The 56,601-nt window shown below is 36.6% G+C and carries 58 protein-coding genes, 5 pseudogenes and 2 riboswitches; of the genes and pseudogenes, 18 read left to right on the top strand and 45 right to left on the bottom strand.

The annotated features are described in order from the left end of the window. The 7 genes and pseudogenes from A2U94_RS13975 to A2U94_RS14005 form a co-directional block, all read right to left on the bottom strand. Positions 1–301 (bottom strand): annotated as a pseudogene (locus A2U94_RS13975) (group II intron reverse transcriptase/maturase); the annotation flags it as partial. Between the two features lie 673 nt (positions 302–974). Beyond that, positions 975–1,817 (bottom strand): carbohydrate ABC transporter permease, encoded by an 843-nt coding sequence (locus A2U94_RS13980; protein WP_231882766.1) that lies wholly within the window; start codon positions 1,815–1,817, stop codon positions 975–977. A 93-nt stretch (positions 1,818–1,910) separates the two neighbouring features. Next, on the bottom strand, positions 1,911–3,152 hold the full coding sequence (locus tag A2U94_RS13985; protein WP_025911387.1) for an ABC transporter substrate-binding protein: 1,242 nt from the start codon (positions 3,150–3,152) through the stop codon (positions 1,911–1,913). A 61-nt stretch (positions 3,153–3,213) separates the two neighbouring features. After that, on the bottom strand, positions 3,214–5,331 hold the full coding sequence (locus A2U94_RS13990) for an amylo-alpha-1,6-glucosidase (RefSeq protein ID WP_062954644.1): 2,118 nt from the start codon (positions 5,329–5,331) through the stop codon (positions 3,214–3,216). Positions 5,332–5,420: 89 nt separating this feature from the next. Then, positions 5,421–6,437, bottom strand: coding sequence for a LacI family DNA-binding transcriptional regulator (locus A2U94_RS13995; RefSeq protein WP_025911389.1), 1,017 nt, complete (start codon positions 6,435–6,437; stop codon positions 5,421–5,423). A gap of 87 nt (positions 6,438–6,524) precedes the next feature. Further along, positions 6,525–7,811 (bottom strand): ATP-binding protein, encoded by a 1,287-nt coding sequence (locus tag A2U94_RS14000; protein WP_062954645.1) that lies wholly within the window; start codon positions 7,809–7,811, stop codon positions 6,525–6,527. Positions 7,812–7,929: 118 nt separating this feature from the next. Further along, a complete protein-coding gene (locus tag A2U94_RS14005; RefSeq protein WP_025911392.1) occupies positions 7,930–8,895 on the bottom strand; it encodes an NAD(P)H-dependent flavin oxidoreductase in 966 nt (321 codons plus the stop codon). Positions 8,896–9,054: 159 nt separating this feature from the next. On the opposite strand from A2U94_RS14005, the pseudogene A2U94_RS14010 reads away from it, so the two are divergent. Then, positions 9,055–9,515: pseudogene (locus tag A2U94_RS14010) on the top strand (TSUP family transporter). 29 nt (positions 9,516–9,544) lie between these two features. Here the strand turns inward: A2U94_RS14010 and A2U94_RS14015 are convergent. Continuing rightward, positions 9,545–10,396 carry a VOC family protein gene (locus A2U94_RS14015; protein ID WP_025911393.1) on the bottom strand — a complete coding sequence of 284 codons (852 nt, stop codon included), beginning with the start codon at positions 10,394–10,396 and terminating at the stop codon, positions 9,545–9,547. Positions 10,397–10,613: 217 nt separating this feature from the next. Between A2U94_RS14015 and A2U94_RS14020 the strand changes: the two genes are divergently transcribed. The 3 genes from A2U94_RS14020 (at position 10,614) to A2U94_RS14030 (ending at position 13,326) form a co-directional block, all read left to right on the top strand. Continuing rightward, the gene (locus A2U94_RS14020) at positions 10,614–11,234 is read left to right on the top strand and encodes a LysE family translocator (RefSeq protein ID WP_025911394.1); all 621 of its coding nucleotides are present in this window, start codon (positions 10,614–10,616) and stop codon (positions 11,232–11,234) included. A 96-nt stretch (positions 11,235–11,330) separates the two neighbouring features. Further along, positions 11,331–12,050 (top strand): DUF421 domain-containing protein, encoded by a 720-nt coding sequence (locus tag A2U94_RS14025; RefSeq protein ID WP_025911396.1) that lies wholly within the window; start codon positions 11,331–11,333, stop codon positions 12,048–12,050. Positions 12,051–12,219: 169 nt separating this feature from the next. Next, positions 12,220–13,326 carry a mechanosensitive ion channel family protein gene (locus A2U94_RS14030; protein ID WP_025911397.1) on the top strand — a complete coding sequence of 369 codons (1,107 nt, stop codon included), beginning with the start codon at positions 12,220–12,222 and terminating at the stop codon, positions 13,324–13,326. 45 nt (positions 13,327–13,371) lie between these two features. Here the strand turns inward: A2U94_RS14030 and safA are convergent, their stop codons facing one another. The 3 genes from safA to A2U94_RS14055 all read right to left on the bottom strand — a co-directional run bounded on the left by safA (position 13,372) and on the right by A2U94_RS14055 (position 17,724). After that, a complete protein-coding gene (safA, locus tag A2U94_RS14035) occupies positions 13,372–13,998 on the bottom strand; it encodes a SafA/ExsA family spore coat assembly protein (protein ID WP_175384209.1) in 627 nt (208 codons plus the stop codon). Between the two features lie 403 nt (positions 13,999–14,401). Next, positions 14,402–15,763 carry a hemolysin family protein gene (locus A2U94_RS14045; RefSeq protein WP_082823072.1) on the bottom strand — a complete coding sequence of 454 codons (1,362 nt, stop codon included), beginning with the start codon at positions 15,761–15,763 and terminating at the stop codon, positions 14,402–14,404. 833 nt (positions 15,764–16,596) lie between these two features. Then, the gene (locus tag A2U94_RS14055; RefSeq protein WP_025911406.1) at positions 16,597–17,724 is read right to left on the bottom strand and encodes a 5-methyltetrahydropteroyltriglutamate--homocysteine S-methyltransferase; all 1,128 of its coding nucleotides are present in this window, start codon (positions 17,722–17,724) and stop codon (positions 16,597–16,599) included. Positions 17,725–17,804: 80 nt separating this feature from the next. Further along, a riboswitch (SAM riboswitch) is annotated at positions 17,805–17,905 on the bottom strand. Between the two features lie 239 nt (positions 17,906–18,144). Between A2U94_RS14055 and A2U94_RS14060 the strand changes: the two genes are divergently transcribed. Next, positions 18,145–18,387 carry a hypothetical protein gene (locus A2U94_RS14060; RefSeq protein WP_025911407.1) on the top strand — a complete coding sequence of 81 codons (243 nt, stop codon included), beginning with the start codon at positions 18,145–18,147 and terminating at the stop codon, positions 18,385–18,387. A gap of 29 nt (positions 18,388–18,416) precedes the next feature. On the opposite strand, the gene A2U94_RS14065 is transcribed toward A2U94_RS14060, so the two are convergent. From A2U94_RS14065 to pfkA, 3 genes are all read right to left on the bottom strand, one after another. Beyond that, a complete protein-coding gene (locus A2U94_RS14065; protein ID WP_025911409.1) occupies positions 18,417–19,148 on the bottom strand; it encodes an NAD-dependent protein deacylase in 732 nt (243 codons plus the stop codon). Positions 19,149–19,160: 12 nt separating this feature from the next. Next, complete coding sequence (locus tag A2U94_RS14070; protein ID WP_025911410.1) at positions 19,161–19,559, bottom strand: universal stress protein; 399 nt, start codon at positions 19,557–19,559, stop codon at positions 19,161–19,163. A 314-nt stretch (positions 19,560–19,873) separates the two neighbouring features. After that, positions 19,874–20,833 (bottom strand): 6-phosphofructokinase, encoded by a 960-nt coding sequence (gene pfkA, locus A2U94_RS14075; protein WP_025911412.1) that lies wholly within the window; start codon positions 20,831–20,833, stop codon positions 19,874–19,876. A 405-nt stretch (positions 20,834–21,238) separates the two neighbouring features. On the opposite strand from pfkA, the pseudogene A2U94_RS14080 reads away from it, so the two are divergent. Continuing rightward, positions 21,239–21,817 (top strand): annotated as a pseudogene (locus A2U94_RS14080) (C40 family peptidase); the annotation flags it as partial. A gap of 30 nt (positions 21,818–21,847) precedes the next feature. Here A2U94_RS14080 and A2U94_RS22135 read toward each other — a convergent pair. Continuing rightward, complete coding sequence (locus A2U94_RS22135; RefSeq protein WP_257788896.1) at positions 21,848–21,973, bottom strand: hypothetical protein; 126 nt, start codon at positions 21,971–21,973, stop codon at positions 21,848–21,850. A gap of 323 nt (positions 21,974–22,296) precedes the next feature. After that, a complete protein-coding gene (locus A2U94_RS14085) occupies positions 22,297–22,698 on the bottom strand; it encodes a secondary thiamine-phosphate synthase enzyme YjbQ (protein ID WP_025911415.1) in 402 nt (133 codons plus the stop codon). A gap of 134 nt (positions 22,699–22,832) precedes the next feature. On the opposite strand from A2U94_RS14085, the pseudogene A2U94_RS22345 reads away from it, so the two are divergent. The 3 genes and pseudogenes from A2U94_RS22345 to A2U94_RS21870 all read left to right on the top strand — a co-directional run. Further along, positions 22,833–23,933 (top strand): annotated as a pseudogene (locus A2U94_RS22345) (spore germination protein); the annotation flags it as partial. Positions 23,934–24,076: 143 nt separating this feature from the next. Beyond that, complete coding sequence (locus tag A2U94_RS21865; protein ID WP_051567213.1) at positions 24,077–24,622, top strand: Ger(x)C family spore germination protein; 546 nt, start codon at positions 24,077–24,079, stop codon at positions 24,620–24,622. A 118-nt stretch (positions 24,623–24,740) separates the two neighbouring features. Continuing rightward, positions 24,741–24,983, top strand: a complete 243-nt coding sequence (locus tag A2U94_RS21870; protein WP_225002399.1) for a Ger(x)C family spore germination C-terminal domain-containing protein — start codon at positions 24,741–24,743, stop codon at positions 24,981–24,983. 12 nt (positions 24,984–24,995) lie between these two features. Here the strand turns inward: A2U94_RS21870 and A2U94_RS14100 are convergent, their stop codons facing one another. Then, the gene (locus A2U94_RS14100; RefSeq protein ID WP_225002392.1) at positions 24,996–25,337 is read right to left on the bottom strand and encodes a hypothetical protein; all 342 of its coding nucleotides are present in this window, start codon (positions 25,335–25,337) and stop codon (positions 24,996–24,998) included. 288 nt (positions 25,338–25,625) lie between these two features. On the opposite strand from A2U94_RS14100, the gene A2U94_RS14105 reads away from it, so the two are divergent. After that, positions 25,626–26,222: a DUF3885 domain-containing protein gene (locus tag A2U94_RS14105; RefSeq protein ID WP_025911418.1), complete on the top strand. Its 597-nt coding sequence runs from the start codon at positions 25,626–25,628 to the stop codon at positions 26,220–26,222. A gap of 224 nt (positions 26,223–26,446) precedes the next feature. Here A2U94_RS14105 and A2U94_RS14110 read toward each other — a convergent pair whose 3' ends face one another. Continuing rightward, entirely contained in the window at positions 26,447–26,929 is a 483-nt protein-coding gene (locus A2U94_RS14110; protein ID WP_226372984.1) for an alpha/beta fold hydrolase, read from the bottom strand. Positions 26,930–27,029: 100 nt separating this feature from the next. Continuing rightward, the gene (locus A2U94_RS21875; protein ID WP_226372983.1) at positions 27,030–27,179 is read right to left on the bottom strand and encodes a hypothetical protein; all 150 of its coding nucleotides are present in this window, start codon (positions 27,177–27,179) and stop codon (positions 27,030–27,032) included. Positions 27,180–27,317: 138 nt separating this feature from the next. Between A2U94_RS21875 and A2U94_RS14115 the strand changes: the two genes are divergently transcribed. Both A2U94_RS14115 and A2U94_RS14120 read left to right on the top strand, forming a co-directional pair. Next, positions 27,318–28,094 (top strand): hypothetical protein, encoded by a 777-nt coding sequence (locus A2U94_RS14115; RefSeq protein WP_025911420.1) that lies wholly within the window; start codon positions 27,318–27,320, stop codon positions 28,092–28,094. Positions 28,095–28,133: 39 nt separating this feature from the next. Next, on the top strand, positions 28,134–28,586 hold the full coding sequence (locus A2U94_RS14120) for a hypothetical protein (protein WP_025911421.1): 453 nt from the start codon (positions 28,134–28,136) through the stop codon (positions 28,584–28,586). Positions 28,587–28,920: 334 nt separating this feature from the next. Here A2U94_RS14120 and A2U94_RS14125 read toward each other — a convergent pair whose 3' ends face one another. Then, positions 28,921–29,754, bottom strand: a complete 834-nt coding sequence (locus A2U94_RS14125; protein WP_374699999.1) for a YitT family protein — start codon at positions 29,752–29,754, stop codon at positions 28,921–28,923. A gap of 337 nt (positions 29,755–30,091) precedes the next feature. On the opposite strand from A2U94_RS14125, the gene A2U94_RS14130 reads away from it, so the two are divergent. The 3 genes from A2U94_RS14130 (at position 30,092) to A2U94_RS14140 (ending at position 32,526) form a co-directional block, all read left to right on the top strand. Then, positions 30,092–30,898 carry a DUF4397 domain-containing protein gene (locus A2U94_RS14130; protein ID WP_025911424.1) on the top strand — a complete coding sequence of 269 codons (807 nt, stop codon included), beginning with the start codon at positions 30,092–30,094 and terminating at the stop codon, positions 30,896–30,898. Next, a complete protein-coding gene (locus tag A2U94_RS14135) occupies positions 30,898–31,524 on the top strand; it encodes a class F sortase (RefSeq protein WP_025911427.1) in 627 nt (208 codons plus the stop codon). The genes A2U94_RS14130 and A2U94_RS14135 overlap by 1 nt, the downstream gene beginning before the upstream one ends. Positions 31,525–31,665: 141 nt before the next feature. Continuing rightward, a complete protein-coding gene (locus tag A2U94_RS14140; protein WP_025911428.1) occupies positions 31,666–32,526 on the top strand; it encodes a glycerophosphodiester phosphodiesterase family protein in 861 nt (286 codons plus the stop codon). Between the two features lie 26 nt (positions 32,527–32,552). Here A2U94_RS14140 and A2U94_RS14145 read toward each other — a convergent pair whose 3' ends face one another. From A2U94_RS14145 to A2U94_RS14205, 13 genes are all read right to left on the bottom strand, one after another. Beyond that, on the bottom strand, positions 32,553–33,239 hold the full coding sequence (locus tag A2U94_RS14145; protein WP_025911430.1) for a hypothetical protein: 687 nt from the start codon (positions 33,237–33,239) through the stop codon (positions 32,553–32,555). A 2-nt stretch (positions 33,240–33,241) separates the two neighbouring features. Next, positions 33,242–34,084 carry an ATP-binding cassette domain-containing protein gene (locus A2U94_RS14150; protein ID WP_025911433.1) on the bottom strand — a complete coding sequence of 281 codons (843 nt, stop codon included), beginning with the start codon at positions 34,082–34,084 and terminating at the stop codon, positions 33,242–33,244. Positions 34,085–34,387: 303 nt separating this feature from the next. Continuing rightward, complete coding sequence (locus A2U94_RS14155) at positions 34,388–34,888, bottom strand: GNAT family N-acetyltransferase (protein WP_025911434.1); 501 nt, start codon at positions 34,886–34,888, stop codon at positions 34,388–34,390. A gap of 34 nt (positions 34,889–34,922) precedes the next feature. Beyond that, the gene (locus tag A2U94_RS14160) at positions 34,923–36,119 is read right to left on the bottom strand and encodes a hypothetical protein (protein WP_025911436.1); all 1,197 of its coding nucleotides are present in this window, start codon (positions 36,117–36,119) and stop codon (positions 34,923–34,925) included. Between the two features lie 525 nt (positions 36,120–36,644). Continuing rightward, positions 36,645–37,418, bottom strand: a complete 774-nt coding sequence (gene yidC, locus A2U94_RS14165; protein ID WP_025911438.1) for a membrane protein insertase YidC — start codon at positions 37,416–37,418, stop codon at positions 36,645–36,647. 32 nt (positions 37,419–37,450) lie between these two features. Then, positions 37,451–37,714 (bottom strand): hypothetical protein, encoded by a 264-nt coding sequence (locus A2U94_RS14170; protein WP_025911440.1) that lies wholly within the window; start codon positions 37,712–37,714, stop codon positions 37,451–37,453. Between the two features lie 463 nt (positions 37,715–38,177). Continuing rightward, the gene (locus tag A2U94_RS14175; RefSeq protein ID WP_025911443.1) at positions 38,178–39,125 is read right to left on the bottom strand and encodes a carbohydrate kinase family protein; all 948 of its coding nucleotides are present in this window, start codon (positions 39,123–39,125) and stop codon (positions 38,178–38,180) included. A gap of 90 nt (positions 39,126–39,215) precedes the next feature. Continuing rightward, positions 39,216–40,601 (bottom strand): sucrose-specific PTS transporter subunit IIBC, encoded by a 1,386-nt coding sequence (locus A2U94_RS14180; protein ID WP_025911444.1) that lies wholly within the window; start codon positions 40,599–40,601, stop codon positions 39,216–39,218. A gap of 224 nt (positions 40,602–40,825) precedes the next feature. Continuing rightward, positions 40,826–41,653 carry a PRD domain-containing protein gene (locus tag A2U94_RS14185; protein WP_025911446.1) on the bottom strand — a complete coding sequence of 276 codons (828 nt, stop codon included), beginning with the start codon at positions 41,651–41,653 and terminating at the stop codon, positions 40,826–40,828. Between the two features lie 37 nt (positions 41,654–41,690). Continuing rightward, complete coding sequence (locus A2U94_RS14190) at positions 41,691–42,188, bottom strand: PTS sugar transporter subunit IIA (RefSeq protein WP_025911447.1); 498 nt, start codon at positions 42,186–42,188, stop codon at positions 41,691–41,693. A gap of 285 nt (positions 42,189–42,473) precedes the next feature. Beyond that, the gene (locus tag A2U94_RS14195; protein WP_025911449.1) at positions 42,474–43,100 is read right to left on the bottom strand and encodes an FMN-dependent NADH-azoreductase; all 627 of its coding nucleotides are present in this window, start codon (positions 43,098–43,100) and stop codon (positions 42,474–42,476) included. A 230-nt stretch (positions 43,101–43,330) separates the two neighbouring features. Then, positions 43,331–43,756, bottom strand: coding sequence for a hypothetical protein (locus A2U94_RS14200; RefSeq protein ID WP_025911450.1), 426 nt, complete (start codon positions 43,754–43,756; stop codon positions 43,331–43,333). Positions 43,757–43,828: 72 nt separating this feature from the next. After that, the gene (locus A2U94_RS14205) at positions 43,829–44,374 is read right to left on the bottom strand and encodes a hypothetical protein (protein WP_025911452.1); all 546 of its coding nucleotides are present in this window, start codon (positions 44,372–44,374) and stop codon (positions 43,829–43,831) included. 341 nt (positions 44,375–44,715) lie between these two features. Between A2U94_RS14205 and A2U94_RS14210 the strand changes: the two genes are divergently transcribed. After that, positions 44,716–45,882: an FtsW/RodA/SpoVE family cell cycle protein gene (locus A2U94_RS14210; protein ID WP_025911454.1), complete on the top strand. Its 1,167-nt coding sequence runs from the start codon at positions 44,716–44,718 to the stop codon at positions 45,880–45,882. Positions 45,883–46,114: 232 nt separating this feature from the next. On the opposite strand, the pseudogene A2U94_RS20745 reads toward A2U94_RS14210, so the two are convergent. The 3 genes and pseudogenes from A2U94_RS20745 to deoD all read right to left on the bottom strand — a co-directional run bounded on the left by A2U94_RS20745 (position 46,115) and on the right by deoD (position 49,479). Continuing rightward, positions 46,115–46,588, bottom strand: a pseudogene (locus tag A2U94_RS20745) (DUF2975 domain-containing protein). A gap of 97 nt (positions 46,589–46,685) precedes the next feature. Next, positions 46,686–48,134, bottom strand: a complete 1,449-nt coding sequence (locus A2U94_RS14220; RefSeq protein ID WP_025911457.1) for a SulP family inorganic anion transporter — start codon at positions 48,132–48,134, stop codon at positions 46,686–46,688. 431 nt (positions 48,135–48,565) lie between these two features. Beyond that, positions 48,566–48,725, bottom strand: a riboswitch (yybP-ykoY riboswitch). A gap of 49 nt (positions 48,726–48,774) precedes the next feature. Beyond that, positions 48,775–49,479 carry a purine-nucleoside phosphorylase gene (gene deoD / locus A2U94_RS14225; RefSeq protein WP_025911458.1) on the bottom strand — a complete coding sequence of 235 codons (705 nt, stop codon included), beginning with the start codon at positions 49,477–49,479 and terminating at the stop codon, positions 48,775–48,777. A 198-nt stretch (positions 49,480–49,677) separates the two neighbouring features. Between deoD and yoyE the strand changes: the two genes are divergently transcribed. Continuing rightward, positions 49,678–49,830, top strand: a complete 153-nt coding sequence (gene yoyE, locus A2U94_RS21595; protein WP_167556116.1) for a protein YoyE — start codon at positions 49,678–49,680, stop codon at positions 49,828–49,830. Positions 49,831–49,884: 54 nt separating this feature from the next. On the opposite strand, the gene A2U94_RS14230 is transcribed toward yoyE, so the two are convergent. From A2U94_RS14230 to A2U94_RS20750, 6 genes are all read right to left on the bottom strand, one after another. After that, complete coding sequence (locus A2U94_RS14230; RefSeq protein ID WP_025911459.1) at positions 49,885–50,205, bottom strand: hypothetical protein; 321 nt, start codon at positions 50,203–50,205, stop codon at positions 49,885–49,887. A gap of 281 nt (positions 50,206–50,486) precedes the next feature. Then, positions 50,487–51,134: a phosphatase PAP2 family protein gene (locus tag A2U94_RS14235; protein ID WP_025911461.1), complete on the bottom strand. Its 648-nt coding sequence runs from the start codon at positions 51,132–51,134 to the stop codon at positions 50,487–50,489. Positions 51,135–51,208: 74 nt separating this feature from the next. Next, the gene (locus tag A2U94_RS21230) at positions 51,209–51,346 is read right to left on the bottom strand and encodes a hypothetical protein (protein ID WP_153301137.1); all 138 of its coding nucleotides are present in this window, start codon (positions 51,344–51,346) and stop codon (positions 51,209–51,211) included. 60 nt (positions 51,347–51,406) lie between these two features. Further along, positions 51,407–52,180 carry a sporulation protein gene (locus A2U94_RS14240; RefSeq protein ID WP_025911463.1) on the bottom strand — a complete coding sequence of 258 codons (774 nt, stop codon included), beginning with the start codon at positions 52,178–52,180 and terminating at the stop codon, positions 51,407–51,409. A 30-nt stretch (positions 52,181–52,210) separates the two neighbouring features. Then, positions 52,211–53,029: a serine/threonine protein kinase gene (locus A2U94_RS14245; RefSeq protein WP_025911464.1), complete on the bottom strand. Its 819-nt coding sequence runs from the start codon at positions 53,027–53,029 to the stop codon at positions 52,211–52,213. A gap of 8 nt (positions 53,030–53,037) precedes the next feature. Then, complete coding sequence (locus A2U94_RS20750) at positions 53,038–53,247, bottom strand: hypothetical protein (protein WP_076512741.1); 210 nt, start codon at positions 53,245–53,247, stop codon at positions 53,038–53,040. Positions 53,248–53,359: 112 nt separating this feature from the next. On the opposite strand from A2U94_RS20750, the gene A2U94_RS14250 reads away from it, so the two are divergent. Then, on the top strand, positions 53,360–54,388 hold the full coding sequence (locus tag A2U94_RS14250) for a DUF2515 family protein (protein ID WP_051567217.1): 1,029 nt from the start codon (positions 53,360–53,362) through the stop codon (positions 54,386–54,388). Positions 54,389–54,448: 60 nt separating this feature from the next. Here A2U94_RS14250 and A2U94_RS20435 read toward each other — a convergent pair whose 3' ends face one another. From A2U94_RS20435 to A2U94_RS14260, 3 genes are all read right to left on the bottom strand, one after another. Further along, complete coding sequence (locus A2U94_RS20435; RefSeq protein WP_064484042.1) at positions 54,449–54,616, bottom strand: YozD family protein; 168 nt, start codon at positions 54,614–54,616, stop codon at positions 54,449–54,451. 224 nt (positions 54,617–54,840) lie between these two features. Beyond that, positions 54,841–55,530 (bottom strand): germination protein YodN, encoded by a 690-nt coding sequence (gene yodN / locus A2U94_RS14255; RefSeq protein WP_025911466.1) that lies wholly within the window; start codon positions 55,528–55,530, stop codon positions 54,841–54,843. Between the two features lie 224 nt (positions 55,531–55,754). Next, positions 55,755–56,601: transposase (locus A2U94_RS14260; protein ID WP_156482260.1), on the bottom strand; the 847-nt coding region annotated here is incomplete at its 5' end.

Below are 56,601 nucleotides of genomic sequence, written 5' to 3' on the forward strand. Positions count from 1 at the left end.
GTAGACCTAACGGTCTCTTTTTGCCGTTTTTCTTAGGGATATACACCCTTTTTGAAGGGAATGGTTGATAACTTCGATCTTTAAGAGTGGGTATAAGTTTTTCAATATCTTCTATTGAGAAACCATCAATAGTACGTTTATCAACACCCATTGTAAGAGCACCATCATTTTTGCTGAGATTGTCATATGCTGTGAGATAAAATTCCGGATTGTATAGATTTCTGTAAAGTCTTCTAAATTTGTAATTTGGCTTTTGACTCTGTTTTTGCAGGTTGCTTAATACTACTGTTGGACTTTGCATGATGCCTTTCGCACCTCCCCAAGTTCATTTTTAAGCAGACAGACTGCCTTCCTTCGCCATGTACTAGGCTTTCCCTAGCTCAGACTACTACGAAGGCTCCGTTACCTTATTAGGTATTCATGAGCCACACTTCTTGGCAGAACCTTGAAGTCATCCTCAATAGCCTTCTGGCACCCTAACTTAGGTAATCCCCGTTTAGGAGATAAGAGACTTGCTCGTATGGTTTCGGATGCGACTTTCACACGTTTCCATCTATAATGGAGGATGATAAATGTCCCTATATATAGCGACGACACCACTATCGCTATATCATTTACCACATTTCGTATATAAGCATCTTTCCGAAATGAGTTACGGTAGCCTTCCTTGTGCTATCGTTAAAGCAGTTTAGCTTTCATCCTTATCCATACTTCACACCTTGCCGTTCAGTCTTGACTTGATGCTTAGTCAACTCGCGGCTTTCTTGACATGCTATTGTCCCCTTTCAGTTTCCATCCAAGGTTAGTCAAGTGATGCTAGGTCATCTAGGGAAGACCTAATGGCTTGCAATCACCATATTCTCTTATCACCCATTACGGGCGCACGGTATCAACGTAACAAGCGCGTATACTGTTAAAACAATATAAGCAATAACTTTCCAGGCATTTTGGGTCTTTTTCATATCTTCCCCTCCTTAATACATGCTTTCTTCTTTTGAAAATTTACGCTGAATTAATGTCGCAATTAAAATGACAAACGCCAATAAAAATGCTAAAGCAGCTGCATAACCCATCGTTCCTAAATTTTTAAATGCATATTGATAAATTAACAGAACAGCGGTAAGCGTTGAGTTATTTGGACCTCCAGATCCTCCCGAGAAGATAAATGATTGATCAAACAATTGGAATGTTCCAATGAGACCCATAATGACTACAAATGATGTGATTGGCCGTAAATTCGGGACGGTAATATGCCAAAATCGTTGAAAAGCATTGGCTCCATCCAGCTGTGCTGCTTCGTATAAAGAGTCTGGTATATCTTGTAACGCAGCTAAGTAGATGACCATATAAAACGGCGCCGTTGCCCAAATATTCATAATCATGATTGCAACAAGTGCTACTTGAGGGTCTCCTAACCAATTGTATGTAGGAAGTCCTAATATAGCTAAAAATTGGTTAACTAATCCGTTTTGATTATACATCCACATGAAAATCAACGTTAAAACAGCAGATGACGTAAGCGTTGGTAGAAAATAAATGATTCTAAAAAATTTCTCTGCTTTTAGTCCTGCATTTAACGTAGCTGCTAATACCAAAGCTAAAATAGTTTGTGCAGGCACAACAACAATTACATATTTCAGCGTGTTCCAAAGCGCAATATGTGCTTTGTCGTCCTCTAACACCTTCATATAGTTTTCTAGCCCTCGAAAGCTAAATTCAGTACCACCTAGTAGCTGGACTTTATTTAACGATAGAAAGATAGCATAGAAGATGGGAGTAATTACAAATAACAATAATACAAAAAGCGTTGGTGACATAAATCCGTAGCCTTGACCAATATCACGTAGCTTATACTGTTGTTTTTGCCTTTTAGCTTTTTTCATTTTATCCACTCCATTGTTGAGCTTGCTTTATTCGTAGATGCTAATTTCTTTGTTTGCCTGCTCTTCTGCTTTTTGTAGCGCTTCTTTTAAATCACTTTGTCCAAGAAACGCACTTAAAAATTGGTTATTAAAATTGTTCATGATGATAGGGAGGTGTGGACCATCCTGCCACACAGTTGCATAGGAAGCTCCAGCAACAAGTGCTTTTCTTTTTTCATCATTTATATACCCCAGTCTATCTGCAACAGACTTTCTTGTTGGTAAAGCAAAACCTTTGCTTGTCCAAATTTCCATCCCTTTCTTTCCTGTTAAATATTCAATGAGTTTCCATGATGCCTCTTTTTGTTTGGATTCTGCATTCATCACGTATCCCACTGCAAAAGCCATAGTTCCTCGTTTTTTGTTAACTGTTGGTACTTCAGCAGTACCATACTCTAAATGGGGAAACGATTGATCAAGGAATGGTATCATCCAATTTCCCTCTATTACCATCGCCACTTTTTCTTGAGCAAACATATCAGTACCTGAATTAGCTCCAACATCAGATGGCTGAACAGATGTTTTATCCTTTTGATACTGATCAACAATAGGTTGTAAAGCATCTATTACTTCCTTGCTTGCAAAATTAGCTTTGTTATCTTTTACAACATCGCCACCATTTGATTCAGCAATATAGAAAAGCCTTGCTAACTCAGGTGATACGCCTAGACCTTTGATACCTTGTTTTTCGAACACCTTTGACACTTCAATGAGTTCATCCCAGGTTGTTGGAACTTCTACTCCTCCTTTTTTAAAAAGTTTTTCATTATAAAAAAGTGCTAAAGTTGAATAATCCTTTGGAAACCCATACGTCTTACCATCTTTTTGAAACGCTTTCAACATTGGGGTTTCAAAGTCCTCAACATCAAATTTCTCCGTCACGTAAGGGTTTAAGTTTTCAACAATTCCCGTTTCAATTAAGCCAGGCGCTTCCAACGCATCTAAATAAAAAACATCCGGTCCATTGCCTCCAATTAAACGTGTTTTTAAAATATCCATGTATTGATCAGTAATGACTTCATGTTTTACAGAGATTTCTGGATGCTTCTTTTCAAATTCAGCGATTGTTTGCTTCAACAATCGCATTTCTTCAGGATTTCCTCCCCAGCCAGCTAACACCACTTCGGTTTTCTTAACACTGCTTTTGAGTTCATTTGAACACCCTACTAAAGCGGTAATTGCTACAACAAAAAGTATGCTGAACGTCATTAACCACTTTTTATAGTTCATCAATCATTCCTCCTCCGTCATTTCTGAGTCGAGTAGACTTCTCCACTCGACCCTAAAACGATTATGAACAATTCACCGTGCGACAACTTGTTACAACCTTATAACCCGTCGAGTTTTCCAAGACTTTTAACACTTGTTCACCCTTTTCTTTAACTACTTGTACCGAAAGCATTCCTTGACCAATTTGAATATGCTCAACTGTTAAGTTATTCATGCTGTCTAGTAAAGCAGGATTAATAACAATCTGCTTCTTCATACTGTTTGGAAACAATTGCAGCATTGTCTGAATAAACGTTAACGGCGTCCCTGCTGCCCATGCTTGAGGAGAGCAAGCGACAGGATATTTTACCGGTTTTCCATCTGTTTTGGAATAACCACAAAATAGTTCCGGCAAGCGATCATATTCAAAATGTGCTGATGCATCAATTAATCCTTCAATGACTTTATTTGCTTCACGCTGTTTTCCGACTTTGCTAAGCCCCAGCAAAATCATACTGTTATCGTGAGGCCATATACTTCCATCATGATAGCTCATTGGATTATATCCTGCCTCTCCCTTACCCATTGTACGGATACCATACCCAGAAAACATTTTATCGGATAATAGCATGTTTGCTACATGTTCTACTTTTTCTGGATTTAACATATCTGCAAATAGAATATGCCCTGGATTAGAGGTGATTGTTCCTACTTTTTTCTTATGCTCATCTAATGCAATAGCGTAAAATAAAACGTCATCCATCCAAAATTCTTGCTCGAATTTTTCTTTTAACCGAACTGCTTCCTTACGTAATTTTTCTGCTTTCTCCTTCTTTCCAATTTGCTCATAGAGGTTTGCAACTTCAACTTTTGCCTGATATGCATAGCCCTGTACTTCTGCTAAAGCAATTGGTGTTTTCGCATATTCACCATCTCTGTGCACGACTGAATCCGCAGAGTCTTTCCAACCTTGATTGGCAATTCCCTTACTAGATTCTTGGTGATATTCTAAAAATAAATCCCCGTCTCGATCTCCATATTCATCAATCCACATTAGCGCTTTCTCAATATTGTTTTCAAGCCTATATACAAGCTTCAAATCTCCTGTCCATTTTACATATTCTGTTAATAAAATAAGAAATAAAGGAGTAGCATCAATCGTTCCGTAATAAGGCGTAAATGGGATTTGATTCGTATTAGCCAACTCTCCATATCGAATTTCATGCATGATTTTTCCTGGCTGTTCATCTCTCCATGAATTTAAAGTTTCGCCTTGGTATGCTGCCATAGTTAATAGCGTACCCTTTGCAATGCTTGAATTGAACGGAAGCATTTGTAAAGCAGCAATTAAACTGTCTCGACCGAATGGAACGCCAAACCACGGCAATCCTGCCACAGGGAACTCTCCATATCCTACGTTAGTTAATAGTACACGCAGGTCGTTCATTCCTCGATTTATCAACCTTTGAAGTGATTCATGATCTGTTTGTACTTTCGTAGATTGTTCTTCCCACTTTGTATATGAATCTTTTAGCTGAGAGAGTGCTATCTCAACTGGAAGTTTAGCTTTAGGTTCCTCCTGTCCAATCTGTGGTTGAATAGTGAACACAACTTCTTCTACCTCTTCGTGATCTAATGAGAAATGAAATTCAACTTGCCCTTTTTCCGTTACTGAAGTTGATGGACGATTCCAAGCAATGTTTGTAGCACGATAAATGTCATCTGCCCCCACATACTTAAACACTAAGCTTTGCTCACTAATGATTTGTCCACTTCTCTTACCTACATGACCCGTTTGGAAACCTCGAACAATAAACATATCATTAAAATCAACATCCATATGAACTTTAATCGTAAAATCTACACGCTTTGGAAAGTAGTTTTTGAGCTTAATTGTTTCATATAAAACCCCGTCATAAATAAAGCGTTCACGTAAAATTTCAATTGATTCACGCCATAAGATAAGGTTTTCTTCATTTTTTATATGGGGATTGGTTAATCGAATAGTTGCCATATAATTTTCATCAGCATCTGAAGCTAATAGAATTGGATCCTCACCATTTATCTTTATGTTAAGTCCACTCAAAAAGCGAGTGTCCTTCGTATACAAACCTAAACCGTACTGATGGTTTTTGGTGATATTTCCCATTTGATCTGTTAACAGAAATAAATCATTTTCTTTAATTACACGATAATCCATTACTACTCCTCCTATTTACCAAAACGTTTTGGATTTACTTCACAAGGAAAATCCGAAACGTTTCGGATTTTCCTTGTATTAAAAACCACTTATTCGTGGCTTTTAGCTGTCGTTTCTCTAATAATAAGTTCTGTTTCTAAATATCGCTCCATATTTGTAGAACGATTCTCTAATATCTCAATCAATAAATCTGCGGCTTCATATCCTATCTGATACACTTCTTGCCCTACTGTTGTAAGTTGAGGTGATGAGTAAGCAGCAAGCACAATATTATCGTAGCCCACGATAGAAATCTGATCAGGTACACTTCGCCCTAAACGCTTACAAGCCTTTAATGCACCTAATGCCATCAAATCACTTGCACAAAAAAGAGATGTGATTTCTTCGTTATTTTTTAATAGCTCATACGCTTGTTGTTCTGCAACGGCTTCTTCAAACTCCCCGTTTACAACCCAATTTTCACGTATATCAATACCATGCTCTTCCAACGTGTCTAGATACCCTCTAAGCCTTTCTTGACTCACAAACGCATCCTCACTTCCGTTTACCATTCCGATGTGCACATGTCCTAATTGCACTAAATGTTCAACTGCTTTCTTAGCCCCTAGCTTGTTATCTGTTGTCACATAACCAACTAAATTGGAACGAATCGGGATATCGACAAGGACACAGGGAATGTTGCTTTCAAGCACTTCCGTTAGATACGGATCATCCTTTTTAATTCCTTGAATGATTGCCCCATCCACTCTTCTTTCTTTGCAAAGCTGCGTATACGTTTTTTCGCGTTGTTTTGTTGTATTGGTATTAAATAAAATTAAATCATAGCCTAAAAGAGAGGCTCTTTCATTTACTCCACATAAAACTTCAAACGTAAAATTATCTTTGACACTTTCTCGACTAATTCCTGAAACAAGTAGACCGATTGTCTTCGACTTTTGCATGACCAAACCACGAGCTAAAGTGTTTGGGCTATAATTCAGCTTCTTAGCTACATTTATAATCTTTTGCCTAGTCTTTTCATTCACATCGGAATGCCCATTTAATGCACGAGATACCGTCGTAATAGAGACGCCTGCAACTTTCGCAATATCTTTTATAGTTGTCAATTACACTTCCTCCAAAACGTTTTGGATAACTTATGAGAACATTGTAACGCTTTCAAAATGATTTTTCAAGACAAAAAAACACCTAAATTAATCTATTTTAGGTGCTGTTTTTGTACAAAGTGGTAGCTCAATTGAAAAGCATGTTCCTTTTCCTTTTTCACTCTTCACGTGAACCTTCCCCTGCATATAGTGAATAATGCGGAAAGAAACCATTGTTCCTAAGCCTGTTCCTTTTTCCTTGGTTGTAAAATAAGGTTCGCCTAACCGGCTAATCTGCTCACTCGTCATTCCACACCCCGTATCATGAATCTCTACCGTAACTGTTTCTCCGCTTTTTTTCAGCTTTACTTCGAGCTTCCCTCCATTAGGCATTGCTTCAATACTATTTTTGACTAAGTTAATAAAACACTGCTGAAGCTTCTTTCGTTCTCCACACACCTTAGCTTGCCCATGCAAAAGAGAGGGAGGAAGTAAAACGACACCGTTCATATTTGCAAGTGGTTTCATAATTTGTAAAACATGTTGAATTTCTACTCCTACATCTACTTGTTCCGGTCGCTCAGGGGCTGAATTTGCAAAGAGTAAGTAATCATCAATAATATCCTTCGCACGATCAAGTTCATCAATTGCAATTGATAAATACCGCTTTTTTATGGGATTTTGTTCATCTTCCCCTAGCATTTGCATAAAACCTCGACTAGCAGTTAATGGATTGCGCACTTCATGTGAAATACTTGCAGCTAGGTGACTGACGACTTCTAGTTTTTCAGCTTTCACCAATCGTTTAAGAATTGATAGATTGGTTCGAATAGCTTCCCATAGAACCGTAATAACTAGCGTACCAATTACATCTAAGCAAACAAATTCAATCCACAAAAAAGTTGGCAGCACAATATCAAAAACAAAAATCGAGACTCCCATAGCCAAAAGTGCACCTACGAGACTTATTAATGTACTTGCTATGATTCTTTGTTGCAAAGACATGGCTAAATATTTCTTCGCAATTATGAATAATGGGATACTTAAAATTGGTAAAGATATTAACGTAACGTAAAATCCTACTCCGCCTATTAAAAAACGTATGGTTAAAATCAATACCAAAAGAAAGGTTCCAAATCCCGCTCCCCCATACAGTGTTCCTAAGATATATGGGATACGTCGAAGGTCAATATTATATCTATCAGGGACAATAACGGCATCAACAGGAAAAAGAATGCATAACAAGATAGAAAGGATTGGAAATATTGCTATCGTCCAATTTTTCAACCAATCTATTTGTTTTGCATACTTTAATAAATAGTACATTTGAACTAAAAATAATGGTAATAATATAAATAAAAAGTTAATTAACAAATCTTTTGTGAAAAAGCTCATTCATTCACCGGTCTTTCAACATATTCTTCAACTAGCTCTGCTTATCTACTTGTTAGAATACTGCATTCTCACCTTTTTTTAAATAGCTTTTTCACAATTTGTTACAAATTTGGTTGAATTATTGCGATATTTGATTCACTCTATGGCGAGCGGTTTCATATTCTTCTATCATTTGATTAAAAAGTTCTTGTACAGTTGGAATAGTTGAAATTAAGCCAATAACTTGTCCGGCCCAGCCGAATCCTTCTTTTTCATTGTTTTCGTATATATAACGGCAGTTAGCTTTTCCACTAATTAAGTCTTGTAATTCTTCGTACCGATCTCCCATATACTCACGTTCTACAATAGAAAGCGTGTAATCTGACTTTAATACGCGCCCGGGTGCACCCAAAGAACGCTTGATAACAATCGTGTCTCTTTCGGTCCCTTCAACAATTGCTTGTTTGTAACGTTCGCCTGCGTGTACACATTCCTTTGTAGCAATAAATCTTGTTCCCATTTCAATTCCCTCTGCTCCGAGAGCAAATGCTGCTAAAAGACCTTGGCCGTTTCCTATTCCCCCACTGGCTAATACAGGAATGGACACTGCTTGAGCTACTCTAGGAATCAGTACCATCGTTCCTAAATCATCTCTTCCAATATGCCCACCAGCTTCTTGACCAACAGCCATAACCGCATCTGCACCTAGCTCTTCTGCTTTTTGTGCTTGCCTTACGTTAGAGACAAGCACCAACGTTTTAATACTAGTGCCCTTTAACTTTTCAATAATTGGCGCTGGATTCGCTCCTGTAATAGAAACAACCGGTACTTGTTCAGTAATTGCTACTTCTAAAAGTTCTTCATAAGAAGTGCCGGTTTGCCCTCCAACAGCAAAGTTAACACCAAAAGGAAAAGAAGTAAGCGCCTTAACCTTATGAATTTCACGGGTAAGGTTTTCTTTTGTCTTTAAAGTCATAGCCGTAATTTGTCCAAGTCCACCTGCGTTTGATACAGCTGCGGCTAGCTCACTATAAGCTAGATAAGCAAGGCCGCCTTGAACGATTGGATAGCGAATTCCTAGTAACTCCGTAACACGTGTTTTCATTAATTGTTCTCCCCTTTCACACCAAACCTATCTTTCATTATGCCAAAAAGTTCCTAGTACCTCTACTATATTCTCCCTCCTTTCTTCTATGTCTTTCGTGAAGCTAAATATATGTTAGAATAAAAGTGGAAATCAGCATGAAAAGAAGGCATACTTCAAATGCATATTTCAATTATTTTAACAATGCTAGCTGTTGGGCTTATTCTAGGCTTTGTAGGAGCAGGAGGTTCTGAATTTATTATCTCTCTTTTAACATTATTTTTTAATGTTCCCGTTCATATCGCTTTAGCCACTGCTCTAGCAGCAATGATTTTCTCTTCTCTTTCAATTGCTATCAGCCACTATCGTGAAGGAAACGTTTCACTTAAATCAGGCATTATTGTTGGGATTGTAGGGGCTTTGGGAGCATGGCTCGGCTCGCACTTTTCAAGCTTTATACCAGAGGATCAGGTTATTATCAACAGGGCTTCTTAGATATTCAATTATTATTTGAGGTAGTTGTAGGAACAATGGTAGGTTCATATATCGGTGCCAAGTTTACAAAACGCGTACCAACACCCGTGTTAAAAACATCTCTTGTTGCTTTACCTATTTTTTCAGGCTTTTTGCTTATTATATAAAAAAGCGCATTCCCATGCGCTTTTTTAGTTTATTGAACAACTAGCTTTATTTGATTTTGTGAAGGATCTTTTGTAAAGATAGCTTGATCTTCTTTACTAATTACTGCGCCTATGTCTTTCAAACGATCCACCACTACCTCTCGCTTTTCTTCATCTGGAAACTCAATTGTAAAATACTTCATTCCAGGACTTTTTTCAGACGGTGCATTCGCGCCTCTTCCGTTCCAAATATTCACTCCAATATGGTGATGATATCGTCCTGTAGACATAAACAATGCTTGGTTAGGGAAACTGCTAACGACATCAAACCCTAACTTCTCATAAAACGCTCTCGTTTCTTCTAAGTCAGCGACGTGCAAATGAATATGCCCCAATACTGTATGAGCCGGTAACCCTTCCCACTTTTCATTTGTTGCTTCTGCTAAAACAGCTTGAGCATCAAGGGGAAGCGTAGCCATTTTAACTTCATCATCATTCCACTCCCAATTAGCATCAGATCGATCTCGATATATTTCAATTCCGTTCCCATCAGGATCAGCTAAGTATATCGCTTCACTAACTAAGTGATCCGAAGCCCCCTGCACTGGATACCCTGTTTTAACTAAATGACGAATAATCTCACCTAAGGCTGCACGTGATGGTAATAATAAGGCAAAATGATAAAGACCGGTTTTACGTTCCTGCTTTGGTTCTGGACTAGAAAGCTGCTCTAATGTAACGAGAGGTGTTTTTCCGTCTGCTGTTAATACGGCTTTCATACTGGATTTTGTTAGAACTTGAAAACCTAGCACTTCTTCATAGAAACGCAGCGATTTTAAAATATTATTTACACGAAGCGCAACCTGACTAACGAATGTATGAGGCTTTTGATGAAATGACATTTCTTTCTCTCCTTCTTTTTCATATAAAATGGAATCCCAAATATTTATTTTATATAATTAACTTACTTTATGTAAGTAAATTATATTTATATCAGACAAATTCGTCAAGTCGTTTTATTCCTTTACTTTAGTAATAAACTACTTTATTACTTCATTAGCACAGACTCTTGAGAATCGTCATAAAGACATGATTTAATCAATGTCAGGAGGGGTGACCATGACATTATCTTGGATTTTATCTTACATAGTTGTTTCATTAACAATTGTATTAATTCCCGGTCAAGACATGCTATTTGTTTTGACTCAAAGCTTAACCTCAGGTGTTAAAGCAGGAATGAAAACAGTACTAGGTTCCATTACCGGTACTTTCATTCATACGCTCTTGGCAGCTGGAGGGCTATCTATTATTTTTCAGCAGTCCGTATTAGCATTTAATATTTTAAAAATTGTTGGCGTGCTTTATCTTTTATTTTTAGCTATTCAGTCATTTCGTTCTAAAACTGAGCCTTTATCTTTAACTTCCACTCAGATGAATACAGCGCAATTTTTCAAAAAAGGTTTTTTTACCAATCTGTCTAATCCAAAGGTAGCTATATTCTTCATTACATTTCTACCTCAGTTTGTGAACCCATCATTAGGTTATGTAGGCCTACAGATGTTCTCTTTCGGCATGATTTTCATTTTAGAAACGTTAGTTGTCTTTTCTCTTGTAGTACTTTTCGCTTCTTACCTTGGAAAGCGTGCAAAAAACAACCGTCACGTGCAGTTATCACTAAAGTATATACAAGGTACAGTATTTGGCATTTTAGGTTTGAAATTATTATTTACAGATCACTAATGGAAGCCTGTTTATACAGAGCTTCTTTTTTCATTCATATTAACTCTTTTTTTATACATACTAAGTGAAAAGCCTAAGAAAGTAAGGAGTTTTACAATGGATTTATTAAAAGATTCCCTCATTCTATTGACTAGAATTGTTACTATTTTACCTCTCTTGCTTATTATGACGCTGTTTATGGGCAGACGCTCAATCGGCGAGCTTCCCATCTTTGACTTTCTTATTTTAATGTCTCTTGGCGCTGTTGTAGGAGCAGATATTGCTGACCCAAAAGTTGAACATATCCATACAGCGATTGCAATTGTTATGATTGCCATTTTCCAGAAAATTATTGCTTACTTTAAGATTCACTCGCGCTCATTTGGAAAAAAGATTACATTTGAACCAATTGTTGTCATTAAAGATGGTGCATTTTTAATTGAGAATCTTAAGCGCATTCGATACTCAATTGATAATATTTTATATATGCTTCGCCAAAGTAACGTCTTTGATATCAGTGTTGTTAAAATCGCTGTTATTGAATCCAACGGGCAATTAACCGTTCAAAAAAAAGCGTCCAAAGAATTTTTGACGCGTGATGATTTGCAAATTGCAAATAACCAATTAGATCTTGCTTATCCCTTAATTATTGAAGGAAAGATATACGAGGAAGTATTAACTTACTGCAACCAGACAAAAGAATGGTTATTAAGCGAGTTAAAAACACGAGATATTGAAAATCTCTCTGATATTTTCTTTGCTTCACTGACTGATGAGGGTAAACTACATGTATCACTATATTCACCAATAAATCCGGCCCCGCCGCTACATCATTAAAAGATTTGCTTATTTTATTTACTAAAATAAGTACATAGTAAAGTCCTTCATGATAAGCTTTATTTAAAAATATTTCTGAATAAATGTACAGCATGGACTTTTATAGCTTTAACCGTGAAGTTATGCTATTTTAGTAGATACAAGATTGTTTGCGTATTAGGAGGTTTATATGGACTTTGTTGACTCACTATCATCTGTTGATGGTTGGAAAAATATTGGTTTAGCAGTTGGGATTTTTTTAATTTTCCTTGTGCTGCGTAAACTGTTTACAACTTATTTATTTAAATTTATTATCGGGTTTGTTAAGAATAAAAAAATTGACCTTATCACAAGTATTTTAGAAGCATTTGAAAAGCCAATGAGGTGGATTTTTGTAATCATTGGTATTCAGCTTGCGCTCCCTTATCTACCGTTTGAACTTTTAACGGCTGAGCGTGAAAGCCAGATTATACGTTCTGCTTTTATTATTCTCGCAGGGTGGGGACTTTACAACCTAGCGGATTCAACGGCTCTCTTTTTCTCAACTTTCTCCAAAAATTTTGATGTTCAAGTAGACCGTATTGTTATTCCATTTGTTGAGAAATTTATTCGCATTATCGTTGTCGTTTTATCTGCTTCCATTATTGGTGAAGAATGGGGCTTCAACGTTAATGGATTCGTAGCCGGCTTAGGACTCGGAGGGCTAGCATTTGCCCTTGCAGCTAAAGATACGGTTAGCAACCTTTTTGGCGGAGTTGTTATTATTACAGAAAAGCCTTTTACAATTGGAGATTGGATTAAAACACCAAGCGTTGAAGGCGTGGTTGAAGATATTACATTTCGAAGCACAAAGGTGCGAACGTTTGCTCAAGCGCTTGTAACAGTTCCCAATGCAACCCTATCAAATGAGCCTATTGTAAACTGGGCTAAAATGGGGAAACGTCAAATATCATTTCATTTAGGATTGAATTATAATACACCTAAAGAAAAGCTGGAAACCTCAGTTGAGCGGATTAAGCAAATGCTGATGGAAGATGAAGATATTCATAAGGAAACGATTATTGTTAATTTTGAAACCTTTAACGAATCGAGCCTTGATGTTCTGCTATACTTCTTTTCTAACACAACGGCTTATGCTGACTATTTAGAGGTAAAAGAAAAAATAAACTTTAAAATTATGGACATTTTACAAGAAGAAGGAGTTGACTTTGCTTTTCCAACTCGTGCTCTTGTAGTGCAACAATCTGAAGATATCATTAAACAAGATACAAATATATTAGAAAGGTCTCGCGGATAAAAAAAGGGTTGCTAAATAAATTAGCAACCTTTTCTCCTTTCTATTTTATTTTGAGATAAACATTTGTGTCCAATAATGTCCGTAGCTTCCGCCTTTAACATAACCTACTCCAATTTCTGTAAAGCTACTGGATAAAATATTTTTTCTGTGCCCTTCGCTGTTCATCCATGACTTCACAACGGCTTCTGGTGTCGCTTGTCCAGCAGCAATGTTTTCACCTGCTGTTTTATAGGAAATACCAAAGTTTTTCAGCATAGTAAAAGGACTTCCGTATGTAGGAGAAGTATGGCTAAAGTAGTTTTTATCAATCATATCTTGAGATTTATAGCGAGCTACTCGCGCTACTTCCCAATTAGATTTCAACGGTTTTACCCCTACTTTTGCGCGCTCTTCGTTCACAAGTTTTACAACCTGCTCTTCAAATGATTGAGCCGTAGTATTTACGCTTGGCACATTGATTTTTTGACCAGGATAGATTACATTGTGGTTCGAAATACTTGGGTTTGCATCAATAATTTCTTGAACACCTACCTGGTATTTCACTGCAATTTTCCACATAGTATCTCCTGATTGAACAGTATGTACTGTAGATGCTTGAGCAGTATGATTTAATCCAAAAACAAGAGTGACAGACAACATTGTAATTGATGAGAATTTTAATAAAGTTTTCATAATCATATTAAAGCAAATTTTTTGACAGATTAATAGCGGTAATAATCACCTATACTACTAATTTTAGAGAATAGTTTATACCAAAAGAGTTTGGGACATAACAAAATGATTGCTTCTAAGAGACGAACAATAGCTGTTCCAATCTTTTTGGTTTGTCTGAACACGTTCGTTCCATTGCGCTACGGCCACTCTCTTTCCGCGGGGAGGAACCTGAGCTTCCTCGCTGCGCTGCGGGATCTCAGTTTTCCCTCTCTTTCCCGCAGGAGTCGAGTGTCCTACGCTCCATTCCACCCTGTCTCCAACATTGTTTTCACAATCAACCAAAAAACCTGACCGATTAAAAGTTATGAACTCTCAATCGGTCAGGTTTATCATTGGCTGAATTACTTATGTCCCAGCCTCTTTATGAAGATAGCGCCTGTGAAGGATCGACTTCAGGGATTGGCATTGGTTCTGAAACAACTTCGGTTACCTGACGTCGCTTGATGACTTCCACGTATTGAATATGATGATTTTCCATTGCCTTCACTTTAAAATCATACTGTTCAAACGCAATAATATCCTGTTGCTTTACATCATATTTTTCTGTTAATACCCAGCCACCGATCGTATCGATTTCTGTATCATCAATTTGAATGCCAAGCAGCTCATTAATTTGACTTACAAGCACTTTACCATCCACAATGTAATGATAATCTTTCACCTTTTGAATGAGAGGCTTTTCATCCGTATCAAATTCATCACGAATTTCACCAACGATTTCTTCTAAAATATCTTCAATTGTTACAATACCAGCTGTACCACCATATTCATCAACTAAAATCGCCATTTGAATGCGTTCACGCTGCATTTTTAGCAGTAGATCGTGAATAGAGACCGTTTCAACCACTTGAATAATTGGACGAATATAATCTTTTAAATGAATTGACTGCACATCTTTCATAACAATCTCAGTTAAGATTTCCTTCATGTTTAGCAAACCAACAATATGGTCTTTATCGCCATCAATAATAGGATAGCGAGTGAATCGCTCTTCTTTTGCCATATCTAAAATATATTCAATCGTATCTTCTTGATCAATTGAGACCACTTCTGTTCGTGGTACCATAATCTCTTTTGCCACTCGGTCATCAAAGTCAAAGATTTTACTGACATATTTAAATTCTGATTGATTAATTTCACCGCTTTTATAGCTTTCTGATAATAAGATGCGAAGCTCTTCTTGACTATGTGCTAATTCATGCTCTGATGCTAATTTTAGTCCAAATAAACCTGTTAGCAAGCGAGCTGAGCCATTAAGTACCCAGATGAAAGGATACATGATTTTATAAAAGAATATTAGCGGCTTTACAAATAATAGAGTCACCGCTTCAGCTTTTTGAATAGCAAACGTTTTAGGAGCTAGCTCTCCAACTACCACATGTAGAAACGTAACGACAGCAAACGCGATAGCAACTGAAATGATGGTAGATACCCCTCCTTCAATACCAAGTTGCTCAAAAAGTGGTTCAAGCATATGAGCTACAGTAGGCTCACCTAACCACCCAAGGCCTAATGCTGTAATTGTAATTCCCAGCTGGCAAGCGGATAAATATTCATCTAGGTTGGTAATAACTTGCTTCGCAGCTTTTGCATTTTTGCTCCCTTCCACCACTAATTGATCGATTCTAGAGCTACGAATTCGAATAATTGCAAATTCTGTAGCAACGAAAAAGGCAGTTAATGCAATCAGTACCGCTAATAAAATCAAGTTAAATATGTCCAATCAAGTTCCTTAGCTCGTAATAGTACGAGTAAGGAGTCACCTCCTAAGTGATTAAAAGTTTAAAACATTTTTTATTGCTAAATAGTTATTTCTTTTTATTTTAAATGTAAAAAACTGTGTCGTCAAACCTTTTAGCCAGTGTTCTAACACGAATCTTAAGTATAAATACTTTACACCTTTTATAAAAGACACTTCTATTTTTTACTGTTCACAGGCATATAAAAGCTTACAATAACACATATCACGCCTATCAAAAAGAGAAAAATATGCATCTCACTTAAAAATACTGTTAGGTAATCACCTGCGTTTCTTGCGTGAATGGGAACTAAACTCAATTCCATGATAAGACTAACGAATGCAATTGCGTTTAAACAAATGCCTAACAAAAACAACCCTAGTCTACTCCTGATTCCCAATAAGAACATTCCTTTCACATATTCAGCTTTTACATTTCAATAATGACAGAATTTTCACTTATTATTACAGTATGAGTTCCTTAAAATACTTATCACTGATTATTTTTATTATATGAAGAAATAAACTATTCGACATTTGGTGTGTATACAATACCTTTAAGGCAATTGCGAGTCAACTCTGAAACTTAAGCATTCTGCAAGATAAATACATCTATCAAGAATCTTTCGTTTCTTTAGCGTGACAGTTCGCTATCTTACCCAATAAATATTATGTTACCTGTAGATAATTTGCAGTTACGCTATCAATACACAAAAAAAGCTGCATCATTTATAGACGCAGCTTTTTCCAATTTTACTACAACGAAAAGAAAGATCTAATTGGATTCTTATGTAAAATTAAGAAACAACTCTTATTCTTCAGTTAGCGCCCCAAATATCTTGAGCAATTTTAATGACGTGACTAATTTTATTCCATTGCTCTTCTTCTGTTAGTTCGTTTCCTTCTTCCGTACTTGCAAACCCGCATTGTGGACTCAGTGACAAGTTTTCTAGAGGAATAGATGCACTCGCTTCTTTAACTCTTTGTTTAATGACCTCTGCATCTTCTAATGTAGGAAATTTAGATGTTACTAGTCCTAATACAACTGTTTGGTTGTTACGTGTAAAACTTTTTAATGGCTCAAAATCTCCTGAACGATTATCATCATATTCAAGGAAAAGCCCATCTACATGCAAGTTAGCAAAAATTGCGTCTGAAATAGTATCGTAGCCACCACTGGTAATATACGTAGATCTAAAGTTTCCACGACAAATGTGCATCGTAATGACCATATCCTCCGGCTTTTTAGAAATCGCATCGTTTAAGCAGTTGACTCTCGTATCAATAATATCTTTTACATCCATACCCAGCTTCTCAACAACTGCATCTATACGTTCTTCAGAAACAAAATCAATCCATGAAGTATCATCTAACTGTAAGTAGCGGCAGCCTGCATCATAAAAAGCTTGAATTGCTTTTTGATAAGCAACTACCGTGTCATGATAAAACTGTTCTCTATCCCCATTGTAGTAAGTATCCTCTTGAATTCGAGTGAATAACATGTTGGGACTTGGAATAGCAAACTTAGCAACTTGGCTTCCATCACCATATTGTTCAACAGCTTCTTTTAAAAATGTAAAATGTTCCAGCATATAATGATGGTTGAAATCTACTTTACCAACTACCTTGATTGCTTTATTTTTTGTTTTGGCACCTTTAAATTGACTAATATACTCCGTTTCAAACTCTTCTACACCATCTAGACCTGATAAGAAATCTAAGTGCCACCATGCACGTCTAAATTCTCCGTCAGTGATAGATTTAAGTCCCACTTCGATTTGTTTTTGGACAAGCTTTTCAATCTCCTGGTCCTCTACAGATTTTAAAGTCGTTTTACTGATCTGACCATTTGTATAGGCTTCTCTTGCTTCTTTGAGAGGAGTTGTTCTTAAAAAGCTCCCTACATGATCAGCTTTAAATGGAGCTTTCACTAATGTCTTTGTCATGGTTCTATTCCCTCTTTCTGTTCAAAATAAAAAACCTCTTCTTAAAGATAAGAAGAGGTTAATAGTCGTTATTGGTTCTTCTCCTATCTTCAAGCAAATTGCTACTGGAATTGGCACAGTACTTTAACAGTCTGTTGCCGAGGCTTCACAGGGCCAGTCCCTCCGCCTCTCGAGATAAGAATATTCAATTAATTAACTAGGGAAAATATTACACCTACTTTCTTAGTCTGTCAACAAGGAATTTGAAAAATCAGAAATAAAAAATTTTTCATTCAGTATTCAGAAGTGGTTCATATCCTTTTGAGTTCATGAAAGATAGACCGTGGTCAAACATATCGCGTCACTTTAGTTGTCTACATCTATATAATATATGTTATAATCATGTGACCTAGGTTTTAAATAAGGAGGAACCTCACAAAGATGTTAGTTAAAGGATTACAACTATTAAAATATGCCTTTTTAATCGGAGCTGTGGTATACGGAATAATCGCTTTTCAGAACAGTGATTCTACCAACTATATTGCTTATTTACCATACATTCAATTAATGCTAAGTTTATTTTTATTTATTGAAGCTGTTTTGACGTTTAAAGAAAGCAAGTTGCATTCAGCGTTTTTTCTGGTCATTTCTGTGTTCTGCTTCGCTATCTATTTTGAAGTTTAAAAAAAGCACGCTGCCCGTAGCGTGCTTTTTCACTTCCCACTCTTTAAAGCCGTTACAACTTCACCGATTGGGAGGTGTATTTGATTATCAAACACATAATCATAGTAAGTTGGCTCTTTATTAATAATGACCATTGGTACCTGACCATGTTTTCTAACTAATAAAGGAATTTGATTAATGGGTGTTACCTGCAAAGATGAACCCATGACAATAAATAAATCACTTTGTAAAGCTGCCTCTACAGCTTCTTCAAACCAGTGAATTGAATCTCCAAATAAAACTACATTGGGCTTTAGTGCCTCTTCACACGACGTACAGCTCGGTAATTCAACTTTGGTTAGAAAATTTAACCCAAACTCACTTCCACATTTTTGACAATGTGCTCGCTTAATTGTTCCGTGAATTTCATATACATTCGTGCTTCCTGCTTTCTGATGCAAGCCGTCAATATTTTGTGTAATCACATGCACGGTCTTTTCTTCTTCTAATTCTGCTATAAAGTAATGACCTGAGTTAGGTTCATATTCATCAAGCAGCTTCACACGAAAAATCTCTTTAAATAGCTCCCAAAAAAGTACCGGATTGTTCTGATAAAAAGAAGTAGAAATCACATCTGAAAATTCTAGGTTTTTTCGATACAATCCGTTTTGCGAGCGAAAATCAGGTATGCCCGACTCTGTACTTATTCCCGCTCCCGTAAAGACACAGATCCGACTTGCCTCTCCAATTCGTTTCTTTAACTCTTCAACTTGCATATTCATTGGCGCTCTCTCCTACTTTACAATCAATACGGGTATCTTCACATGTTGAGCAATTTTATGGCTCACGCTCCCCAAAAACATTTCTTTTACTGGATTTAAGCCTCGGCTTCCAACTACTACAACATCAAAGCGATTGTTGTTAGCAAATTGAATAATTGTTTTAGCAGCATCTCCATGAATAAACGTAATTTCATACTCTATATCAGATTTCTCTAAAACTTCTTGTGTTGTTTGGATACGCTTTTCTCTTGCTTCATCTTTTCCAAGCGTGTTTAACCTACTATCTCCTTCTACTGCATATATCACTTGAACAAAGCTTCGATCAGTTAATCTTGCTAAAGCAACCGCTTTTTCAGCTGCTCTAGCAGCGTGTTCAGACCCATCTGAAGCTAATAAAATTCGCTTAAACATGTCCTTCACTCCTTTTCTATCAATTATAACAGCTCTACTATTTTTTATTCCATTGAAGAAAGCGATATAAAAATTAAATTTTCTAAAAATATTTACGCTTTTGTGTTATACTAATAAACAGAAATGCTATACTAAATAAAAGGAATGATGGCATTATGGGGTTTGAGCTGATATGTACCTTTTGCAAAGGGCTTGGGAAAGTAATGATTATTCCTGGCATATTCTACACAAAAAAGTGTAAGCATTGTGAAGGTACTGGTTTGAAACTAAAAAAAGACGAAACTCCTCTATAAGAAGTCTCGCCTTTATATCGTTTAGATTGATAATTCTTTTGATAGTTGATACATACGCTCATCAATATGATGAGGTTCACCTAGGATTTCCATAATATTATAATCAACAATTTCATTTTTACGGATACCGATTGCACGCCCGCCTTTACCTTCCATTAATAACTCAACGGCGCGGCCACCAAAACGACTTCCTAACACGCGATCTTGTGCTGTTGGTGATCCACCGCGCTGAATGTGCCCTAGAACCGTAACGCGAGTTTCAATTCCAGCAGCTTCTTCAAGCTGTTTTGCTACTTCGTTTCCTGTAGCTACACCTTCAGCAACAACGATAATACTATGTTTCTTACCACGCTCTTGGCCTTTCTTTAAACGATCTACCATCTCTTGGAACTCATCTTTCGCTTCAGGAATTAAGATTGTTTCAGCTCCTCCAGCTAGCCCTGACCATAGAGCAATATCTCCAGCATTACGTCCCATTACTTCAATAATAAAAGAACGTTCATGTGAAGTAGCCGTATCGCGAATTTTATCAATTGCATCGATAACAGTATGTAAAGCTGTATCGAAACCTAGAGTAAAGTCTGTTCCTGGAATGTCATTATCGATTGTTCCTGGAATACCTACACATGGAAAACCAAGCTCAGTTAGCTTAACAGCTCCCATGTAAGATCCATCTCCACCGATTACAACCAAACCTTCAATACCATGCTTCTTTAGGTTTTCAATACCTTTACGGCGTCCCTCTTCTGTTTTAAACTCTGGACATCTTGCAGAATATAACATTGTTCCACCGCGTTGAATGATATCACCAACATCACCAACTTCAAGCTTTCGAATATTCCCTTCAATTAACCCTTGATATCCTTGATAAATACCGTAAACTTCCATTCCTTCATGAATCGCTTTACGCACAACAGCACGAACCGCAGGATTCATTCCTGGAGAATCACCGCCGCTTGTTAATACACCTATTCTTTTCATTACTTTTCACCTCATCAAAAGTCAAATCAATTGACACTGTATTCTATTTTTACATTCTACATGACTACAAAGTATTTGTGTAGTAATTCACAACAGATTTCTATTATTATTTTTAAATGTCCTTACATTTTCATATGTTTTAGTTATTAACAGCTAAATATTCAATTTTTTTCTATTTCTCAAAATCAAAACACATCATTCTGCTCACTCTAATTTTCATTTTTTTCATATTTTGTAATGAAAATGTAACGTTTCCATCTGTCGAAAGGTGTTATGATTATTTTACGAAAATTGATGAAAAATTGATGGAGGCCCATTATGAAGAAATTTGTGGCGGTTTTTACCCTCGCTAGCTTTTTATTTGCTAGCCCTTTAGTCAGCCAAGCTGCGCTAGGTGATCAAACATTAAAGCAAGGAATGAGAAATCAGGATGTTCAGCAATTACAGCAGCTTTTAAAGAAAAAAGGTTATTTCACTGGCAATACAACAACTTATTTTGGACCAGCTACATCAAATGCAGTTAAATCATTTCAGCGTAAAAATGGATTGTCTGCCGATGGAGTTGTTGGAAAAAGCACATATGCAAAGCTTGGAGTAAAAACTTCTTCACAGACTTCTACATTTAATGCTTCAAAAGTTATTAATAAAGGAAAGCAGTATGTAGGGGTACCATATCGCTGGGGTGGAACAACTCCTAGAGGATTTGATTGCAGTGGCTTTATTGGTTATACATTCAAGCAGGGCGCTGGCATTACTTTACCTCGAACTGTAGCAGAGATTTATAAAAAAGGGACACGAGTTACAAGCTTACAGCCTGGGGACATTGTATTTTTCCAAACATACCAAAAAGGCGCTTCCCATGCCGGTATCTACATGGGAAACAATCAATTTTTACATAGCTCATCTTCAAAAGGTGTTTCAGTTTCTTCATTAAAAGATAGCTATTGGAGCAAGCGTTATATTGGTGCAAAAAGAATTCGTTAAATAACAAAAAGCCAACTTGCGTTGGCTTTTTTAACGGCAAAAACTATAGTACTCATTAATAATATCTAATACTGTTGGATATTCATCTACCCACGTAAAATTTGTCTTTTCATTTTGTTCTTGTTCTGTTTCTTGTTTAATTGTAATTTGCTCCACACAAGATCTCTCCCTTTTTCTGTTATATAACATATATATTATCTATCTTTTGTTTTATAACAAAAAATCAAAAAAAGAAGACATGCTAAAAGAAGAGGGTTGAACATAACAAAACAAATTTTCAAAAAGAGGAACACTAGCTGTTCCCATCTCTTTGATTTGTCTCAACACGTTCGTTCCATTGCGCTACGGCCACTCGCTTTCCGCCCTGTTTCCAACATTGTTTTCACAATCAACAAAAAAACCTGGACGATTAAAGATGAGGAACTCTCAATCGTTCAGGTTTATCATTGGCTGAATTACTTATATCCCAGCCTCTTCTTTTAATCTGCTTGAATTTTAATATACCATGTACGGTTTCTAGGGCCATCAAATTCACAAAAATAAATCCCTTGCCACGTTCCTAATAATAAATTTCCATTCTCAATAATAAGTTGTTGCGAAGAACCAACTGTACTTGCCTTTAGATGGGCAGCTGTATTCCCTTCAAAATGCTGATCTTTTTCATCAATCCAAGGATATACCTCGTCAAATCTTCTAATCATGTCACGTTTTACATCTGGATCTGCATTTTCATTAATTGTAATACCAGCGGTCGTATGTGGACAATATACGGTGACTACTCCGCTTTTCACTTGATGCTTTTTAATTTCTGTTTCCACTTGACTTGTCAAATCAATCATCTCATCGCGATTACTCGTTTGAAGTTTAAATGAATGTAGCATGTTTTCACGTCCTTTTTCGATTAGTTAGCATAACACCTATTGAACTCGTAAAGACTAATATATATTCTTTTTTATCGTACTGTTTTTTACTACTGAACTCAATATATTACTAATAATGTAAAGGTGATGAAGACTTGCTCAATTCAACGTTTCAACGAGATACAGAGTACGTTGTTAAGACATTTCTAGAATTAGCAGGTGGTAGCAGTGACATAGCTTCAAAAAAGCTATGGATTTCATCTACTGATTTTGTTTATATTCTTTATCTACAAGGGCTTGTAGACAGCGAAAAGCTGAATCAATTAACAGAAAAAATGATTCAAACAAAAACCTCATCACCAGCCAACACGCTAGATCGTTGGGATTCCTTTATCTCAACTGTTGAAAGCAGTGAAGTTTATACGTACAAGCAAGCTCTCACTGCTTTTTTAAAGGAGAACCTTTATTATTTATTCATAATCGTACAACGGCTTTTTCTTTAAATATGACAATAGCTAAACAGCGTACGTGGAGTGAACCAACGACCGAAAAAGTTGTGCGTGGTCCAAAGGTTGCGTTAATTGAAAACTTAGAAGAAAATATCGGCATATTAAGGCAAAGAGCAAGTGATGCAAACTTAACAGTCGAAGATGTTTTCATTGGAGAAGAACGGCTTCATCGAACATCAATTGTTTTTCATAAAAAGCAATGTCAACCTCATATCGTTAATCAAGTTCGCCAAAAACTTCAAAACATTAATCTTAATAATGTTCAAGGTTCTGGAATGATTGAAGAATTTCTCGAAGAAGCTTCTTATTCTCCTTTTCCACAGGTCCAAAATACAGAAAGACCTGACCGCGTCTTAGCTGCTATTAATGAAGGCAGAGTTGCAATTTTTGTAGACGGTTCACCTTTTGCTCTATTAGTACCAACAACAATTGACATGATTATGAAATCGCCCGATGACTATTACGAAAGATGGTTGGCAGGTTCTCTCTTACGCCTTCTTCGCTATATTTCAATTTTCATTACGCTCTTTTTTCTCAGCCATTTATATTAGCCTTGTTTCTTTTCATCAAGGCCTGCTTCCCGCTGAGCTTGCCATTACCATTGCAGCCACGCGAGAAGACGTACCATTTTCACCTTTTATTGAAGCGATGGTAATGGAAGTGACCATCGAATTGTTAAGAGAAGCCGGACTTCGCCTCCCAACACCTGTTGGGCAGACTGTTGGATTAGTAGGAGGGGTTGTTATTGTAGTAGGGTCACTCCTCCCTAAAACGGCTGGAGACGTTATTGCTTTTGCTGACCTTTTAAGCTGGGCTTTTTTAATTATATTTCTTGCAGTTCCATTTTTTTTAGGATCAATTATGCTAATTAAGAAACGAGTGAGGAGAATATGAATAAATATTTAGCTGACATCATGATGATAATCATATTAGTGGGTTGCTCTCGACACCGAAACATTGAACAACTCTTACTCGTCATTGGCGTTGGCATGGATTCCTTAGACACGGTGAAAGAAAAGACGTCTCAGCATAACCTTATGCTCACTCATCAAACTCTTATATCTCCAGACCGTGGTGGGGTATCTTCTTCCTCATCTTCACCGTATAAAAACATTGTAACAAAAGGACCCACAGTACATGAAATTACAAGGAACATTGCATTGAAGCAAGACCCTTTATTCAGTCAGCATCAGCGTATTTTAGTATTTAGTGAAACAGCTGGGAAGACCTTCAAGTTAGACTCTCTAATGGATCAGCTTGCTAGGGATAATGAAATTCGCAGAAGCTGCCTTGTTTTTGTTACAAATGGCCAAGCAAAGGCTATTTTAACGATTAAAGGAATGGATACTCCACCGGTCAATGTCATTTATGATTTAGTTGAAAATAGGTATCGGACCAATAAAATTCTTCCCACCTTATCATTGGGAGAAATATGAGCTAAGTTAAAAACGGACCAAAGCTTTTTAGTACAACGTGTTTCAAAATTAGAAAAAGACATCAGGACGGTTATCTAAAGATTGGGATGCTACTGACCAAAAGCTATCTCCTTCTTTTATTAACCATATTGAAAAAAATGTAGAGAACATTATCCAATCAGATACAAACAAAATACTTAACAAGCTCCAATCTGATTATGAAGCAGATGCACCTGAATTTAGAGAGTATGTACGAATCAACCACCCTGCATTTTGGAAGAAACATCGAAAAGAATGGGATACTATTTTTTCAAACTCTACTATTGATTATCATGTTGACGTTACAATTGAAGATTTTGGAGCAAAAACAGACAGCGGCTAATTAGTCGCTGTCTTACTTTAGTTCCATAATCATGTAGCGATTGGTGTATGATTTTCGTTCAAAAGAAGCTCGCTTTTCTTCTCGATCAAAATAAAATAATTCATCTTCCTGGTATTGAAACGTATCACCTTTTTTATCCATTTCTTTAATAAACGATAGGTAATCATCGGAGTGAATTAAATACTTCTCTGGTTTATCTGAAACTTGAACTACCTTTTCATTTCCTGTTTTCATTTTTGCCATCCCCACTGCTAAGGGTATCGGATTTCCTTCTTGAAAAATAGTCTTATAAAAAATTAGCACAAATAATAAACACGTAACGCCTACGACTAGCAAAATCTGTTTTTTTATCATCCTCACCTACTTTTCATATGGTTAGCTCTATTATCAAGTGAAATTCTGCGTGAGCAAAAACGTTCTGCTATGTCATTTTTATTCAGAGTGATTGACATAGAGATATGTACGTTACTAATACGACAAATTTGTAAAAAACACCTTTCTTTTATAAGAATTTGAATGGAAATATAACAGTTGTATTACCTTTCCGTTAAATCAGGTTTGCACTTCACATTTTCAATCGACTTCATGCTACACTTGAGTCAATAAAAGGTAAAAACTTTACGAATAGATAGGGTGTTGCGTATGAACAATCTTACTTTACAATCATATTTATCTCACTTATTTCCTGATATCCAAATGAGAAAACCGCTTTTTTACAATGCACCAATAGGCATCCGATTCAAGCTAACAAACCAAAAGCGCGTGTGGGAACAAGGGTATATGAAAAATGTTTATAAACGCACATACCAAATTTTTAAAGCACTTCATGATGAAAATGATGAGCTCATCGTTGTATTTCGTTCGCCATCTTCAAAAGCTGAACTATCCTTTCTAAAGCGCACTGATATATTAATGAAAAAATTCATTCGCTCTCGCTTAAGAAAGACAAGCGTACAGCTATTATCAACTAAAAATGAGTATGCAATTGCCTGCAGGCCAACTGACTTAAAGCAAAAGCAACTACTACAATCTATTGCGAATCGCGATTTACATATCCAACCTGCGATTGAAGAGGAATGTTACATTATCAACGTAAGCAAAGGAACAATTTTTCATCTCTATGATGATCGAGCGTTGGATGTCGTATCTAATAATCAACGTTCGCTTGGTTTACTACAAGAAAAGTTTAACGAATGGATTTTAGATATGGATGCTACTGAACATTCGCCAATAAGCTAACAAAGAGTTTGGGACATAACAAAATGATTGCTTCTAAAAGACGAACACTAGCTGTTCCCATCTCTTTAATTTGTCTCAACACGTTCGTTCCATTGCGCTACGGTCCATTCCACCCTGTTTCCAACATTGTTTTCACAATTAACAAAAAACCTGAACGATTAAAAGTTATGAACTCTCAATCGTTCAGGTATAGTAAGGACTGAACTACTTATGTCTCAGTCTCTTTATTTTATTTGCTCATTAAGCCGTTGAACCATTTGCTTTTGTTGTTCTTCAGGAGAAATAGTCGCTTTATTGTCCCCAATTTGTTCACCATATAGACCAAATTGGGCATTATTTGCTCCTTTTAACTTTACTATTTTTGTATTTTTTGATAATAAATGCTTCGTTTCAGAAATCTTATTAGGCGTTGATAAACCATCTTTGTCACCTGTTAATGATAAAATTGGATAATTTGTGTTTGAAAAGTCATTTTTGTTCATTAGATAGGCAGCCAATAAAATGAGTCCCTTTACCTTACTTTGATGATTGTACGCATAAGAACTCGCTACAACTCCTCCTAAAGAGTGTCCTCCGATAAACCAATTATTAATAGTAGGGTGTTCCTTCATGATTTCTTCTGCCTTGTTACTTGAGAAGAAACTAACATTAAAAGGCGCATCTACTATCCCTACTAGATATCCTTGCTTTGCGATTTCCTGTTGCATAATAACCGTATGCCATTGCTTCTACTTTTGCACCTTGGTAAATAATAGAGCCACCTTTTATATCAGTATTATCATCTGGCTGAAAAAACAGGTAACCATCTCATTGTATCGCTTGCTTTGGGACACCTAAATTTTCAACTTCTTGAGAAGGCTTGTAATCAAACTGTGTCCAAATGACAGAGAATGCTACCACGACAGCAAATAAAACCAAAACTCCTACCGCTAGTACTTTAAGTAATCGCTTAAACATAAAATTCCTCTTTTCTTTATACTATCGAATGGAACATGCACATACTTTACATTATCTTGTAGCAAAAATGCATCTTTATGAATGAAAATAATGGTTCTACGGAACAATAAAACAAATTAACCAGCAAAGGAATTCTGTATGAAGCATATTACTTACCAAACGCACAAGCGACATAAAGCCTATGTTAGCTTGTTTGGCATAACTCAGCTCCACCTTCGAAATCCGTATATCATTGCTTGGTGGTCGGCGGCTTTTCCTGGCTTCGGTCATCTTTTGTTATCTAAAAACATTACAGGGCTGCTCTTATTCATTTGGGAGGTTTATACAAATATTCATGCCAACATTAATGTTGCAATGGTATATTCTTTTACTGGTAGGCTAGAAGAAGCCAGAAGCATATTGGATACTCGATGGGCGCTTTTATATATCCCTGTTTATCTATTTGCCGTTTGGGATAGCTATCGCACAACCATCGACATAAACAAAGTGTACGTGCTGGCTGAACATCAAAATGAACCTTTTGATATCTTTAAAATGGGCGCTTTAGAAGTCAACTACCTTGATAAACGAAGCCCCCTAGTAGCCGTCATGTGGTCCATACTCATGCCGGGATCTGGTCAGCTTTATATTCACCGAATTATCATAGGTTTCTTCTCTTTAATTTGGGTAGTCGTATTTTTTTATCAATCACAATTTCTTCCTGCGATTCATTTTCTATTTTTAGGAGACATCCCAAGTTCAACAAGCGTTTTAAATATAGAATGGCTTTTATTTCTTCCTTCTATATATGGTTTTAGCGCCTATGATGCCTATGTTAACACCATTGAGAACAATAAATTATATGATCGTGAACAGGCTGACTTTCTTTCACAAAACTATCAGCAATACCGCTTTTCATTAAAACAGCGATTATAGCTTCTATACGCTAAATCCCGATATAGTAAGGAGCCCATTATGCAAGTATTCTCTACTTTTAATCACTCAATTTACCTAGAGCTCGCCATTGTAGCATTGGAGCGCAGTGGTATTCCTAAAAGCCAAATTTTAGCCATCCCACTAGAAGTAAAAGATGATCATTTTTTACTTTTCGATAGTATTCATCAATCAGACGGCATTAGCTTATTTGACATCGCTGCTGGGCTGGCAACAGCTTTTGCAGTTATAGGCGTAAGCGTTGGATTCATCTTAACATGGGGACCTATATACTGGGGATTGATTGGTGCTGCTTCAGGGTTTATCATTGGCTTTTTAATTAACTTTATTTATTATAGAGTTGTTAAAAAGCGAAGTAAGCATGAGCAAACGGCGGAAGTGATTTTAATCGTAGAGTGTATACCAGAACAAACAGATCGTGTAATTAAAATATTAAAAACAAACTTCTCCAAGGGATTAGCTGTTCTTTCATAGAGCAAAAAGAAGTTGGGACATAAGCATTTCTGTCAACCATCTATCCGAACTAGCGCAAGTTAACTTCTTTTGATAGTTCAGGTATTTTCTGTCGGTTTGGAAAACACCTTTAAAAAACTAGTGAAATGGAGCGTAAGACATTCAACTCCTGCGAGAAAGAGAGGGAAGGTTGATACCCCGCAGCGCAGCGAGGAGGTTCAAATTCCTCCCCGTGGAAAGCCAGTATCTGCAGCGCAATGGAATGGACTTGCTCTTACACCCTAACGATTTTAGAAACGTCATGACTCGTCTTTGAGAAGCGAACATTTATTTACGTCTTAGCCTCTTTCTATACTTAGTGGATATCTTTTTTCTTAAACCTCCCTCCTCTTACTTCAGCAATATTTGCTACCGCAAAAAATGCAGTTGAATCAATTTCATCAACAATTTCTTTTAGCTTTGCTTCTTCTAATCTTGTGATAACGCAAAAGATTACTTTTTTATCATCACCCGTATATGCTCCTTCTCCTTTCAAGTACGTTACTCCTCTGCCTAACCTTGCTAAAATAGTTTCACCAATTCGTTCGTACTGTTCGCTAATAATCCAAGCGGACTTTGACTCGTCTAACCCCTGAATAACAATATCAATTGTTTTAAAAGCAATGAAATAAGCCATTAACGAATACATAGCACGGTCCCATCCAAACACAAACCCTGCACTTCCTAAGATAAATAAGTTAAAGAACATGATAATTTCGCCAACGGAAAAAGGCGTTTTCTTATTAAATAAAATAGCTAGAATTTCTGTCCCATCTAAAGAGCCACCGTACCGAATCACAATTCCTACCCCAATACCTAAAACGATACCTCCAAAAACCGTTGCTAAAAGCGGATCTGTTGTTAGCACCGGCAGTGGATGAAAAACGTATGTAGCAATAGATAAAATGCTGACGCCAAAAAGAGTTGATAAGGCAAACGTTTTACCGATTTGCTTATAACCTATATAAAAGAAAGGTAAGTTTAGTACAAAAATATACGCCCCAAGTTTTAAATTTGTTAAATGAGACAATATGATAGACACTCCAACAATGCCTCCATCAATGACTTTATTAGGTACTAGAAAAAACTCTAGACCTACCGCCATTAATATAGCTCCAAATAAAATAAGTAACACACGCTTAATAATCATTTTGCGAGGTAAAGACCGATGCACTATTTTTACCTTTTCTTCTTCAACGGGCAGCATTGGAACATCCACTCCTTTCTTTAATTTTATCATAACATTCTGAATATTTCCTTTATTTTATTTATTATATTTCGCATCTTAAGCATTAAACCATGAATATATTGGATAAACTTGTAGATGATAACAATTGTAAAGTTACACAAACATTTTTCATCTTCAAAAAACATTCAAATTAAAAAACAGTTTAAAAATTTTCAAAATTACATATTGGGTATAAAATATTTGTACAACATTTGCACAAACGTTAAACAAAAAAGTATACAAAAGGAGAATGAAGCAAATGAAAAAAATTAAAGTTAGTATCACTTCTTTAATGACTGTTTTATTACTTGCTTTTACTGGGCATTTCGCATCAGCTGCAAGCAACGATGCAATGGTACGTGTTGTTCACGCTTCACCAGATGCACCTGAGGTTGACGTATACGTTGATGGAGAAGCTGCTGTTGAAGGTGCTGCTTTCAAAGATGCTACTGATTATTTAAATCTATCTTCTGGTGAACATAAAGTTGACATCTATGCTGCTGGTACAAAAGGAAAAGAAGAAGCTGTCGTTTCTACAAACTTAACAGTTGAAGCTGGAAAAGCTTATACTGTAGCTGCAATTAACAAAGTTGCTAATTTAGAGTTAAAAGTGCTTGAAGATGATATGAATGCTTCAGAAGGAAAAACAAAAGTGCGCGTAGGTCACTTCTCTCCTGATGCTTCTGCAGTAAATATAGGCGTTGCAAACGGTCTAACCCTTTTTGAAAATGTATCATTTAAACAAGTAACAGATTATACAGAAGTAGATGCTGGCACATATGATCTGGAAGTAACAACTACTGATGGTAATACGAAAGTATTAGACCTTACAGGTACAAACTTAGAAGCAAATACAGTTTACACGGTACTTGTTGTAAATACTGCTGACAGCCTTGAGCCACTTGTTTTAAAAGACAATACGGCAATGCCTTCTGAAATGCCCAAAACAGGTATGGGTGGAGCTTCTGAGCAATCAAATGACTCCCTTCTTCCTGTATTAACTCTATTAGGAATTGGAGCAGTTGCTATCTTTGTTGTTCGTCGTCATAAAGGCTACGAAAATTAATGAACAACATGAGATGGGCTCTACCAATTGTATGCACTGCTTTTTTAGGATTAGTTGGCTGTTCAGCTCAGTCAGTCGCAACAACTTCACAGCCCGATCCTGAAAAAGTAAAAATGGCAGAAACAAAATCAACAAATTCGCCCCCACAAGCGTCGGTTGATGTTTCTGTCCCATCTCAGCTTACAATACCAAAGTTAGACATTCAAGCGCTGATTGAAAAAACCGGCTTAACTAATGATGGACAAATGGATGTTCCTGATAACGGTGATGATGTCGCTTGGTTTGAACCAGGCACAAAGCCAGGAAATGAAGGAAATGCTGTTATTGCTGGGCATGTTGATGATAAAGAAGGACCTGCAATTTTTTACAACCTTCATAAACTTGATAAGGGTGATGAGATCTTTGTATCTGATGAATCGGGTAACGTACTTACATTTGTTGTTACTGATAAAAAAGCCTATCCGCGTGAAGATGCACCTTTACGAGAAATCTTCGGTCCAACGTTTGATCATCATCTCAATTTAATAACGTGTACAGGATTATTCGATAAACAAAATAAAACACATGAAGAACGCCTTGTTGTTTATACAAAACTTCAGGATACTAAAGTAGCCAATGCTCAATAAGCATTGGCTACTTTTATGATTTTTCCACTATATCCATGAAAACATCTTGTTCTATCGGACATACTAATAAATACGAAATCTTCGTTTACATGCACTTCCTTACTACTTTAAAATAAAAGCGGATGAACAGGAGGCTACTATATGCACAAAAAATGGCTTATTGTACTTTCAATTACATGCTTAGTAGGGGTTGCTTTTTTTATTAGTAACACCAACATCGCTAATACGGCTGAAAAAGACCCGCTTATCATTGCTCACCGCGGAGCTTCTGGCCATGAACCAGAGCATACGATAGAAGCCTATAAGCTGGCACAAAAAATGAAAAGTGACTATATTGAGATTGACCTGCATATGTCTAAAGATGGTCAATTAGTTGCCATTCATGACTATGCCCTACACCGTACAACGAATGGAACGGGATATGTAAAGAATAAAACCGTAAAGCAACTGCAGACTTTAGATGCGGGAAGCTGGTTTTCTAGCAAGGGAAAAGGAGCTTATATTCCAACGCTTGACGAAATTTTTGCCACGTTTGGAAACGACATTCGTTATTATATTGAAACAAAATCACCTCATGAATATCCCGGTATGGAAAAAAAGCTAATGGCTCTTTTAGATAAGTACACTATAAATAAACAACAGCTTATTATTCAATCGTTCAGTGATGAAAGTTTGCGGACTTTTCACCACTTAGAACCTTCCATTATGCTCATTCAATTAGTTTCCTATAGACAAGGCTTATTAACGTCACATCAATTAAAAAATATTCATCGATATGCTGATGGAATTGGCTCAAGTTCAAAGACGTTAACAAAAAGCTATATAAAAATGGTCCAATCATATGGACTAGACATTCATGCTTATACGGTAAATGATACAAAAGAGATGAAAAAGTTAATTCAATGGGGCGTGAACGGTATTTTCACTAATTATCCTGACCGTCTATATAAAGTCGTTCATCCTTATGAAAAGCCCCTTTTTACATTTAATTTCCCGGTGTAAAAGGGGCTTTATTGTACTGAGCAAATTTAAATATCTCGGTTACGGACAATTGATAAATAAAAACCTATGACGACAGCTGAGTAAGCAAGCCCCCAACAAAAGCCTATCCAAACATGAATATCCTCACTTATAAAGTGTATCAGGGCTGCTATTGGCGGCAATAAATAAATAACCATTTGCAAACCTTCATAAGGATAAGGAACACCCGCTACTGCCAACGTTAATACCAACACAAACACTGGACCAAACCACGAAAGATTACCAGTGCGAAGCATATGACGAGTGAACAATAATGACACGCTCATGCTTGTTAAGCAGCTTACTAAATGCAGTAAATATCCAAACACTTGCTCCTTAGCAGTGGGCATTGAAGAAAACATGTCAAAGACGATTGGATATAAAATTGAAACAGCGCTTAGAATAATTGACAGCACTACAGCACTGATTATTTTACTGATGAAATAAACTGATTTCTTCCTCACATGCAGCCTTGTAATTCTTTCTTGCTTACTATTTTCCGCGTGCATAAATGAAATTGTAATCCACGAAAAGATAAAGAATAAATAAATAGAAGTATTATAGAAACTGTCTAATACCGGATTTGGTGTGTATGTATAGGTAATAATTAATAAGATTAAATACAAAGCCAATGGCGGAATATACCGATATGACTTTAAATATGTAAGATAATGATATCGTATCAATGCAATCATTTCTAATAGTCTTCCCTTTCAATAATTTCTACACGATGAATATCCGCTCGCACATCAATTAGCTCTTTGAGCAATTGATTCATATCTTGCTTTCTAATATAAAGCGTATAGCGACTGCCGTGTTGCTCAACCTTAGCACACTTACCTTTCAGCTCTCGAATAGGCTTATTCATAATAAAATCTGCTTCAATAACAGCCAGTTTATCTATACATTCAATACGCTGACTTCGAAGTATTTTGTGAGCACCAATTGTAATCACTCGATCCGCCGTTACTTGAATTAATCTTTCTTCATGACAGGTAAAAATAATGGTCATTCCTCGATCTTTTAATCGTCTAAACGCTTTCTCAACGTCAACCTGCGCTTTGGCATCTAGACCAGATAACGGTTCATCAAGAAGAAGAAGCTCTGAAGATCCCAGCATCGCTTGCATCATATTTACTTTCTGCTTCATTCCTTTTGAAAAAGAAGTAATTTCTTCGTATTTATACTCGGTCATATCAAAGGTCTCGAGCAGCTCTTCAATTTTTAACAGTAGCTTTTTTTTCGAGATTTGTTGAATACGTCCCATATGAAATAGATAATCTTGAAGCCGAAACGGAAGCTCTTGAGGAAATTGTTCAACCACAAAGGCTGGTAAACCAATGGATGTATCAATTGTTACGCTCCCCTTGGTGGGCTTAATTAACCCTCCTACAATCTTTAACAACGTACTTTTTCCAGCACCGTTCTTGCCAACAATCGCTACTGTTTCTCCCTTTTGAAAAGTTGTATGGACGTTCTCTAATACCGTTTGCTTTTTGTATGATTTTGAGATATTTTTCAATTGAATTAATGATTCCATTTTACTTATCCTTCCTTTAGTAAAACATATAATAAATAATGGTTAGTTAAATAGTAGCATATTTACTACATAAATAGTGCCTTCACATACATTTTTAGACAAGAAAATTAACTCTCAAAGGCGAATCGTGACGTTGCTAACATAAGTAAGTTATAGAAACACGTTCTTTGCATTGCACTGCAGACACTCAATTTATAACTTATTTCCATAACCAACAAAAATATCCGAACGATTGCCAGTTAACTCGCAATCGTTCGGATATCTAGTTCACTGAAATGCTTATTTCTCAGCCCTTTGATTCTTCTACATATAAAGAACCATATGCTCTTCGTCAATGAATTTATCCTCTACATGTAGAGCTTGTTTTTCAAACCCATAGCTATTAAATCCTAAAGCAGTGTACAGAGCTTTTGCTCCTTGATTATTAGCTGCGACCACAAGATAAATTTGCAGCAGCTCCGTTGATTTTGAAGCTTGTTCAATAACTGCTTTTAAAAGTGATTTCCCAAGCCCCATTCCTCTTGCTTCAGGAGCTACGTACATTCCCCAGATATCTCCTTTATGCTGAACTTTTAAAGGTTTTTGTTTTTTATAACCTACAATTCCAACAAGTTTATCATCGAGAAACCCTCCCATGATAAACTCGTCTTCAAATGTAGGAAATTGCTTACGAATATCTGACACTTCTTTTTCACATTCTTCTTCATAGCTTAAAACAAAGCTTTCTGGATGGTCTCGTAGGGCTCTTAAACGTAGTTCCCAATAAATATCTGCATCTTCTTTGGTTAACAATCGAATGTTCATATCCTCACCTGGTTTTCGCTTATTTTCTTACATGTTAGGGCTCGTATACAGTGAAAACATCATTCCACCGATATAAATCATAATAATTATCAGGCACATCGACATCTTTAATGAGTATTTTTTCTTGCTTTGTACTACCAGCCATAATATTGGCTCTTTTACGATTCGTACGTATCCATAGGGTTTGCTTGGACTGATTGATATATGTTGGCGCATAATCCCCCCAGCCTTTTAAAGGATTAGTTAATTTTTCTTGCTGGTTTTTTGCTAAGTTAATTGTATAAAGTGAGGGAAGCGGGCGTTTCTTAGCGTCGTTTGACCAATCCGCTTCTTGTACTCGTGAAATAATAATTTGCTTATTTGCTGCCCACGTAAAATCCCAGTCAGCAAAACCTTTTGGAGTAAAAATATGCTCTTTAAAAACGGGCATTTCTTTTAACGTGAACGTTTTATTTTCAGTAGCAATCCGACCTTCTCCATTAATAAAAGCTAGCTCTTGCTGATGGGGAGACCACTTAAACCAATTTGATACGTTTAGCATTGTACCGATTGATTGAAACGCTTTACCTTCAGAAGTTATAACGCATAGCGTGTTTCCATCAGCTGACATAGAAGCTGTCGGAATAGCTAAAAAGCTAATCCAATGTCCATTTTCTGACCACTTAAATTCGCTCGTTGTATAAGCAAAAAAAGAGTCGCTTTGATGAGGTAAGGTTGCAAAAGGTTCGACCTTTTTTATATCTAGATTTGCATTTTTTTCAACCGTATATAATTTAACCACTCCCCAACCTCTCGGTGATAAGGTTGCTGACTCCGTTATTAAAAATTGTTTACCATCTGGGAACCATGAAAACTGATCAACGCCAAGAGCTACGTGACTTTTTTTCTTTTGTTTAACATTGTAGATAGTTAAAATGTCGTTTGATATGTACGCTATCTCCATACCAGTTGGTGACCACTGATAACTTTGGACATCTTTTTCAATTTCAATTTGCTTGCCTTTTACGCTAGCTACCATCAACGATTCTCCATTTTTATAGGCGATATAAGCTCCATGCTTTGACCAAATCGGTTCACTTGCCTCATTAGTTGAAGAAAGTTTTGTTTCTTTTCCGTTTTCATAAACCCACACGTCACCATCTCGAATAAAACTTACCTTGAAGTTAGAAGCTGATTCAACTGTACTTGGAAGCAATAATATCATGAAGAAGCATAAGAAAAAGCGCCTCATTTTGTCACTCCTTTTAATTAAATTTATCTGTCACATCTACTTCTTCTTATCCTTGCACAAATCCAAACATCTCATGACAAAAACCTATAAAAAAAGAGTTTGGGACATAACAAAATGATTGCTTCTAAAAGACGAACACTAGCTGTTCCCATCTCTTTGATTTGTCTCAACACGTTCGTTCCATTGCGCTACGGTCACTCGCTTTCCGCGGGGAGGAACCTGAGCTTCCTCGCTGCGCTGCGGGATCTCCGTTTTCCCTCTCTTTCCCGCAGGAGTCGAGTGTCCTACGCTCCATTCCACCCTGTTTCCAACGTTGTTTTCACAATCAACCAAAAACCTGAACGATTAAAAGTTATGAACTCTCAATCGTTCAGGTATAGTAGAGGCTGAACTACTTATGTCTCAGTCTCTTTTTGTTATGCCTTAGAAATATGTAAGTTAATCCAATTTATATCATTTTTCACAAGTAAAATGTTGTTAACCAAAAGAAAAAGGCAATCGTATATACTACGACTGCCTTTTTCTTTATTTTGTAGGAGCTGGTTTAGTATCTGATTTACTTTTTAGGAACGTCATTCTCTTTTTTAAATAATAACCTTGTCCAATACCAAATAAGTTACCAATTACCCAATATAGAGCTAAAGCTGACGGAAGTGTAAAACCGGCTACTAATACGAAGATTGGCATAATGTTCATCATCATCTTCATTGGAGGCTGAATTTCATCCGTCATACTTACACGAATTTGTAAGAATGTTGTAATAGCTGCAATAATTGGTAAAATAAAGTATGGATCTGGAGCACCTAAGCTTACCCATAAAAATGAATGTTCCGCAATTTCTCCCGTACGTGCAATGGCGTTATAAAACGCAAAAATAATTGGCATTTGAATTAAAATAGGTAAACATCCACCTAGTGGGTTAATTTGATGTTTTTGATACAAAGCCATCATTTCTTTTTGAAGCTTTTGCTGCGTTTCAGGATCTTTTTTACCTGCATATTTCTTTTGTATAGCTTCCATTTCCGGGCGTAATGCTTGCATAGCCATCGTGCTTTTTTGCTGTTTTAAAATAAGCGGTAATAAGACTAGACGAATAATAATCGTGACAGCAATAATTGATAAACCATAACTACCACCAAGGAATTCTGCTACCTTTGTCAAAGCAAGAGACAGTGGATATACAAAGTAGTGATCCCAAAATCCACCGCTTGTAGACGTAACAGGATTTTGTGTACTACACCCTGCTAATGCAATTAATACCATCCCTAAAACTGCTACTAATTTATAATGTCGTTTCATTTTCTTTCCTCCTAATTGTTTAAATGATTACATTAAGCAAAAATAAGAAGGAAAGGGTCTTCTTCATCCGTGTTTTTTTCTTTTACCGGTGTTTTTCTATATACATGACTAAGCGTCTTCAAACGCTTCCATGCCGTAAATACTGCTACGCTAGTTTGAATACAAGTCGATTCTCTTAGCTCCTCTGTGCGTACCGCTACATACCTCGATTCCCGAAGCATATAATAGCAGACTACATAAGCCATAAGGGCAGTTAAGTACGGAACATATAGAAACAAATCATGATAAAAATCCATATGTTTACTCTCTTTCTAAACTGTAGTTAATGAATCTACTAGTAGTGTAGCATTTACAATGTGCTGACACAATACGTACGTCTTTATCTTCTACGGTTTATTTGTGAAAAAGTTTCATCAAGGCTTATATTTTATAGAAAAGAGTTTGGGACATAACAAAATGATGGCTTCTAAAAGACGAACACTAGCTGTTCCCATCTCTTTGGTTTGTCTCAACACGTTCGTTCCACTGCGCTACGGCCACTCGCTTTCCGCGGGGGAGGAACCTGAGCTCCTCGCTGCGCTGCGGGATCTCCGTTTTCCCTCTCTTTCCCGCAGGAGTCGAGTGTCCTACGCTCCATTCCCCCCTGTTTCCAACATTGTTTTCACAATCAACCAAAAAAACCTGAACGATTAAAAGTTATGAACTCTCAATCGTTCAGGTATAGTAGAGGCTGAACTACTTATGTCTCAGTCTCTTTTTTCACTTCACAAGAAGCTTTTCAATCTCTTGAATTGTAGGTAATGCCGTCATCGCACCTTTTGTTGAAGCTGCTAGTCCCCCAGAAACACTTGCAAAGCGTCCAAAAGAAGTAAGCTCTTCTTCTGTCAAATCTGAAAGTTGACCATTATATTGATTAATGGAATAAAGCATACCAGACACAAAGGCATCTCCTGCACCTGTTGTATCAACAGCGTTCACTTTCATAGCGGAAATAGCTACTTTTGCTTTAGAAGATACAGCTAGGCTTCCCTCTGCTCCTAATGTAATAATTAAAAGCGGGATAGCATAATGGCTTAACGCTTCCACTCCTTCTTCAATCATTTCTTTTCCGGTAATAAAAGCAAGCTCTTCTTCTGAAAGCTTTACAATATCTGCTTTTGGAAGCATCTCTAGAATGGTACGTTTCAATTTTTCTTCGTCTTTCCACAACGTTAAACGAACATTAGGATCGAATGACACAAGAACATCATTCTTCTTCGCAAGTTCTACAGCTTTCAAAGTGGCAGAGCGGGAAGGTTCACTAATCATTGAAATCGTACCGAAGTGAAGAATACGATTTTCTTTAAATAGCTCTTCATCAATTTCTGCTTCGTGAAAAAAGCGATCTGCGCTTGGATCAATGTAAAAATTAAAGCTGCGGTCACCGTCTTTATCTAACGTAACGAAAACCGCTCCTGTACGTGCTTCATCTGTAAGCAGCATGTTGTTTGTATTAACACCATATTCATCAAGCGTATCTTTTAAAAAATGACCTAATACATCATTCCCAACTTTCCCTAGGAATGTGGATTTCAAGCCTAATCTTGATACTCCTACCGCCACGTTTGCAGGCGCACCCCCTGGACTTTTTTGATATGTAAGATTCGTATGATCTAACGGAATAAAGTCAACTAATGCTTCTCCTAATGAAATAACACCGTTTTTCATTTTTTTCCCCTCTCTTTCTTTATGAGTATAAATTAAGAAAAGTGGAGTAAAATGAACTGTCATTTTACTCCTACTTTTCTTTTACCTTCTTTATTCTTCTTCTAATTTCATAAACCACGTAACAATAAATGCTACTCCTACCGAGATAACCATTCCAATAATATAGTTAATTAAATTACTCATCCCAAGTGGAGCTGCAATAGCCATCATCGGGATACCTGTTAAACCGTATGCGTTTGCAACAACATTCGTTAACACAACATATCCACCACCAGCAGCACCACCTATAGCTGCTGCAATAAATGGTTTACGTAACTTTAAGTTTACACCAAAGATAATTGGTTCCGTAATCCCAAGAAACGAAGAAACAGCGGCTGGAATTGCGATTTTCTTTGTTTTTGCATTCTTTGTTTTAAAATATACGGCCAATCCGGCACCACCCTGTGCAACATTAGCGCATGCCCATATAGGAAGTAAGAAATTAACTCCGATATCAGGGTTTGCAAGAAGTCCTGCTTCAATTGCATGAAAACTATGTTGTAGTCCTGTTAATACAATCGTGGAATACAAACCACCAAACACGATCCCAGCAAATACACCCGCTACGTCATACATTGATTGTAAACCAATTGAAATCAAATCACCAATATATCTTCCAAATGGTCCAATAAATAACAGAGAAATAAACCCTGTAACAATAACTGTCAAAAATGGTGTTACTAGTAAATCAATTGCGTTTGGAACAACTTTACGCAACCCTTTTTCAATTTTACTCATCACATAAATCGCAAGTAAAATCGGTACAACGGTACCCTGATAGCCAATTAACGGAATACTTAATCCAAAAAAGTCCATATATTCAGGCTTGGCATCTGCTAAGGTCCATGGGTTTAATAGCATTGGATGAGTTAATATTCCACCCATTACGGCTCCTAAATACGGATTCGCTCCAAATTCCTTAGCAGCTGAAAATCCTATCAAGATTGGCAAGATGATAAACGCGGAACCTGAAAACATATCTAGTAAAATGAAAAGTGAGCTGTCTTCTGAAACCCACTTAAATGCTTTCATCATTCCAAGTAGCCCCATTAGTAAACCACTTGCAACAATGGCAGGGATAATCGGAACAAAAATATTTGAAAGCATACGAGCAAACCTTGCGAAAGGATTCATCTTTTTCTTCATTTCTTCTTGATGATTTTCAGGCTGCTCTGTTGTTTGATTCTCTACACCTAACTCTTTCATAAATTCTGCATGGACTTTATTAACAAGTCCTGTGCCAAAAATGATTTGAAATTGCCCTGAATTAGAGAAAGCACCTTTAATATCGTCTATTTCATCTAAACCTTTTTGATCAATTTTGCTTTCATCTCGAATGACTAAACGCAAGCGCGTAGCGCAGTGCTGAGCGCTGGTAACGTTTTCTTTTCCACCTAAAAGCGGAACAAGCTTTTTCGCAATGTCTTTCACATCCATGCGAACGCCCCCTTTATCACATGTTTTTAATATAGTTTCTGCGATTCAACTAGCCAGATGACAACAAAAAAGACCTAAAACGCGTACTCAAATACATATACACAACAGCAGTGCATACATATTTCACGCATTTTAGGTCTTGCCTGCTTAACCAGTCACAATCCCGCTTATTCAATTAATACGCTTTCATTGTATCTATTTCGACATTGTTCGTCAAGACTTTTTTAGGCCCTTTGACCAATTCTTTCAATATGGAGCGTAATATAGCCAAGTTCAGAAGGTGGAAAATTTATGTCATATTCGGCTTTCAGAAATGCTCCAATCTTTAAAGCACATGTATAAGCACGCTTGTACTTAGTTTGCAGCATGTTCAACATATCTTCATCCATTGAATGAAAAGGCTCATCTTCAGCAATTCGATTTAACGCAAAGCGTAAATGAGTGAGTAGTCGCTGGTACGAAATGCTCTCTTCATCAATTTTAAGGTCAAGTTCTTCTGTAATAATCTCAATCATTTCGTTGATGATTGTTGTATTCATCATTACCTGTTCCATATTGGATGTATGCAATTTAGCTGTATGAATGTGAAGAGCGATATAACCTGCTTCATCAATTGGCATCTGAACTTTTAAACGTTTAGAAACTTGTTCAATCGCCCATACACCTATATCGTATTCCGGACGATATAGTGCTTTAATTTCATGTAAAAGTTTATTTTGAATTAAAATTCCTCGAGATAACCTTTCAATTGCAAATGATAAATGATCACTTAAAGCGATATGAACATGATCACTAAGCATAACGCCTAGCTGCTGTTCCGCATACGAAATAATTTCTTCTGCCACTTGAATATGCTCTTCAGGTAGGCTTTTTAATATTTCTTGAAATTTTTCATTTTCTTCTTTCATTACAAAAACTTTTTCAACTTTGGCTTTATTTAAAATATCATTTTTGCTTTTTTGAAAGGCAATCCCCGGGCCCATTACAATCTTTTCAATTTTTCCTTCTTTTACAACGGCTGCATTGTTGTTTAATACTTTAAATATCTTCAACCGGTTATTCCTCCTCAGCAGGAAGAAGGTGACAAATTTATTTCATTGTCACTTTCGCACATTGAGTTTGTCCTTTTTGAACATCACCACTTGCTACAATTTCAAATGAATCTGCTGCGTCGCTATTCGTAATGACAACAGGCGTAATAATACTTTTCGCTTTTTCTGTCACTAATGGTAAATCAAACGTAATAAGAGGTGTGCCTACTTCTACCTTATCGCCCGCTTGAATATGCGCTTCAAAGCCTTCCCCTTCCATTGCTACTGTTTCCAGTCCAATATGTATAAGTACTTCCGTACCTGCTTCTGTTTTTAATCCGACAGCATGCTTTGTGTGGAATAATTGGACTACCTCTCCTGCCACTGGAGATACTACTTGTCCATCGGTTGGTTCAATAGCAAATCCATCGCCCATCATTTTTTGAGAAAACACCGGGTCTGGAACTTGCTCTAATGGAAGGATTTTGCCAGTCATTGGTGCCGTTACTAGTGTTTCTTTAGATTTCGTCTTACCGCCAAAAAGTTTTTTAAACATGTTAATCACCTTTCCTTTATCATTTTATTGGTAGCATACCCCTTTATTACCTTTGAAAAACGTAGCTTTATTAAGAAGAAACTTCTTCTTATATCCTCAACATTTGTATACAATGCTCCCCTCATTAGATCAGGATATTGAGATAAATATGTTCACTATTTAAACATGCCTACGATGTATTGTAAACAAAAAAGTTCTTTCGATGGAATAATATCGGAATTGATTTAACTCGCTGAAATATAAAAAAGAGTATAGCCTTTACCATACTCTTTTTTTCACTACTTATTAAAATGTCTTTGCCACACTTTTTGCTTTCTCTACTGCATTAGCTAAAATTTGATCTGCTTCTGCTGGAGCATAAGCCATGCCTTCAGCAACAACTAATTCAACATCTTGAATACCAATAAAGCCCATTACAGTGCGGAAGTATTTCTGTGTAAACTCAAGTTCTGCAGCTGGTCCTTCGCTATAAACACCGCCGCGCGCTTCTAATAATGCTACTTTCTTTCCAGTAGCTAATCCAACAGGTCCGCTTTCAGTGTACTTGAATGTTTTCCCAGCAATCAAAATGTTATCAATATATGCTTTCATAAGTGGTGGAAAGCTTAAGTTCCACATCGGTGCTGAAAAAATTACTTTATCAGCTTGTAAGAACTGCTCTAATAAAGCTCCCATACGCTCAACTTTTACTGTTTCATCTTCTGTTAGCTCTTGATTTGCTCCAGCTTTCCCCCAAGCGCTTAACACATCAGAATCAATTAAAGGAACGCCTTCTTTATAAAGGTCGACTGTTGTTACTGTATCACTTGGATTCACCGTTTGATACTCATCTAAAAATGCTTGAGCTAAGCGTGTTGAGAAGGACGCCTCATCAACTTGTGGATTTACTTTTACATATAACACGTTTGTCATAGTTCTCATCTCCCGTTTATCTTTAAATAATTTATTTTTATTTCAAGATTTTAATTTTGTTATTATCTCGAATTCAAGATTTATTATATAATTCTGTTCTTTATTCGTCAACCGTTTAAATGATTTTTTTTAAATTTTTCCGAAACAAAAAAATATCCGCACTATCGAAAGTAGTTAACTCGCGATAGTTCAGATATATCATTGACTGAGATACTTATGTCCCAACCTCTTTAATAACACTGAAATTCGTTCACTCGATCTAAATCAATCCCAGCATATATCCAGTTGAATCCAGTCCAACGATACCCTGCTACGGATTTGCGGCCGACATATGTTGGATAGAACCAATATGACCGCCCACCTTTTGCCCAGATATACGTGTATTTATACAGACAACCTGCTATCGAACCAGGATCTACAGCATAAAGAGATGGTCCTCCCGAAGAAGCTAATTGAGGTGTAAAAGCAGGCGGTGGACCTGTTGGGGGACCACTTTGACCAGAAGGTGGTGGAAAACCTGGTACGCCTCCCTGCCCTGGTGGTGGAGGTGGTGGTAAAAAGCTTCCACCTTGTCCTGGTGGTCGCGGTGGAAAACCTTGCCCACCCTGTCCTGGAAATATAATTTGAAAGCGAGGGTCGTAATAATATCGATACATATATATTCTCCTTTCCAATGTGCATTTAAATTACTATATGCTTCACTTTTTGAATAGGTGAATATCCATACACTAGGTTTTTCGAGTAGGATCATATTGCGACATGTATCGTTCAATAAATTGATATACAAAAAAGATCAAAACGAATATTGGAGTTAAAACAAAGGGGTGTTGAATGCAACGTTTAACAAAAACTGATTCAAACATAGGAATTTCTTTTAAAACTTTAAAGAGAGACTGGCTGCTTCCTACTATGGAGATTAAAATAAAAATCCCCCATAAAATCCCGTTGCTATATGACCAAAAGAGATGGATTGTATAAAAGCTGAAACTAGCAATAACACCGCTAACAATACCACCTATAATTGTTTTCACTGTGAAAGGAATCGCAATAAACCATCCTACTCCTATACCTGCACAAGCAGCACAAATACTTGAGAACATAAGCGTTTCTTCCACTAATACAAACATCGTAAAAGCGGTTATAAAGCTTGTGCTCATTGCCGTATATACAGCAGCTAAATTGCCAGCTTTTGTTGATATATAACCATGGTGACACACGGTATAGTAACAGGAACACCAAATGAATAAGCCTACAAGAATCACGCCCCAAATCATAAGCTAATCCTCCTTATCCTCTATTATATAAGAGACTCTTTCACTCAATTTTCATTTTTATCTATTAAATTTACTAGTGATTAGCAATTGATTAAATTATCTTTTATATAGTAATCTCTATGATAAGATTGCTAGATTTAGTCCTATCCACCTTAAAAATCTAGCAAAAAGATGTAAAAGGCAAAATGTTATCGTTTGACCTATTTATATTGTAGAATGATTCATGTATAATAAGAGGCTGTATGATATTATCTTCATCATAGTGAAGATATCTTTTGTGGCTTAACACTAGCGTGCCACATTAAGAATATAATTAGATTCGATATTGATAGGTGAATAGTATGGGTGAAAATCAACGAAATGTTAGTAGATTTGACTGGAATTTAGCTTTTCTTCTCTTTCTTTTTTTCTGCGTAAGTATTACTGCTATTAATAGTGCACAAACTATTGGACAATATGATTCAAACTTTGTTATTAAACAAGTTGCTTTCTACGTAATTGGAGCAGTAATTATTGCATTTGTAATGCGACTAGATTCTGATCAATTACAAAAACTCTCGTGGGTCTTCTATGGTTTTGGAAACTTCCTTCTAATTTTCTTAATTATTGCGCCGAGCAGTATTGCTCGAGAAATTAACGGTGCAAAAAGTTGGTTTACACTACCTGGCTTTTCATTACAGCCTTCTGAGTTTGTAAAAGTTTTCTTGATTATTGTATTGAGTAATATTATTGTTAAGCACAACGAAAAATATCGCATTCGCACGATACGTGAAGACCTTTTATTACTAGCAAAAATGGGGGCAACATTAGGTTTTCCTCTGCTTCTTGTGATGCAGCAACCTGACTTAGGAACTGCGCTTGTTTTATTAGCGATTTTTGTAGGTCTGGTCTTTGTATCGGGAGTAACGTGGAAGCTAATTGTTCCTGCTTTTTTAGGGCTTGGTTCAATAGGTGCCGGCATTCTTGCACTAGTAATTTATGCTCCTGATTTCCTTGAAAAATATTTAGGTGTTAAGCAGTATCAATTTGGTCGGATCTATGCATGGCTAGACCCAACCACTTACAGCACAGGTGAAGCATATCACTTAGTGAAATCACTGAATGCTATCGGTTCTGGGATGGTCAACGGAAAAGGCCCGGGAAATGGCGTTGTTTACATTCCAGAAAGTCAAACAGACTTTATCTTTGCCGTAATAGGTGAAGAGTTCGGTTTTATAGGAGGAAGCATTGTTATCAGCTTGTTTTTCCTTCTTATTTATTACTTAATTAAGCTTGGATTAGAAACAAAAAATGAATTTAACTCTTATTTATGCGTAGGTGTCATTACGATGATCACCTTCCACGTCTTTCAAAATATCGGTATGACGATTCAAGTATTACCAATTACAGGTATCCCTCTACCATTTATTTCTTACGGTGGTAGCTCCCTAATGGGTAGTATGTTTGCCATTGGATTAATGTTTGGAATATCTTGGCACCAAAAACGATATATGTTTGGTACAGAGTAAAATAAAAAGAGCGGTATAGAATTAACGGGTTCGGTTTTGAAGCATAAAATCAAAACTCGCAGCCCAATTCGTTACTGTTTTAACATTAATATCAACAGTAAGTTGTAACAAAAAAAGCAGTGGATTTCGTAATCCAACTGCTTTTTTATATTTTCGCTTCTTTTTTGATTATGAATAAGTTCTATTATCATTTTTATACTCAACGATAGGGAATTTAATAATAAAATTATACCTATTTTTTATCCAGGAAATTTTTTAATGGCTTCTGAAGTACGTCCACAATGGCTATGAGGATACTTGTTGCAAAAATTCCTATCAAACTTATCGATATAGGTCCTGCTGCATCATCTCCTGTGATTATAGAAATCACCTTTAAGCTTATTATCATTAATACAATGAAGAAAATGGCTGTAAAAGCACATTTTTTTATAACCTTTAAAGATTTAAGAGATAACTCGGAGAAAGCGTTGTTCCTTTCGATATAGGTTAATAGTTTATATACTTGATACAGCGTAAAAGAAAATGTAATACAAATTCCATACGCACATACTAAAAGGGGATATAGCGAGTAATCCCTACCAGGATGTGCTTCTACGTCTTTAATGGTTCACACAGGCATCCAATAAATACACAAAGTAAACACTGCAATTCCGATTAGAAAAATAATGACCTTTAAGGAAGTGGTGGAACCTCGTTTAACAATTATTTAAAACACCTCCCTTATTTAATGACAATATGATTATAATATGCATTTTATCGTTTTCAATAAAATAAAGAGGTGAATAGTCACCTCTTTATGCTATCTATATCGAAGATTCTAAGCCAATTCGCCCCATCGCTTTTTTGGTAGCACCGTTCATCCCTTGTAATATTACCTTTTTATTATTGCTTTCATACTTTCCTATAACTTTCGCCACGGCTAACATTGCAGATTGATCCCAAACGTAAGAGTTTGAAAAATCAACTACAATTATTGCTTGTTCATCTTCGTAATGAAATGCATTTACAAAAGCTGTTGTTGTTGCAAAGAAAAGAGGACCTTTAACGTGATAAACTATTCGATCAGACTCTTCTTCTTTTATTATTGTTAATCTCGCCATTTTCCAACCAAACACGACCGTACTAATGACAATACCAACCATAACTCCTAGCGCTAAATTATGTGTAAGCAGTACAACAACAACTGTTGCAATCATAACAACAGAATCCGATACAGGATACTTATGAATGTCTTTAACAGATCGCCAATCAAACGTGCCTACCGCTACCATAAACATGACGCCAACAAGCGCGGCCATTGGAATCTGCTTTACAACATCACCTAACACCATAATTAAAAATAATAAAAACACGCCTGCTATAAGTGTTGAAAGTCTTCCACGTCCACCTGATTTTACGTTGATTACAGATTGTCCAATCATAGCGCATCCTGCCATTCCACCGAATAAACCTGTAACTATGTTAGCAAAACCTTGTCCACGTGCCTCTTTATTTTTATTGGAATCTGTATCCGTCATATCATCTAAAACTGTCGCAGTTAGTAATGATTCTAACAAACCTACAATCGCTAACGGTAGTGAATACGGTAGAATAATCAATAATGTTTCTAGTGATAATTCTACTGCTGGAAAATGAAGAGCTGGTAGTGTACGCGTAATCTCTCCCATATCTCCTACCGTTTTCAAGCCAAATCCTCCACCAAAAATGGCCATGGTCGTCATAAATACAATCGCTACTAATGGTGCTGGAACTATCTTAGTTACAAGAGGGAATACATATACAATTAATAATGTTCCTGCTACCATCGCGTACATAGCCCAGTTCGCACCTTTAAAATGCTGAAATTGAGCAGTGAAAATTAAAATCCCTAACGCGTTAACAAAACCAAACATAACCGTTTGTGGTAAAAATGATAAAAACCTTCCAACTTTCAGCACACCTAAAACGAGCTGAATAATTCCAGTTAAGATTGTCGCCGCAAACAAATACTCAACCCCATGAGTTTTCACTAGATCAATCATTAAAAGAGCCATTGCACCAGTTGCGGCAGAAATCATTGCTGGTCTTCCCCCAGTAAATGCAATGACAATTGCCATACAAAAAGAAGCATATAGACCTACCATAGGATTTACTCCTGCAATGATGGAAAATGCAAGTGCTTCGGGAATTAATGCAAGTGCAACGGTCATTCCTGAGAGAATATCTCCTCGGATATTTGAAAACCACTGCTGCTTAATAGCTGCTACGCTCACTAAATCACCTCATAGTATATAGTAAATTGATTTTCGACTCTCACGAAAACCAAAGCCGTTTTGAACGTAGGTTATCGTATCATATCTTCTTTGAATTGAAAATATATTTTTTACGATCGTGTTGAACCGATTTCTTTTCTAATTCACACCATTAAAAAAGAGCGTAAACTGCACGCTCTTTTTTAGTGAAGTCCTACTCATTAACGTCGAGGTGGAACTTCCGTATAATTTAATGAATAGCTGACTGAAATTAAGCCAAATAAATGTTGAAATCGAGGCGGATTTTTCACCTCCAAGGTCAACATTGCAAGTAAAAATAATTTACTCAACACAAGGAATGCTACCATTAAAAATAGTTTCTTGTTTCGTTTCAACGAATCATCGCTTCTCCTCTTTTTAACATAAAAATAAGAACAAACGATTATGGTTACATCTTTTATCTCTCATTTAAACAATAAAAGACCTTCACCACTAATCGGTAAAGGTCTTGCTAGACATTGTTTTACTATGCCAATAAAGCCGGTAGATTTCTCTACGAAATGTCGACTTTATTTCAGGAAAAACCTGACGCTACTCCCCTTTAAGGAATCTTATTCATAAAGATATTATAAGGGAATTGCGAACAGAATTCAACTATTTATTACTCATTGATTGCTGCTTCTAAAGCAACGATAATCATATCATTAAATGTTGTTTGACGCTCTTCAGCTGTTGTTTCTTCACCTGTAAAGATGTGATCGCTTACCGTTAAAACAGACAGCGCATTACGCCCATATTTAGCTGCTAGCGTATACAGTGCTGTTGTTTCCATTTCAACTGCTAGTACACCGTGTGCAGCCAGCTTTTCTAGTTGTCCATCTTCATTGTAGAATTGATCAGAAGTGAAAACGTTACCTACTTTTAGGTGTAATCCTTTTTCAACTCCAGCGTCATATGCACGCTTTAATAAGTCGAAATTCGCAGTTGGCGCATAGTCAATAGGTCCAAATTTCACGCGATTCATTTGTGAATCACTTGATGAAGACATAGCTAAAATAACGTCACGAACTTTTACATCTTTTTGAATCGCCCCACAAGTTCCGACACGAATTAAGTTTTGAACACCATACTCATTCATTAACTCATTTACATAAATAGCGATAGACGGAACGCCCATCCCTGTTCCCTGTACGGAAACACGTTTTCCCTTATATGTTCCTGTAAATCCTAACATTCCGCGAACTTCATTGTAGCAAGTAACATCTTCTAGAAATGTTTCCGCAATGTATTTTGCACGAAGCGGATCTCCAGGGAGTAAGATCGTTTCTGCAATTTCACCTTTTTTTGCCCCAATATGTACACTCATCTTTGTACCTCCTATTGTGTAAAAATGTTACCTTCTCACTATAACACAATTTGTCGAATTAATGACTGATTTCTTTCTCTGCCTTTCATTATTCCAACATTTTTGCTGAACTATGTACTGAAAAAAATGGCGTAATGAAAAACATGTTTCGAGGAAAGCTACTCAAGAACACTATTTTTAAATAAATGAGGTGATCATATGGGCAAAAAACATCGTAATCGCATTAATTCACCAAAGAAAAACAACCACATTCCTCAAGAAGCCATTATTGCGGAGCAAGAGGCACATGGTGATGAGCATACAGCAAATAAACGCAAAAATGGTCCTGGACACCATATGCGCGACTATTAACTTTTTTATTAAAAAAGCGGCCTGATTGGTCGCTTTGCTTTATCAATAATTGATTTACCGGACGTGAATCCGATTTACTCTTTGCCATCCATCCGTCCAAAGTTTATAATAATACTTTCCTCTAGTACCTTCATCAATTAATAAAATATCTCCTGTACTAATAAAACGAGCATTGCATTCTTTTGGCAAATTGTCAGCAATGTTGAACTGTTGAAAGACTTTAACCGCTGCATCTTGATGGTCGAGAGCTTTTACCGTTAAACGATGAACCGGTTTATATCCTCTTCTTTCTCCTTTTTCTTCTGTTTGCATAATTGTAACATCGTATTCCGTAATGATATTTAACTGTTTTTTTAAATTCGTCCACACATTCAAATGTCTTCCCTCCAAACCTCAATGTTCTATCCTGCATCCTATGTATGAATTAATACTATGTCATTTATATTAGCGATAGATAGATCAAAATCCTTCATTTCAAATACATGTTTTATTCATACTTTCTTTTATAATTAAACTACCTTAGCATAAATCTCTCCAAAAAAGCATGGCGTTCGCCATGCTTTTACTAGTGTATCATCTTGTTAAAGTCAGTGGATAACCGTTTGGTTCTAAATCAATAAAATGAACTATTCGTTAAGAATTTGTAATGGTATATATTATGTCGGGAACTGGTATTTCTTTAAAGAAGAATGCATGAATTTACGATAGAGCTGATACATGCTAATCGCCCAAGAGATACCCAAAGCATAACCGGCTAATACATCTGTTAAGTAATGGACACCTAAATACATTCGACTGAACCCAACTAATATGATTAGTAGAATAAAGCTTGTATAGGCGATACTTCTCACACTTTGTGTCTTGGAATACGCTAAAACAAGGCATAATAGTCCCACAAAAAATGCGCTCGAATTCATCGCATGGCCGCTTGGAAAACTGTAGTGTGATGCGTCAATTAGCTGACTCCATCCAGGTCTTGGACGTTCAAAAATTTCTTTTAAAAGCCAATTTAACCCTCGTACCCCCCAAAACACAAGGGTAATGAATAAGGCTGATATGCCTTGGCGTTTATACATCAACAGTATAACAAGGACAAGCCAAATTGGTGCCGTAACATACCATGATCCTAACGTTGTAATAAAAATAAAAAATGGTGTTAGCCAGCTTGTCCTCCACTCAAAAATTGTATGTAATACATCATAATCTAACTCTTTTACAAAATCCGTGTCAAACGTTAGCATTAGAATCACAAATAAGGCAAGTGCCAGGCAGACAGTAACAATATATTGTCTTCGCGTTAACATGTTGTGCTCTCCTCCATTAAACGATAAAGAAGAATGAATAAGAAGCATGCAAATACATGCTCCTTATGCAGTCGTTAGTCCTTTTTAGGCTGTTTATAGTGTTCAGGCTTTGGTGCCTGGTTCATAGCAAATTCATTTGAGAATTCTGGCTGTTGACGTGACGACTTTTTCATTCCTTTTTGATGTGTTTGATTACTTGTTTTATGAGACATGGTTTTCCCTCCCTTCCTCACACGTTTAATATGTGAAGAAGAAAGACAGACTATCCTAACTTATACGCTATATCTTGAAATAACTCGCTCTAGAGTGGCAGATAGCTGAGCAATCTCACTTTCAGACACTGTAACCCGCACAAGAGACTCATCAGCGTCTAATACCTCTGATAAAAAGCCACTAAACCCTCGAGCTTTACGATCAATTTCCAACAACAGTTCATATTGACCGTTACCTAATGATTGAACAATTACTTCTACTTCGTCTAACTTTCCATAATAAGGACCCTTAGCTGGAACGAATTCAAATTCTTGTACAAAAGGAAGTCGCTTTCGCATTCTTCTTGGTGCCTCTTCGCATTCCACTTGACGAAGACGAAAGCCAAGGTCTTCCATTGATTTCATCACGCTTGTAACCATCAAATTAGGAAGAACTTTCACATAATCAATATCGGACGGATCTACCGCATCTTTAATATCTAAACCTGTTGCCACCCATACTCGTGTTTTTCCAAGCGTAACGGGTGTATCATCAGGTAGTTGGAAAGTAAAAGGGATTTCTTTTTTTTCAGCTGGCTGAATAGTAAACGGCTCATTAATCTTGAATACATTGAGCTGTATATCTTGTTTGACCTTTTTATCATCTACTTCTTTTACATATGATGTAAACAGACGTAAGTAAATTCGGTCAATCGTCTGCTCAACATTGCCTCCATATACTTCTACAATCCCTTCAATCTTTTCACCTGCACGAAACTCGTCGTTTACTAGCTTTGCATCTACTCTAGCAGCACCAATACCGATTCGAGCTAATATCTTATTAAATAAAGCCATTAATTCCAACCTCCCCATTTCTACACTATATTAAAAGTTTAAAGCCTTCGTCTTTTTATCAGCAATAAACTGCAAATCCCCTTTGAGGTGCATCATATCTTCATAATAGCCATCGGATTGTAACATTTTGCGAATGATTGCTGTAAGCTCTGGTGATAACAAAAGTTCTTTTTCCCAACTCTTCTCTTTTCTTGAATTAGGTTCATAGCTTGAGTACAGCAAAAACAGCGCGAAATGCCCTAAAGCATATACATCACTTTGAACAGTTGTTCTTCTCATATACTGCTGTTCTGTTACTAAGCCTTCGACTTGTTCATCATCTCCTATAAAACGTGCTAAACCAAAATCAATGATGTAAATAACATCATCGACCTTAAGAATGTTTGGAATTCGCAGGTCACGGTGGACAATTCCTTCATTATGAAGAGATTCAATCACTTCTATTACTTGTAGCAATATTTGAACTACATCTTCTTCTTTGTATTTATAGTGATGTTCAAATATTAAGTCTTCAAACGTCTTTCCGTTAATATAGTCCATTATAATGAAAAATCCAGCGCTACTTTCCTCTACATCCAGTAGCTGAGGGACTTGAGGATGATTTATTCTTGCTAATATCTTTTTTTCATATTGAAAAGCTCGCATGCCTTGGTCAAGCTTTTGTTTCGTATTACGCAGCTGCTTGACTACTACTTGTGTTCCAAGCTTTTGATCCTTTGCCAGGTATGTAATACCATAGCTCCCCATTCCTAAAACACGGTCAATTTCATAACGGTTCTTAATTAATACGCCTTGTCTTAAAGGGCGGTCCATTAGAAATCGTTGAATTGATTTAAAAAAGTGCTTCATTTTGTCAATCAGCTAGAAGAAAAGCTGGAGAAAAAGCTTTTTTTCTTACGCTTATAATGATGATGTCCATACTTTGAATGACTTCGACTATCATAGTGACGTCCTTTTTTGTAGTCACTGCTGCTGTAGTGTCGTGGACGGCGACGGTGGTAATCGCTGCTGCTGTAGCGATGATGTTTTTTTGATCCTAATATTGAATTCAGTAGTTTTTTTATCATAATAACTCCCTCTTTTCTTAACACTTATTACCCTTTATACGTACTAATAATATAAAGGTTTCAAAAACTTTATTCCCCGTTTAGCTGCTTTAAAACGAAAAGGAGAACTTTTATGATTTATTCACTTCCATTCAAGGTTAACAAGACTATGACTATTGAAACAACGAACAACTTAGCACACTTAAATACGCAATCTTTAGCTATTTTATCTTCCTTTTCTAACACTTTTGAACTAAATGAGAAAGAGTCTAAGCTTGTTCAAAGAATTAAAAAAAACGTTCGCTTGCACAATAAAAACAACATTACGCGAACCCATGCTTATTTGGAATTTTATAAGCGTTACCCGGAAATAAAATGGACGTTTTTAGCTCACCTCGTTTCTAGAAATGGCGGCTACTATATGACCGACTTGCAAACTACTTTCGCCAAAAAGCTTCTTTCTCCTGTTCAACAGCATGCTTTTTTTCTATTTTTAGAGCGCGCAAACGCTGCAATCTTTCAAGATGCTTTTTCTCAACTACTGTTATATGAAGAAAGTCAAAAGAATGGGCAAAATCTGTCTCACTTACTTACCGCCTTAGGAGTATCCGCATTTATGCATCCCATTTGGACTGAATTCATAAATGAACCTATGAAAAAAGAACATTTACTATCTCTTGCTTTAATTGTGAATGAACAGCATTATATTGAAAACAAGCTCATTCAAGATGGAAAAACAAAAGAAGACGTACTGGACACATGGCAGTTTTATGCACAAAGCTTTCTCGGTATGACCCAGGTGTTAATTCCTTATGAAAGTACTAACCAATTAGCTTTAGTTGGAGTAAACATTTCACAATTTTCTTCCCTTAAAAATCGAATTATTGCGGGGAAATTGCTTTATGCACTTCTGTTTCTTCATAGTCATTTATATTCAGGTACTTATTCGTTTGCAGATAGCGTAAAGCATACCGGAGCGAGACAAGACTATTCATCAAGTCTACACTCAAAATTTAACCATTTTAAGGCTCCTTCATCTACTTTACCTTTAGACATGTGCTGGGGAAACCGCGTCCATACATTTTTTAATCAGTCTGATTGGTTTGTAGGGACCTCACCTTATTCATACTTAGCAAAACTGGATATGCCCACTCTAATATAAAAACGACGAGCTGCCTCGTCGTTACATAAAGTACCGCTATTAAATTGCTATTATCTCTCTTTATTCTTCTTGCTCATCGATAATACATTTATCAATCAAATAATCAAATGTAATATCAGCCAACTCTCCTAGCTCTTCCTCAGCTGGAGCGTACCCCCGCTTTATTAGTTCATTGTAAAAGAACTCAGCGATTTCCTCTGTATCAATAACTACTTCGATTTCTTTCACAATATCACTCCTCACCCCGTCTTAGCGGGCAAGCGTAGCTTCATGAGCTCGCAAAATAGCAAAGCAAAGGACTAGCAAATATCTAATCTTACTAGCTCAAACTTTACTTTATATACTTTTATGAGCAAAAGTACAAGAGTATGTCTAAAATTTTCAATGCTATACGCCTCTTTCTATGTATAGCTTACCCTTTCTAACATACGCTTATAATAACAGACATGGGGCTACGCTTTATCTTGCTCTGATTTGGAAATCTTGTGTAAATGTTTCAATACTAAGTTCATTACTTCTACATATTCATCATCTTGAAACATCTCATGCAATGTTTTGTAATCGTTATAAACATCTAACAAACCATTTATAATTTCATGCTTCTCTTTTGTTAATTTCATCTCTTCTTTTCCATGTCCATTTTGTTTTTTCATCGTCGGTAGCAACTCCGTCTTTTTAATTTCTTTTCCTAAATACAACATATCGATATTTTGTACATAGTTTTCTGTTTCCTCATGAGGAGTCACGAGAATAAGCTCTTCTTCACTAGCTTCAAGCCATTCTCCGTCAGTAACACGGGATAGTTCATACACAATATCTTCCCATGCGTCTTCTTTATATCGCCATATTTCTGTGCGAATGCCAATGATTTTAAACAATTCTTTTCCGTAATTAAACACTTGAACAATGTCACCAAAGAAATATTTATATTCTAACTCAACGCGTTCTTGTACTAAGATCTGTCCGTCATAATCTTCTAATAACTCAATTGTGTCTTCTAAAAACAGACCTTCACTATGGTTAATCTCATATACAAAGAGTCCATCCATCACTTTTATATCTGTAATGGTGCCAACGGTCCCATAGATCGTTACAACGATTGTATCCCCAATGCGGTATTTAGGCTTTTTCTTGCCTGCCATCGTCGCACCTCCTTGTTAAACTAACACCTACTGAAAAGTTACAATAGTATATGCAAAAATAGTAAAAGGGGAAGTATAACATCACCTCAATCAAGCCTGAAATACGCTGATTTTCACAAAAAAACAAAGAGGCTGGGACATAACTAGCCAAAAATAATGAAAAAGGGTTCTCATCATCGCATTTTGATGATGAGAACCCTTTTTTGTTGATCTGTTTGATTGGTCTATGCACATTTTACGCTGGAGGCGATGTACTTTCGTACATTCACCGCCATGAACGCAAACCCTAATTCGTTTTTCACGTTCTCTTTGCCTCTTACGGACATTCGAGTGAAACGCAAATTAGCTTTCAGATATCCAAAAACTGGTTCTACGTCAATCTTACGTTTTCCGTAGACTTTACCCGTTTTTTCTTCTGAAAGCAGCTGTTGAATGCTTTTCTTTTGTTGTTCCCACTTTTCGTTATAATGGATTCTTCGGTTCTTTCCTTCCTTCGCCTTCGTACATTGTAAACGAAAAGGACAACCTGAACAGTCCTCACATTCGTACACATTGAATAACCTTGTAAATCCGTAACGGTCTGTGCGATGCGATTTGTAACGAAACGTCAACTTATTCCCGTTGGGACAAGTAAAGGAATCATCTTCTTCATGATAATCCCAATTCGCTGTCTGAAATGGGTCATTCTTAACGCGTTTTTTCTTCTCTTTTCGATACATACTATATGTGATAAGAGGCGTACGCTTTCTGTTCTGCACATCGAGGTAATTCTCTTCACTTCCATATCCCGCATCTGCGACAATATAGTCTGGGAGTTCGAAGTAGTGATGTTCAATTGCGTCAAGAAACGGACAAAGTGTTCGTGTGTCCGTTGGATTTGAAAAGACATCGTAAGCAAGTGTATATTGACCTTCTGGGTGAACACGAAATCGATTGATTGTCCGATAGCTCGGTTCGTAACCTTGAGCTAGCCACATCATACGTATACGATCTTTGAGAAGCGCTTCAATTTTTCTTCCTGAAAAAACTGACTGTGTGTAGGCACATAAAATGATTTTCATCATCATGCGT

The sequence above is a fragment of the Bacillus sp. VT 712 genome, from assembly GCF_001614195.1.
GTDB classification, from domain to species: Bacteria; Bacillota; Bacilli; order Bacillales; family Bacillaceae_H; genus Priestia; species Priestia flexa.

Bases quoted from the DNA above. Each gene is read 5' to 3' on its own strand.
- A2U94_RS14070 (WP_025911410.1), bottom strand. From the start codon at position 19,559: ATGTTTAAGCGAATTTTATTAGCTTCAGATGGGTCTGAACACGCTGCT.
- A2U94_RS13990 (WP_062954644.1), bottom strand. From the start codon at position 5,331: ATGGATTATCGTGTAATTAAAGAAAATGATTTATTTCTGTTAACAGAT.
- A2U94_RS14065 (WP_025911409.1), bottom strand. From the start codon at position 19,148: ATGAATATGCAAGTTGAAGAGTTAAAGAAACGAATTGGAGAGGCAAGT.
- A2U94_RS14000 (WP_062954645.1), bottom strand. From the start codon at position 7,811: ATGAGCTTTTTCACAAAAGATTTGTTAATTAACTTTTTATTTATATTA.
- A2U94_RS14085 (WP_025911415.1), bottom strand. From the start codon at position 22,698: ATGCTACATTCATTTAAACTTCAAACGAGTAATCGCGATGAGATGATT.
- A2U94_RS14115 (WP_025911420.1), top strand. From the start codon at position 27,318: ATGAAGCATATTACTTACCAAACGCACAAGCGACATAAAGCCTATGTT.
- yodN (WP_025911466.1), bottom strand. From the start codon at position 55,530: ATGGCAGGCAAGAAAAAGCCTAAATACCGCATTGGGGATACAATCGTT.
- A2U94_RS14150 (WP_025911433.1), bottom strand. From the start codon at position 34,084: ATGGAATCATTAATTCAATTGAAAAATATCTCAAAATCATACAAAAAG.
- A2U94_RS14175 (WP_025911443.1), bottom strand. From the start codon at position 39,125: ATGAAAAACGGTGTTATTTCATTAGGAGAAGCATTAGTTGACTTTATT.
- A2U94_RS21865 (WP_051567213.1), top strand. From the start codon at position 24,077: ATGAATAAATATTTAGCTGACATCATGATGATAATCATATTAGTGGGT.
- A2U94_RS14100 (WP_225002392.1), bottom strand. From the start codon at position 25,337: ATGATAAAAAAACAGATTTTGCTAGTCGTAGGCGTTACGTGTTTATTA.
- A2U94_RS14200 (WP_025911450.1), bottom strand. From the start codon at position 43,756: ATGTATCGATATTATTACGACCCTCGCTTTCAAATTATATTTCCAGGA.
- safA (WP_175384209.1), bottom strand. From the start codon at position 13,998: ATGAAAACTTTATTAAAATTCTCATCAATTACAATGTTGTCTGTCACT.
- A2U94_RS14170 (WP_025911440.1), bottom strand. From the start codon at position 37,714: ATGGATTTTTATCATGATTTGTTTCTATATGTTCCGTACTTAACTGCC.
- A2U94_RS14250 (WP_051567217.1), top strand. From the start codon at position 53,360: ATGATTTATTCACTTCCATTCAAGGTTAACAAGACTATGACTATTGAA.
- A2U94_RS14060 (WP_025911407.1), top strand. From the start codon at position 18,145: ATGTTAGTTAAAGGATTACAACTATTAAAATATGCCTTTTTAATCGGA.
- A2U94_RS14135 (WP_025911427.1), top strand. From the start codon at position 30,898: ATGAACAACATGAGATGGGCTCTACCAATTGTATGCACTGCTTTTTTA.
- A2U94_RS21875 (WP_226372983.1), bottom strand. From the start codon at position 27,179: ATGTTTAAGCGATTACTTAAAGTACTAGCGGTAGGAGTTTTGGTTTTA.
- A2U94_RS14160 (WP_025911436.1), bottom strand. From the start codon at position 36,119: ATGAGGCGCTTTTTCTTATGCTTCTTCATGATATTATTGCTTCCAAGT.
- A2U94_RS14120 (WP_025911421.1), top strand. From the start codon at position 28,134: ATGCAAGTATTCTCTACTTTTAATCACTCAATTTACCTAGAGCTCGCC.
- A2U94_RS14130 (WP_025911424.1), top strand. From the start codon at position 30,092: ATGAAAAAAATTAAAGTTAGTATCACTTCTTTAATGACTGTTTTATTA.
- A2U94_RS14190 (WP_025911447.1), bottom strand. From the start codon at position 42,188: ATGTTTAAAAAACTTTTTGGCGGTAAGACGAAATCTAAAGAAACACTA.
- A2U94_RS14145 (WP_025911430.1), bottom strand. From the start codon at position 33,239: ATGATTGCATTGATACGATATCATTATCTTACATATTTAAAGTCATAT.
- A2U94_RS14055 (WP_025911406.1), bottom strand. From the start codon at position 17,724: ATGACAAAGACATTAGTGAAAGCTCCATTTAAAGCTGATCATGTAGGG.
- A2U94_RS13985 (WP_025911387.1), bottom strand. From the start codon at position 3,152: ATGAACTATAAAAAGTGGTTAATGACGTTCAGCATACTTTTTGTTGTA.
- A2U94_RS14180 (WP_025911444.1), bottom strand. From the start codon at position 40,601: ATGGATGTGAAAGACATTGCGAAAAAGCTTGTTCCGCTTTTAGGTGGA.
- A2U94_RS14210 (WP_025911454.1), top strand. From the start codon at position 44,716: ATGGGTGAAAATCAACGAAATGTTAGTAGATTTGACTGGAATTTAGCT.
- A2U94_RS14240 (WP_025911463.1), bottom strand. From the start codon at position 52,180: ATGGCTTTATTTAATAAGATATTAGCTCGAATCGGTATTGGTGCTGCT.
- A2U94_RS14030 (WP_025911397.1), top strand. From the start codon at position 12,220: ATGGACTTTGTTGACTCACTATCATCTGTTGATGGTTGGAAAAATATT.
- yidC (WP_025911438.1), bottom strand. From the start codon at position 37,418: ATGAAACGACATTATAAATTAGTAGCAGTTTTAGGGATGGTATTAATT.
- A2U94_RS13980 (WP_231882766.1), bottom strand. From the start codon at position 1,817: ATGTCACCAACGCTTTTTGTATTATTGTTATTTGTAATTACTCCCATC.
- A2U94_RS14020 (WP_025911394.1), top strand. From the start codon at position 10,614: ATGACATTATCTTGGATTTTATCTTACATAGTTGTTTCATTAACAATT.
- A2U94_RS14025 (WP_025911396.1), top strand. From the start codon at position 11,331: ATGGATTTATTAAAAGATTCCCTCATTCTATTGACTAGAATTGTTACT.
- pfkA (WP_025911412.1), bottom strand. From the start codon at position 20,833: ATGAAAAGAATAGGTGTATTAACAAGCGGCGGTGATTCTCCAGGAATG.
- A2U94_RS21230 (WP_153301137.1), bottom strand. From the start codon at position 51,346: ATGTCTCATAAAACAAGTAATCAAACACATCAAAAAGGAATGAAAAAG.
- A2U94_RS14155 (WP_025911434.1), bottom strand. From the start codon at position 34,888: ATGAACATTCGATTGTTAACCAAAGAAGATGCAGATATTTATTGGGAA.
- A2U94_RS14140 (WP_025911428.1), top strand. From the start codon at position 31,666: ATGCACAAAAAATGGCTTATTGTACTTTCAATTACATGCTTAGTAGGG.
- A2U94_RS14125 (WP_374699999.1), bottom strand. From the start codon at position 29,754: ATGATTATTAAGCGTGTGTTACTTATTTTATTTGGAGCTATATTAATG.
- deoD (WP_025911458.1), bottom strand. From the start codon at position 49,479: ATGAGTGTACATATTGGGGCAAAAAAAGGTGAAATTGCAGAAACGATC.
- A2U94_RS14205 (WP_025911452.1), bottom strand. From the start codon at position 44,374: ATGATTTGGGGCGTGATTCTTGTAGGCTTATTCATTTGGTGTTCCTGT.
- A2U94_RS20750 (WP_076512741.1), bottom strand. From the start codon at position 53,247: ATGATAAAAAAACTACTGAATTCAATATTAGGATCAAAAAAACATCAT.
- yoyE (WP_167556116.1), top strand. From the start codon at position 49,678: ATGGGCAAAAAACATCGTAATCGCATTAATTCACCAAAGAAAAACAAC.
- A2U94_RS14195 (WP_025911449.1), bottom strand. From the start codon at position 43,100: ATGACAAACGTGTTATATGTAAAAGTAAATCCACAAGTTGATGAGGCG.
- A2U94_RS14235 (WP_025911461.1), bottom strand. From the start codon at position 51,134: ATGTTAACGCGAAGACAATATATTGTTACTGTCTGCCTGGCACTTGCC.
- A2U94_RS14105 (WP_025911418.1), top strand. From the start codon at position 25,626: ATGAACAATCTTACTTTACAATCATATTTATCTCACTTATTTCCTGAT.
- A2U94_RS14015 (WP_025911393.1), bottom strand. From the start codon at position 10,396: ATGTCATTTCATCAAAAGCCTCATACATTCGTTAGTCAGGTTGCGCTT.
- A2U94_RS14005 (WP_025911392.1), bottom strand. From the start codon at position 8,895: ATGAAAACACGTGTTACGGAGTTACTAGGAATTCGCTATCCAATCGTT.
- A2U94_RS14245 (WP_025911464.1), bottom strand. From the start codon at position 53,029: ATGAAGCACTTTTTTAAATCAATTCAACGATTTCTAATGGACCGCCCT.
- A2U94_RS14110 (WP_226372984.1), bottom strand. From the start codon at position 26,929: ATGCAACAGGAAATCGCAAAGCAAGGATATCTAGTAGGGATAGTAGAT.